Below are 48144 nucleotides of genomic sequence, written 5' to 3'. Positions count from 1 at the left end.
AGATCATCCCCGAAGGCTCTTCCCGTACCATCGCTCTGGAAGCCGGTGAAATCGACTTCATCGTGGAAGTGGAAGCCATGGACGCTGACCGTCTGAAGGAAAACAGCGACATCGAAGTGATCAGCTTTGAGCACACCAGCCACAACTGGCTGATGCTGAACAACGAAGTGCCCGGTCTGGATAATCAGGATGTGCGTCACGCCATCAACAGTGCCATCGACAAGGAAAGCGTTGTCACCGTTGCCTACAACGGTCTGGCCACTCCTTCCTGGACCGCTACTCCCAGCAACTTCCCCGGTACCACCGATGAAAACGCCGACACTTACGATGTGGAAAAGGCGAAGGAATATCTGGAAGCTTCCGGTGTGGATCCTGCTGATGTGCAGTTCTCCATCATCTGCTCCGACGATACCAAGAAGCGTGCGGCCGAAGTGATTCAGGCCAACCTGAAAGAAATCGACATCAACTGCGAGATCGAGAGCATGGACCTGGCTACATACCTGTCCGCTACAGCCGAAGGTGACTTCACCGCTTCCATCGGCGGCTACACCTCCAGCGACCTGCTTTCCTATGTGGTGGGCGTGTATCACAGCTCCTCCATCAACGCTTCCAACAAGACTCGTCTGAACGATCCTGAAGTGGATGCCCTGATCGATCAGGCCAAGACCACTCTGGACGAAACCGAAAGAGTCGCTCTGCTGGAACAGCTGTCTGCTCGTCTGAACCTGCTGTGCTCCCAGGCTCCTCTGTATCAGCCTCTGACTCTGAGAGCTTATGACGCCGATCTGGAAGGCGTGGAAGTCAGCGACAGCGGCACTCTTTATTTCGAAGATGTGTACTGGGCTGAATAAGAACGGCCAATCCAAATAGGTTTGAAAATCCCTGTGGGTTTATCCCGCAGGGATTTTTTTGTCTGCGCTGCGAAAAAAATCAGCCGAATCACTAAAAAAGCCCCATAAGATCAGGAAAAGATGGACATAATATCCAGAGGGTATGGAGGAAAAAAGAGAAAAAGTAGGAGATGTGGACAAATTCGATTTGCAAAAGTTGTGTAAAGTGCAAAGAACACACCATCAAAGCCTTGGGAAATCAGAGATTGCAAAAAGAGAAAAGAAGAGATATAATACTTCTGCAATAAAAAATAAATAAATAGTGAACTATTTAACAATAATTTTTTAATTATTTTGTTAAATTTTCGTTCAATTTCTTGATGGTTTGGAGAAACGAAACAAAAGCAATGTGCGATTCGGCAGGGGAATCCCTGTTGAAAATATTTTATGAGGTGAAAACACATGAGAAACAGAAAAGTTCGGCTGCTCAGCCTGCTTCTGGCCACAGTGATGATGCTGGGCCTGCTGGCTGGCTGCTCCAGCAACGGCGGCGACAAGAAGAGCGCCACCAAGGGCGGCGACAAGGACAGCATCGTCATCGCCACTTCTGGTGAGACTCCCTCTCTGTCTCCCACCGAGCACAATGCGGTGGCTGGTGACTACATGAACCAGCTGACTTACAGCATGCTCTTCCGTACCGATATGGATCTGAAGCCTCAGCCCCATCTGGTGGAGAGCTATGAAAATGTGGACGAGAGCACCTGGCGGTTCAAGATCAAGGAAGGCGTCAAGTTCCACAACGGCGACACCATGACTGCCGACGATGTGGTGGCTTCCCTCCAGTGGGCCCAGGGCTTTGCCGAAGTCAACCTGTACAACAAGAACTTCGTTTCCATCTCCAAGGTGGACGATCTGACTGTTGAAATCAAGACCGATGGCCCCGACGCCATGGTTCTGAGCAACCTGTGCCATCACGGCAACGCCATCGTTCCCAAGAAGCTCATCGACGAAGGCCACGACTTCAACGAAGATCCTGTGGGTTCCGGTCCCTACAAGCTGGTTGAGTGGAAGCGGGGCGACAGCCTGACTTTCGAAGCTTTTGACGATTACTTCCTGGGCGCTCCCAAGATCAAGAACATGACCTGGAAAATCATCCCCGAAGGCTCTTCCCGCACCATCGCTCTGGAAGCTGGCGAAGTGGACTTCGTGGTGGAAGTGGAAGCCATGGACGGCGACCGCCTGAAGGAAAACTCTGATCTGACTGTCATCGAGTACAACTCCACCAACCTGACCTGGCTGATGCTGAACAACGAGAAGCCCGGCCTGGACAACGAAGCTGTGCGTCACGCCATCAACGCCGCTATCGACAAGGACAGCGTTGTCACCGTTGCCTACAATGGCATGGCTACTCCCGCTGTGTCCCAGATGCCCATGAACTTTGAGGGCGCTACCGAAGAGAATGCCGACACCTATGATGTGAAAAAGGCCAAGGAATGGCTGGATCAGTCCGGTGTGGACCCTGCTTCTGTGCAGTTCTCCATCATCTGCTCTGATGACACCAAGAAGCGCGCTGCCGAGGTCATCCAGGCCAACCTGAAGGAAATCGGCATCAACTGCGAAATCGAGAGCATGGACCTGGCTACCTATCTGTCCGCTACCGCGGAAGGTGACTTCACCGCTTCCATCGGCGGCTATTCTTCCAGCGATCTGCTCAGCTATGTGGTGGGCGTGTATCACAGCTCCTCCATCAACGCTTCCAACAAGACCCGTCTGAACGATCCCGAAGTGGATGCTCTGATCGATCAGGCCAAGGTCACGATTGATGAAGCTGAGCGTGTGGCTATTCTGGAGCAGCTGTCTGCCAAGCTGAATGAGATCTGCTCTCAGGCTCCTCTGTGGCAGCCTCTGACCATGCGTGCCTTCAACGCCGGTCTCCAGGGTGTGGAAGTCAACGACGGCGGCTATCTCTATTTCGAAAATGTGTACTGGGCTGAATAATCGAGCCTGAACCTTTTTCAAAATCTGCCCCTTTCCGGGAAAAAACACCCCCGGAAAGGGGCTTTTTTTGCGCATTTTTACGGAAAATCAAGAAATTGAATAAAAATTTAAAAAATTGTGAAAAGAGACGAAAATAATTAAAATAGCATATTTTACTGGGGGAATATGCCTAGAAACCCTTTTGGGAAAAAAGAATGGAAATGGTAAAATGGGACAAAAAATATGTGACAAATCTGTGCAAACTGCAATAAAGAAAAGACGCTGTGAAGAAAAGGTAAAAAGTAATGCCGTTGCAAAAGAAAAAAACTGCGCATATAATAAGTCCGTCATAGATTGGCAATCAATAGAACACGATTTCATAACAAATAGCCCTGTTACAGGGAACAAGAGTTGGATTCGGCGGGGCCTGGCCCTGTTGAAAATATTTTATGAGGTGAATACCAATGAGAAACAGAAAAGTTCGGCTGCTCAGCCTGCTTCTGGCCACAGTGATGATGCTGGGCCTGCTGGCTGGCTGCTCCAGCGACGGAGGCAGCGGCAGCGGCTCCGGCGGTGGAAGCAATGGCGGCGACAAGGACAGCATTGTCATCGCCACTGCAAATGAGACTCCCTCCCTGTCTCCCACCGAGCATAACGCGGTGGCTGGCGACTACATGAACCAGCTGACTTACAGCATGCTCTTCCGTACCGATATGGACCTGAAGCCCCAGCCCCATCTGGTGGAGAGCTATGAAAATGTGGATGAGAGCACCTGGCACTTCAAGCTGAAGGAAGGCGTCAAGTTCCACAACGGCGACACCATGACCGCCGACGATGTGGTGGCTTCCCTCCAGTGGGCCCAGGGCTTTGCCGAAGTCAACCTGTACAACAAGAACTTCGTCTCCATCTCCAAGGTGGACGATCTGACCGTTGAGATCAAGACCGACGGCCCCGATGCCATGGTTCTGAGCAACCTGTGCCATCACGGCAACGCCATCGTTCCCAAGAAGCTCATCGACGAAGGCCATGACTTCAACGAAGATCCCATCGGCACCGGCCCCTACAAGCTGGTGGAGTGGAAGCGGGGCGACAGCCTGACTTTCGAAGCCTTTGAAGATTATTTCCTGGGCGCTCCCAAGATCAAGAACATGACCTGGAAGATCATCCCCGAAGGCTCGTCCCGCACCATTGCTCTGGAAGCCGGCGAAGTGGACCTTGTGGTGGAAGTGGAAGCCATGGACGGCGACCGCCTGAAGGAAAACAGCGACATCACCGTGCTGGAGTACAATGACACCAGCCTGAGCTGGCTGATGCTGAACAACGAAAAGCCCGGCCTGGACAACCAGGATGTGCGTCACGCCATCAACACCGCCATCGACAAGGAGAGCGTTGTCACCGTTGCCTACAACGGCATGGCGACTCCCGCTCTGTCCCAGATGCCCATGAACTTTGAGGGCGCTACCGAAGAGAACGCCGACACCTATGATGCGGAAAAGGCCAAGGAATGGCTGGACAAGTCCGGCGTGGATCCTGCCGATGTGCAGTTCTCCATCATCTGCTCCGACGACACCAAGAAGCGCGCAGCCGAAGTCATTCAGGCCAACCTGAAGGAAATCGGCATCAACTGTGAGATCGAGAGCATGGACCTGGCCACCTATCTGTCTGCCACTGCTGAGGGCGATTACTCCGCTTCCATCGGCGGCTATTCTTCCAGCAGCCTGCTCAGCTATGTGGTGGGCGTGTACCACAGCTCCTCCATCAACGCTTCCAATAAGACCCGTCTGAACAACCCCGAAGTGGATGCCCTCATCGATCAGGCCAAGGTGACCATCGACGAGACCCAGCAGGTTGCCATCATGGAGCAGCTGTCTGCCAAGCTGAATGAGATCTGCTCTCAGGCTCCTTTGTACCAGCCCCTGACCATGCGTGCCTTTAACGCCGGTCTCCAGGGTGTGGAAGTGAATGACAGCGGTTATCTCTATTTTGAGAATGTTTCCTGGGCTGAATAAGCAGCAGCTTTTGAAGGAAATTTAGACAAAATACCAAAAGACTCTCCGGAGAAAAGGTTCTCTGGAGAGTCTTTTTTCTTGCATATCCGGGAAAATGACAGGAATATCCTGTGCAAAATAGCCTAATTCAAAATATTATATTTCATTCAATATAGAATATGTTCTGAAAAAATGGGAAAGGGCAAAAAGAGTCTTGCAAAGGGGAAAAAGAGGGCCTATAATACGAAACAAGCTCCCCCGAACCCCTTCCAAAGGGCCCTTGGAGGGAGGGGAAAAGCAAAAAATATTTTGAAATTATGAGGTGATTCCCATGAACAAGACGAAACAGAGGATGCTGAGCCTGGTACTGATTATTGCGGCCCTGATCGGTATTATGGCAGCCTGTCAGAAACAGTCGGCCCAGACCACCAAGACGGAAGGCGGTCAGGCCGTGAACACAGCGGCTGGAGGCAAAGACAGCATCGTCATCGCCACCATGAGCGAAACACCCACTCTCAGCCCCTATTCCCACAACGCCACAGCCGGTTCCTATATGAACCTTTTGACATACAGCACCTTGTTTGCCACCGATATGGATCTCAACCCCCAGCCGGAGCTGGTGGAAAGCTATGAGAACGAAAGCGAGACCCGGTGGATATTTCATCTGAAACAGGGCGTCAAGTTCCATGACGGCAGCGTCATGACCGCCCAGGATGTAAAGGCCTCTTTGGATTACGCCAAAACCTTTGCCGAGGTCTCTCAGTTCAACAACATGATCGCCAGCGTGGAAGTGGTGGACGATTACACCGTTGCCCTTGAGACAAACGGCCCCTCCGCCGTATTGCTGACAAACCTTTGCTCTCACGGCAATGCCATCGTTCCCAAGAAGCTCATCGATGAAGGCCATGACTTCGGCGAAGACCCTGTGGGCACCGGTCCGTACAAGCTGGTGGAATGGAAGCGGGGCGACAGCCTGACCTTTGAAGCCTTTGACGAATATTTCGGCGGCGCTCCGGCCATCAAGAACATGACCTGGAAGATCATCCCCGAAGGTTCTTCCCGCACCATCGCCCTGGAAGCCGGTGAAGTGGACTTCATTGTGGAAGTGGAAGCCATGGACGCCGACCGCATCCAGGAAAATGAAAATCTGGAGCTGCTCAGCGTGGATTCCACCGCTCTCAACTGGATGGTGCTCAATAACGAAAAGCCCGGCCTTGACAATGAGAATGTGAGAAGAGCCATCAATGCCGCTATCAATAAGGAAAATGTCATCACTGTGGCCCTTAACGGACTGGGCGAGGTGGCCGAAGGCGAAGGCGCCTCCATGCTCACTGGTTACAGCGCAGAGAACACCGATTCCTACGATGTGGAAAAGGCCAAAGAATATATGGAAGAATCGGGAGTGAAGCCCTCTTCTGTGGAAATGAGCATCGTTTGTTCCAATGACACCAAGAAGCGGGCCGCCGAAGTGATCCAGGCCGATTTGAAAGAGATCGGCATCCAGGCCGAGATCGAAAGCATGGATCTGGCCACTTACCTGAGCGCCACGGTGGAAGGGGACTTTACCGCAGCCATTGGCGGCTATACTGCCACCGACCTGATCACCCATGTGCAGGGTGTGTTCCACAGCAATTCCATCGGCGGTTCCAATCAGGCCCGGTTCAGCGATCCCGAAGTGGATGCTCTCATCGATCAGGCATCCGCCACAGTGGACGAAACTGCACGGAATGAGCTGCTTCAGCAGATCATGGCCAAAGTCAACCAGGCTTGTCCCAATATCCCCCTCTATACTGCAACCAGCCTGCGGGCCTATGCCAAGGGCCTGGAAGGAGTGGAGGTCAATGCCGGCGGCACCATGCGCTTTGAAAAGTGCAGCTGGGCCGACTGAAAGCCGTAAATCCTTTTATCCTCATATTGTTTTCACTGATGGAAAGCCGTCCGGGAGTCGCTGCCCGGACGGCTTTCTTCGCTGTACGGCAGAAAAAAGGATGGCAAAAAATCAACAAAAAGGACTTTGTGGAAAAATCGTCAAATATGCCAAAAGATTGAAAAGGGGAATAAACGAAGAGGGAAAAATAGATAAAACCAGGGTTTGATAAATGCTTAACAAAGTGAGAAAATCGTCGATATGCTGCAAAAAGGATGGTGAAATTTAGGCATATTTTAAAATAGTGTTTTTAAATTATTGCGAAAGTATGAAAAAATTCATTGCATTTTGTTACATGCCAGGCTATAATGCATATAGTCCGGAGACCGGTTCTCTGGGAGCGGGCTGAAACTTGCTTACACATTGCGGCGCCGCCGCTTCTCATAACCCCTCATAAAAGCCAAAAGCCAGGGATGAAAATCCCTGGCTTTTGTGCGTCCTGAAAATGCATCAGGCCTTTTTGAAATAAAAAAGATGAAATATACAAAAAGTAAAAGAAAAAAGCCGTTTTCTTTTTGAGGGCTCCATGGTACAATCGAAAAGAAAAGAGGTGGTGAAGGATGAAAAAGCATCCATGGAGCCTGCTGGACAGGCGGGCCATATCCAATTTGCTGGTGGCCGTGCTGGCCATCTCCTTTTATCTGGCCGTGGCCAATCTCACTTCCATCCGGGCGCATCTGAGCAATGTCCTGGACATCCTGTCTCCCTTTCTGGCGGGGTTTGCCATTGCTTTTCTTCTCAACGCCCCTGTGGAGTTTTTTCGGCAGAAAGTCTATGGCCGGCTGCGGGGGAGCAAAGCCTTGGCCATTTTAACGGTATATTTGCTGGCCACGGCGGTGCTGGCCGTGCTGGTGCAGCTGGTACTGCCCCAGGTGATCCGTTCGGTGGAGCTGTTTGTCTATAATGTTCCCTATTACCTGGGCAATCTCAACGACCTGTCCCAGGAGGTGATATCCCGCCTTCATCTGGATAGCCGGGTGGTGGGCAGCCTGGTGGATACCTATGACGATCTGGTGCGCCAGGCCGGGGATACCCTGTACCGCCGTCTGCCCGATCTGTTTAACCTGGGCGTGGCCCTTGGAAGCGGGGTGATCTCCGGTTTTACCGCCCTTATCGCTTCGATCTATATGCTGTACAGCAAGGAGAACCTGATCCGCCTGATGAAGCGGCTGGTCTATGCCTTCGTGTCCACGGGCAAAGCCCGGGTCTTTTTAAGCTATTGCCGCAAAAGCAACCAGATTTTTTCTGCTTTTATCAATGGGAAGATCATTGACAGTGCCATCATCGGCATGCTGTGCTTCTTTCTCTCCTGTCTGCTGAAGATCCCATTTGCCATTTTGGTCAGCGTCATTGTGGGTGTGACCAATATCATCCCCTTTTTTGGACCTATTGTGGGAGCGGTACCCTGTCTGATGATCCTGCTCATTGTGGAGCCTTTCAGCGCCCTGCGGTTTGTTGTTCTCATTGTGGCCTTGCAGCAGTTTGACGGCAATATTCTGGGGCCCAAGATCCTGGGGGACAGCACCGGCCTTTCGCCGCTGTTGGTGCTGGTGGCCATCGTAGCCGGCGGCGGACTGTTTGGCTTTTTGGGCATGGTACTGGGGGTGCCTACCTGTGCGGTGCTCTATTCCATTCTCCGGGATGTAACCGCCCACAAGCTGCGGCAGCGAGGTGTGGATGAAAAGGGCAACCCCCTTCTTCCTGCGTCAGAAGAAAAGGAGCAATAAGTTCAAAGGAATCTGTTCAAAGGGAAACCCACAAGGATGACGGGACCTTGGCTGTCTCCCTTGTGGGTTTTGTGAAAATAGATTTATCAGTCCAGTTTGGTATCCAGGATTTTGTATAGGATAAAAAGCAGGGCGATGCTTCCCACAGCAAGCAGCAGATGGATGGAAGCGATGGGATGAGAGAGGAAAACATTGGCTCCCATGCACAATAACATGGCGAAAAACAAAAGAAGAAAGAAAAGGAATGCTTCTTTTTTCTTTGGTCCTGTATCTGTGCGAAAGGCATTTTTGCAAATGGCCTGGACCAGAGCAGTGGAAAGAGCGAGAATCAGCAGGCCGCTGATCAGGTTGCCTGCGGTCAGTGTTGCATAAGGCCATGTGCTCGGTTTGATCAGTTGCTGGATGCACTGGAAGAAAAGCCAAAGGGCCAGCAGCATACCGGTCAGAAGGAAAAGATCTCTGCAAAAGGAAAGAACGCGGGCACGGCCTGTTGGTTTGGGGATCTCTGCAATAACAGCATCACAGAACAGACGATAATCTTCGCCGATGACTTCTTTGATGTGAGCTCCCCGGTGTTCGCCGTCCAGAATCATTCCGGTTATATCCCGGCGCACTTTTTCCTGATCATATGGGCTGATATTGGCTGCGCGAATGTACACTACCATATTGGTCAGAGCCTCTTTGTTTTCCGGATTTTGGATGCGCTTTTCCAGAGCATTGTTTTCATTCAGCAGTTGTCTGGTTCTCTTGCTCATTTTCGGTCCCTCCCTGAATATCCCGGATCAAAGTGCCTATGGCTTTGGAAAGCTCCTGGTAGCTGCTGAAAAAGTCGGTCAGGGCCTGCTGGCCCTGGGGTGTCAGTGCATAGTATTTTCGCCTGGGCCCCAGGTCGGAGGCTTGGTATGTGGCGTGGGCCCATTTGTTTTTTTCCAAACGAAGCAGCAGGGGATAGATGGTGCCTTCTGTGATTTTTCCAAATCCATAGGCCATGAGCTGCTGGGATATTTCATATCCGTAGGTTTTCTTCTTGCTGATGATGGCCAGGATACAGCCTTCCAGCGTACCCTTCAGCATTTGCGATGGGATCAAGAGCACACCTCTTTCTTTTGCTATATGGTAAAACAAAGTAGCTGGGTATATTGTATTGCAATATACTAGGCTTTGTCAAGAGGAACCTGTGGCAGGGGAAAAGGAAATGCCGCTTTTTTCTGCCGTTTTGAAAGGAAAGCGCAGGGAAAAGCAAACATTCACTTGAAGCGGCGGGGGATGTGATGTATAATCGTATCACTATCAGAGGAATGGACGGGGAATAGGAAGAAAAATGGCCCCCGGCAGAGGACCTTTTCAGGAAGGTAGGAGGGGTATCAATGGAGCCAATGGGATTGCAGGAAACCATGGAACAGATCCTGCTGGAATTGCGGCAGAACCGGCTGATGCTGGAGCAGCTGGAGGAAACTCAGCAGAATCACACCAAAATGCTTCAGGAGCATTATCAGCTGTTGAAGGAGCAGGATGAGGATCTGCTCAAGATCAAGGTGCGGCTGGAAAATGATTTGTGTCCCAAGCTGGATATGCTGTTTGAGGGTCAGGTGAATCTGGCCGAACAGCGGGACCGGGATCAGCGGGAAATCCGCCGCCGGATCCGGGAAGTGGAGGACAAAAACACCATTCTCACTGTTCAGGTGGAAGAACTATTGAAAGCATGATCAAACCGCCCGGCTGCATGCCGGGCCTTTTTCATAGAAAAACTTGCGCCACAGGCCCATGTCCTGATACTTATATTATATAATAAGGAGAAAAGCGGATGCAGATCATCATATCCCCGGCGAAAAAGATGGGGGATGAACTGGATAGTCTGGCCCCCCGCTCCCAGCCGGTGTTCAGGCAGAAGGCCGGGCAGCTGGCGGAGTGGCTGAAGAGCCTTTCCTACGAGGAGCTGAAAGAACGCCTTTCCTGTTCGGAAGGCATTGCACGGCAGAACTATGAACGGTATCAGAAAATGGATCTGGAGAAAAACCTCAGCCCGGCCATCCTGTCTTATGAGGGGATCCAGTATCAGTATATGGCTCCGGGGGTGTTTACCTATCAGGAGTTTGATTACCTTCAGCAGCACCTGGCCATTTTGTCCGGGCTGTATGGCCTGCTGCGGCCTTTTGACGGAGTGCGTCCCTATCGGCTGGAGATGGGGGCCAAACTGAAAGCCCCTTTTGCGGAAAACCTCTATGATTTCTGGGGCGACTGTCTGGCCCGGGAGCTGACGAAGGAAGATGGGGTAGTGGTGAACCTTTCTTCCTGGGAATATGGCAAGGCGGTGGTGCGTCATCTGGGAGCAGAGACCCGTTGCATCACGCCGGTGTTCGGGCAGCTGATCGGGGGCAAAGTGGTGGAAAAAGGGGTCTATGTAAAGATGGCCCGGGGAGAAATGGTTCGTTTTCTGGCAGAGCGCCAGGGGAAGGAACCCCAGGTGATGCAGGAATTTGACGCCTTGGGCTATCGGTACGATCCCCAACGATCCGATGAAAAAACCTATGTGTTTTTGAAGCCCTGAGGGGCAGGAAAAACAAAAAAGGCCCGTCCTCAGGTCAAGAGGACGGGCCTTGATGCAGTTGTATAGATTGGGCTTTCTATCTGGTCACAGCGGCTTTCAGACGGAGAAGATCGGCATCGTCTGGATGATGCAAGGCCCGATCAAAATTTTCCAGCATGGCGGTGCGCCGGGGGCTGTCTTCCATTCCCTCATAGCGCTCCCGTACGCTTTGGGGCATCTTGCCCTGGCACATATAGGAGCCGATGCATTGGGCCCCTTCCGGAAGAAGGGCTTGCACTCTTTCCAGTATCTGAGCAAAATAGGTATCGTTCCCGCCAAAACCGGCGGTGCCGAACAAAAACACCTGCTGACAGGTCAGACTTTGGAGAAACTGGGCGGCAGCAGCATCGCAGGTTCCTTTGTCGGTCCAGAACCCTACATAGATGATGTCAGCAGCCAAAGCCCGGGCATCGGGCGCTCCGTAATAAAGGCATCCCGTCTGGGGAAGGGTTTCCTTCAGGGCCTGGGCCAGAAGAGCGGTGTTGCCGGTATGGCTGCTGTAAACGATAGCATAGGACATGGTGTATCTCCTCCTCTTGCAGGATCCGGAAGACCCCGTTTTGTGATTTTATCGAGTATACTCCGGACAAGGCATAAAATCAAGATGGAGAAAATGAACGATCTGCAAAAAGTGGGGAAATGCAAAAAGGACACGCTTTAGCGTGTCCTTTTTGTGGTGCGGATGAAGGGACTTGAACCCCCACGAAGTTGCCCCCACTAGCACCTGAAGCTAGCGCGTCTGCCGATTCCGCCACATCCGCATCTTTCGTTGTCGTTGTTCTCTCGCTGAGAACATTGTCTATTATACCAGCGTTCTGGGAAAAGTCAATAGGTTTTTTAAAGTTTTTTAAAAAAATCTGAAAAAAGATGGGGGAGAGAAAAACTACGAAAAAAGTATATTTTTTTACATAAAAATGATTGACAAACGCAACATTTAAAAGTATACTAAATGCGTAAACAAAAGCGGTGGTGAGAACATGAAAATCACGAGAGAGGCCGATTATGCGGTGCGCGTGGTATACACCATCATGCAGCAGGGCGGCAAGATCAGTGCCAGGGAGATTTCGGAAAACTCCGGCGTCACCCAGCGCTTTGCCCTGAAGATCCTGCATAAGCTCACAGCCGCCGGCATTGTGCAGTCCTATAAAGGGGTCAATGGCGGCTTTGCCCTGGGCAGAGCGCCGGAGGAAATCTCCATCGGGGAGATCATCGAGGTGATCGACGGCCCCTTCGAGATCGCCCAATGCCTGTGCGAGGACTTTGACTGCACCCGGGTCCAGGACAAAAGAGTCTGCCAATTCCGTCAGATCTTCGATCGGGCGAGCCGGAATCTGCATGATGAGCTCCACGCCATCAAAATGAGTCAATTTCAGTGAGAATGAGTTGAAAATTCAAAAAGTACAGGAGGAAAAGGAAAATGAAAAAGTTTGTTTGCTCTGTTTGCGGTTATGTACACGAAGGGGATTCCGCCCCTGATTTTTGCCCCCAGTGCAAGGCTCCCAAGGAGAAGTTCGTGGAGCAGGGCGCTGAGATGAGCTGGGCTGCCGAGCATGTGGTAGGCGTGGCCCAGGGCGCTCCTGAGGATATCATGGAGGATCTGCGCGCCAACTTCACCGGCGAGTGCACCGAGGTTGGTATGTATCTGGCTATGGCCCGTGTTGCTCACCGGGAGGGCTATCCTGAGATCGGCCTGTACTGGGAGAAGGCTGCTTACGAAGAGGCTGAGCATGCTGCCAAGTTCGCCGAGCTGCTGGGCGAAGTGGTGACCAACTCCACCAAGAAGAACCTGGAGATGCGTGTGGAGGCCGAGAACGGCGCTACCGCTGGCAAGACCGACCTGGCCAAGCGCGCCAAGGCTCTGAACCTGGACGCCATCCACGACACCGTCCATGAGATGGCCCGCGACGAGGCCCGTCACGGCAAGGCTTTCGCTGGCCTGCTGAAGCGCTACTTCGGTTAATCAAAACCACAGAAATGAGTACTTTTCGAGAGGGAATCGGGAAACCGGTTCCCTCTCTTTCTGCCCTCATGGTGTCCCAAGGGTGTCCCGCCGCCGGTTGACCGTGTTCTAATTCAAGAAAAAGTGTCCCGTGTAAAAGGTGTCCCTAAATCAACAAGTTGCACAAAGGATTGTGCGTTTCCGCTGGGCCATTACAGGCCCATTTCTTTGACCCGTCTGTAAAAGGTGTTCGGCTTCAAGCCCACCTCCTGCATGGCGGCGGTGGCCGTTATCTCCCCGGTCCTCCACCGCTTGCAAGCGTCCTTGAATTGGGCTTTGTCCACCTCCAAGGGCTTGCGGCCTTTGTACTTGCCTGCGTCCTTGGCGATTGCGATTCCCTCCCGTTGCCGCTCCAAGATGTTCTCCCGTTCCAGTTCCGCCAGAGCGCCGAACACCGTCAGCATGAAACGGCCTTGCGGGGTAGTGGTGTCGATGTTCTCTTTCAGACTGACAAACTCCACCTGTTTCTCCGTCAGTTCCGACACAATGGAGAGAAGATCGCGGGTGTTGCGGGCGATACGGGAAATGCTCTCCACAATCACCATGTCACCGGCCCGGACAAAGCCCATCATTTCCTTAAACGCCTTGCGGTCTGTGTTCTTGCCGCTCGCCTTGTCGATGAACAGTTTTTCGACCTTCTGTTCCTCCATCATTTTCAGTTGCCGCGCTTCGTTCTGTTCGATGGCGGAACACCGCACATACCCAACCCGCATTGTCTCACGCCCTTTCGCTTTGTCTGATAGTAGGATACCACAAAAGCAAAAGTATGTCAATAGGATATTAAATATTTTTGAAATATTTCAAATATGAGAAAGTAACTTGTATGACACACAAAATCACGGTGTTTCAATATGTCACTGGGGTATACCCTATTGAAAAGGCGGCACAAACAAACATGCCGCCTTTTTAGCAATTCATGTACTTGGTTTTATAACCGTTTAGAGGCCGACCATCATCGAAATTAAGAAGTACAGAAGGACACCTCCCACACCTGCAATAATCAGAAGTGCAATAAAGTATACGCCAAAGGCTTTTGCCCGCGCTTTATTAGCATTAGCCGCTACGGAGCACGATTTTACAACGGGATGACCGTTTTCAATCGTTATGTCTGCGGCAAAGTCATTCCGAATCATCGCTCCATATCCATTTTGAGAATCTACATATCCCGTAATATGATACCCTCTTGTTTCGTCGCCAACAATAGTTATCATATCAACGGGAAATTGCGCCGATGCTGGGCTTTTTAACTGCGCGCAAATCGCAGTTTTTACAGCCTTTAAGATTTCCTCATTTCCTTGAGTATCAGCATATACAGTTCCTTCATTAGCCGTCGATTGTGTAAACGCTCTGCGCTGACAACCGGCTAACAATTTGCTGATATGCTCGCAGAGTTCATTTTTATTACTGATTCCAAAAAATTTAATTGTTTTTGTGGATGTTGTTATAACAATAGAATCAAATGAGCCTGTACTCACTGTGCTAATAGAAACAACTGGAATATCAACGTGTTTCCCAAAGACAGCACAACCATATACTCTTGAGCTTGTAATGGAGATAGAGCACTTTGCTATTGCAAAGTATAAGATAGCAAACAAGATGACAAGAATCACACCAATGACCATGATGACAGTAAAGATAGGAGTTGTTGCACGAGCGGCGGCGTTTCCTATCGTAGAATCCAAAAGATTAAAAAGCAGGAAATACAATATAAAACCACCAACACCCATAAGCAAGCCTATTATGATACCTACTTTTGCGGATTTTTTCCCTTTATCGCTTTTTCCACTCATGATGACCTTCTCATCCATGTTCACTTGCCTCCTTCCCGCACGACCTCCTAAAAGGTGTGCTTAACAATCGGGGGTGTCCCCTTCATTTTGATGTACCTTGCAACCGTGGAGCCGCTCCGCCCGATCTGACGGCCTACCTTCGCATAGTTGCCAAGCTGGGCATATAAGCGGTGCATTTCCACGATTTCCGCCGGGGTCACTCTTGACCCGGCCATTACTTCACGACCTTATCTTCTGCCCGGAGCATGGTTTCCTTCATGGCCTTTTCAAACTGGTCGCGGACATATTCCTCCGCCGTCCATTTCTTATCAGAGCCGCCCTCTGCAAGAATCTTGTTCATCTTGTCGAGGTGAGTAATGCTTTCATAAACCAACAAGGGGATAAAAACGGACTTGGTGATTTCCACCTCGAATACCAGGGCCGATACGAGAAAACCGATGAAGTCGACTTTGTTGATCTGTGTATGGCCGGGTAAGGTCGTGTCATATTGTGCAAGATGGATCTCTCCAACATATACAGAATGTCGCTGGCATCCGTTGATATCAAAGGCATAATAGAACGAAACAGATGCAAAGATGGCAAATGCAAGGATGAGACGGAACAGCACCGCCTTTTTAAGGCTGGTAGGTTTCCCGTTCGCAAGGATGATTTCTTCCATATCATGTTCCTCCACCGTTTTTTGCTGCACTCCGCCGCCTTACGGCAGCAGGGCAACGGGGTCCAGGGGATCCGGCTCTTTCTCTTCCTGCTCTTTTTCCAGCTGGGCGGGGGCATATTGCTTTTTGTAGGTGCGGGTGATGGTTTTCTCCTGGCCCTGCTGGTTTACCGACACCTCTTTGACGCAGTTGCCGTTTTCATCATAGGAATAGGTGGTTTTGCTCTCCCCTTCGCTGTCGGCGTAGGTATTTTCCAGCATATTCCCCTTTTCGTCATAGGTGTATTGTCTCAGGGAGGTGCTGCCATTCGCCCGGGAGGTTTCCTTTTTCACACAGTTGCCCTTTTCGTCATAGGCGTACTGAATGAGCAGGGCAGCGGTGTCTGATTTGTAGGCGTATTCGTTATAGGCGTAGGACACCTGGATGCACCGGCCTTCTTCGTCATAGGAATAGGAAATGGTCATTTCCCAGGCCCGCTCCTTCCAGTCCTCGTCCGGCTCTTCCAGCAGCCAGTCCGAGCGGCTGTACTGGCTTTCTTCCGCCAGACGGCCACTGTCATCGTAACGGTAAAGGGTCAGATAAGTGTCCTTGTCCCCATCATCCAGATCCTGCACCAGCTCCCGATATTCCACCAGACGGCCTTCTTCGTCATAGGTGTAGGTGGTCTCGTATTCTTCCTCCAGATAGTAGACAGTGCCCGTTTCCCGGATGCGGCGGCCTGCACTGTCATATTCCCAGGTGATGTGCTGGCTGTCTCCCTCATCGTCCACCTCGGTTTCCTCGATCTGGTTGCCCGCTGCATCATAGCGGTAGTCGGTCTGGGAAAAGCTTCCTGCGTTCCCCTTTCTGTAAATGCGGGTCTGGTTTCCCTCTTTGTCGTAAGTGTAGGTGTTTTTCTGGCCGTCGCCGAAGTCGATCTCCGTTATCCGGCCTTCTCCATCATAGGAGTAGGAGAGAGAAGACTTTTCTCCCTCATAGCCCACTGTGGTTTCCTGGGTGAGCACCCAGGCCGAGCCAGCCTTCCGCTGGACGATTTTCTGGGGCAGGATCACCGCCGCAGCCCCGGCGCATACCAGCACAAGGGCGCCCAGGGCGATGAGCCCGGCCTTTTTCCGCTTTTTCGCTTTTTTGGCTTCTGCGGCCTGCTTTTCCTCTTTCTGCTGAGCTTCCTGAGCCAGGCGTCTGTCCCGGCTGGTTTTCAGCGCTCCAAGGTCCAGAGAGAAAAGGGCGGCCTTTTCCTTGCCGCAAAGGTGGCAGGTGTTTTCCCCCTCTTCATTCCAGGCTCCGCAGACGCAGCGCCACAGGGGGCCGTCCTCACGGGGGAAAAAGGCGGCACCGGGGAAGCGGGAGCGGTATTCCTTGCAAAGCTCGGTGTCCCCCAGGGCCTGCTCCAAAGTCTGCTGTTCCGGCAGGCTCTCCCAGGGCTGGCCCTCTGCTTCCCAGATGCTGTTGTCCGAAAAGATCACCTGACGCACCTGGGCGGAAAAGCCCCGGGTGTTGGCGTCGGGGAAGGGGATGGGCTCTTTCTGCCCGAACTCGCTGTCCCGGGGAGCGCTGAGATCCAGGTACTGGTGCTCCACCGGCTCTCCCAGGGGCAGGCCACGGGTATCCAGGGCCTGGAGGGAGACCGTCAGTGCCTTGATGGGCTTTGCCCCCAGGTTCTTGTATTTCACCTGGGCCAGAACCTGGCCGGTGACATTGTCTTTCAGAAGGGCCCCTGCCATGATGAGCAGGGGGGCCTTTGGGGTATGCAGATTCCCCGGCAGGGAAAACAGCCTTGTATAGCGTTCACTCATGGTTCTTCCTCCTTTGTTTCCCAAAATACCAAAGCACATCGGCACACATCAGGGCCGCAATCAGGACAATGGGGACGATCAGGGGGTTGGAGCCATAGGCCCCGGCAAAATCCCCCTGCAAAAGCCGGTCCACCGCTCCACGCAGGCCGCAGGCGAAACAGTGTTCTCCGGTGACGCTGCACCGGAAGTCCAGGGGCAGCACCCATTGCACCAGGATGCCGTTGAGCAGGAAAGCGGCATAGAGGGCAAAGCGAACCTGACGGAAAACGCTTTTATTCACGGATGTTCGCCGCCTGGAGCAGCTTGCCTCCGGCGATCAGCCCCAGAATGGCAGGGACGAACAGAATCAGCCCGATGCCGCAGAAGAGCAGCACGATGGCCTGGGGGAAGATAACGCCCAGAGCCACAGCGGGGAGCAGCCACAGGGCCATAAAGAGGAAGACAAGGCCCTTCTTGTTTTTCTTGGCTCCCCGGGCGGCGAAAAAGCCCATCACCATGGCCACAAGGGAGATGGATTGCCAGAGAATCAAACCCTTCAGCAGGTTTTCGTTGCTTTCCCGCCGCTCCGCTTCCTTTGCCGCCCACTCCGCCATTTTTTCGTCCGGGGTGACGATCTTGGCGGTGTCATAGCCTAAAAATTCTCCCAACAGGTCGTGCTCGATGGTGTAGCTGCCGTCCGGGGGATCCTCTCCGTGCTGGACGCCTGTCAGAAAAAGGACTGCGCAGGCCACAAGGCTGAGAAGGAAGGCCAGCACATTGAGCACCATGGCCGAAGTGATGCGGGAGTGCTTTTTTTCAGCCAGGAGCCGGGAAGCGGAGTCCCCGGGCTGGCCGGAGGCAGCGCCGGCCGAAGCAGCCCCTGCCGGGGCGCCGCAGTTGGGGCAGAAGGCGGCATGGTCTTCCATCTGGCCGCCGCATTTGGAACAGAATTTCATGGAAACGGTTCTCCTTTCTGCATTGTAAAACGGCCAGAGCCGGCTGCACCGGGAAAGGGGTTTCCCGGGAGCCGGCTCTGGATAACACAGGGGTTATTTTTTGGAATAAGTCACTTCCAGGCCATCGTCGGGATGATAACTCCAGGCCACTTTGTATTTGTCATTTTCTTCGGTCTGGCGTCCCATGAGAGCGTTGGTCTTCAGCATCTGGTCATACAGGCCGCTGTCGAAGCCCAGGGCGGTGTTGGCGTGCTTAATGGCCTTCAGCACCTTTTTCTGTGTGCTGCTCTGCAGCAGGGCGGCCACATCGGGATCCATATTGGCATAGTGATCCGGGGAGGTGTCCAGGCTGAAGGAGGTTTTGCCGTCGCCGGTGACCATGCCGGCGATGTCCAGGCATTCGTCCCTCACCTGCTCCAGTTCCGATTTGTAGAGCAGGGCGAAGGAGGCCACGGCGGCCACCACTAACACGGCAGCTACCGACCCGGCGATGATCTTTTTCTTCTTGCTCCAGGCTTTGATGGTATCCAGGAAGGATTTCTTCCCGGCGGCCGGGGCGGCTTCTCCCGTGGGCATCACTTCGCTCTCGCCCTCCAGAGGGGGCAGGGATTCGGAGGACAGCAGATCCTCGGGAGGGACATCCAGAGGGGCCGGGGCAGAGAATGTGGGCTCCGGCTGGGCCGGGGAAGTGGGGCAAGGGGTGCCGCATTTGGGGCAGAAAGCGGCGTCGTCAGCCAGTTGGGCTCCGCATTTGGAACAGAATTTCATATTGTTTCTCCTCTCTTTATCCGCCTGTGGCGGTAATTGATCTGTTTTTGTTTCTCTCTGTTTACTTGATTTCGCAGGAGACAGCCTTCCCGGTGGAGTTATTGATCTTGACGGTATAGGTGCGGTAGGGAGTGCCGGAATCGTCCCGCCAGCCGGTGGTCAGCTTGCCGTATTTGTCATACAGGGTGACGCTGCCATAGACATAGGTGAAATTCCCCTGTTTTTCCTGCTTGTTGATATCGTAGCGGCAGCTGTCCGGGTCGGCGGTGTCATACTTGGAGCCGATCTCATCCCGCAGGGCGGTGGCCACCTGCATCTTGGTGATATCAGCAGAACCGCCGGAGGAAGCCGAGCCGGAAGAAGCTGCTCCGGCAGAGGGGGAATAGCCGGAGGACGAGGGCTGGTAGGAATCATTGGACCCGCCCAGAGCGATGACCAGAACCACCGCTGCTACCACTGTGGCGGCGATACCACAGAGGAGGCCTTTTTGCTTTGGCTTCATCTGTTTCCATTTTGCCCCAAAGCCTTTGCCGCTCTGGGCAGGGCCGGTTGGGGCAGCCGGGATAGAAGGCATCGGCCGGGGAGCGCTGGCCTGGGGAACAGAGGGCTGGCTGGGAGCGGAAGCGGCGCCGCATTTGGCGCAGTAAATATCGTCATCCGCCATGGGCGAGCCGCATTTGGTACAGTATTTCATGGGAAAAACCTCTCTTTCCGTGGGAAAATAGGATGATTATTCTTCCATCAAAAGGAAGCCCAGGTCCATCATTTCATTCTGCAGATTCTTCATCTGCCGGTCGTCGTCGTAGAGGAAAAGATGGAAGGAAATTTCAAATCCGCCATCTGCCAGAAAATCCCTGGCGCCGGTGCCGTCCAGAACCTCATTGGCTATGCCCATGATTTCATCATCGGTAAATTGGCTTTGATCTGCCAGCAGTCCCAGGGTCACAGAAGAGCCTTCCAGGGAGAATGCCACGGTGGTGCCGGGAGCATAGTCTTCCATCTCTCCGGAGAAATCATGGAGGGCATCCCGGACAAAGTCCTCATCGGATGCAGCGGCGCTGCCGGAACTTCCGGAAGCTGAGCCGGAATCATCGGAAGGGGCAGAAGTGCCGGAGTCATCGGCAGCAGCCGAGCTGGAATCATCAGAAGGAGCAGAAGTGCCGGAATCATCAGAAGCGGCAGACTGGGTGCCGCCGCCAGAGCCGGAAGAGCCGGAAGAAGCGGGCTTTCCCCGGTTGGCAAAGAAGACGCCGACGCCCACCAGCACCACCAGCAGGGCGGCGATGCCGGGGATGAGCCACTGGGGCCGATTGCCTTTGGAAGGAGCCTGAGCCGGGGCAGAAGCGGCGGCCTGAGAAGCGGCGGCCTGTTGGGCGGCCATGGCCTGCTGCTCCCGGGCCAGCCGGGCATCCCGGCTGGCTTTCAGCTGCTCCAGATCCAGGGCTTTCAGCTGGTCCAGATTTTTGCCGCAGGCGTGGCAGTTGGCTTCGCTCTCCATGTTCCAGGCCCCGCAGGTGCACCGCCACAGCCCCTTGTCCTCCTGGGGCATGATGCGGCAGTTGGCGCCGTAGAGGATCTGGTATTCTTTGCAAAGTTCCTTGTCCCCCAGGGCTGTTTCCAAGGCCTGGAACGGGGGCATGGGGGTCCAGGAACTTTGTTCCTGGTTCCACAGGGTGCCGTCGGCAAAGACCACCTGGTATACCTCCACACGGAAGGCCCGGGTGATGGCATTGGGGAAGGCCACCGGTTCTTTTTGACCAAACTCCCCGTCACGGGCGGCATTCAGATCCAGGTACTGGTGTTCCAGGGGCTGGTCCAGGTCGATGCCGGTGAGGTCCTGGGGGAAAAAGCGCACCTTCAGGCCCCGGATGGGTTTTGTTCCCACATTCTTGAATTTCATCAGGGCCAGGATGCCGCCGGCCTGGTTGTCTTTCAGAAGGGCACCGGCCAGGATCATCACCGGCGAGCCGGGCTGATACAGGTTTTCCGGCAGGGAAAACAGTCGGGCATAGCGTTCGCTCATGGAAGATCACTCTCCTTTGGAATTGGATGTTTTGAAGATATGGAATGTAAAATAATAGAGCAGAAAGACTGCGATCAGAAATAGCAAAGTCATTACCAGCAGAAGGTCCGGAGCGCCGGCCCTGGCTCCCATGGGAAAGGCCGGCACATACAGAAGGAAAAGCCCGCAGCAGAAGGACAACCCTGCATCAAGCCCCATGAGTTTTCGGGAGAAGCCGGGCAGAGCACCGCAGATCAGCCAAAGGACCCCGGTGATCAGGGCAAACACAAGGCTGCAAAACAGCTGGGTATAGGCGGCGTTGCAGTTCCGGTTCCGGATAAAGGCCCCTCGTTCACCAGAAAAATCCCAAGGGGAAACAGGACCATCAGAACACCCACAAAGAGGGAAAAAGCCCGGGCTTTCCGCTGGGGACCGATGATTTGCTTTTGCCGGAGTTGAACGCGGGTTCGCGTTTCCCCCGGATCGGCAGAAAACAAGGCCTGAGCGGATGCTCCGCAGCCGTGACAGTGCTCGTCGCCTTGCCTGTTCCAGGCGCCGCAGGCGCAGCGCCAGAAGGGCCGTCTTTTTGAGGGAGGTAGGAGGCGCCGGGGAAGCGGGCCCGGTATTCCTTGCAAAGGGCTTCATCCCCCAGGGCTTTTTCCAAAGTCACCTGGGGCGGGATGCTCTCCCAGGCTTCGCCGCCGGTTTCCCACAGGGTCCCATCGGAAAAGATCACCTGGGTGACCCTGGGCTGGAAACGCCGTGCAGTCAGGTGGGAAAAAACAATGGCTTCTTTCTGGCCAAATTCACCATCACGAGGGATGCCCAGATCCAGATACTGATGTTCCGCCGGCTGTCCCAGGGGCAGGCCCGGGGTGTCCAGCGCCTGAGGGAAACGGTCAGCGCCTGGATGGGCTTTGCCTGCACATTTTTCAGCTTCAGCTGAGCCAGAATTTCCCCGGTTTCATTGTCTTTCAAAAGGGCCCCGGCCAGGATGGCCGCCGGTGCGCTGTGAGAGCAAAGACACCCCGGCAGAGCAAACAGCCGGGTATAGCGCTGGCTCATGGCAGATCACGCTCCTTTTTGGATAAGGTTCTCAGTCGATGACGGGATTTTCGAAGTTTATAAAGCCCAGATCATCCATGGAGATGCCTACTTCTTCACACAGTTCACTCAGGCGCAGAATGGAAAAATGCATGAGGGAGGTGCAGCTTTTGGTAAGGGGCTGGGTGTATTCCGGCGCTTCCGCCCCGGTCTCCGCTTCCTCTACGCTGCTGGGAGTCACATCCATATTGGCGTGGTAGTCGGCTATGTCCACGCTGCCACGCAGGATGTAACTGGTCTTGGAACCACTATTGGAGGTGACCTCCACAGTGGGCATGAAGCTGATAAATCCTTCTTCCCAATTATAGAACAGGGTGACCTCCATATTGGAATCGACGGGCCACTGGGCGTGGAACCACAGCAGATCATTATCCTCTTCATCTGCCAGGAAGAAATACTTGACCCCGGAGTCCATGGTTTTTTCATAGACATAACAATCTTCATAGTAGATGGGGAAGGCGGGGAAATCCACCCGGTCCCGGATCTCTCCCTCTTCCCGGATGAAGTTACAGAGAGTGTCCACCGGACTGGCCGCCGTGGCTGTGCCGGAATTGCCGGAATCGCCGGAAGCGGCCGATTGGGTGTCATCGCCACCGGCAGCCGAGCCGGAATCATCGGAAGCGGCGGACTGGGTGCCGCCGCCGGAGGCGGAAGAGCCGGAAGAAGCAGGCTTTCCCCGGTTGACAAAGAAGACGCCGCCCCCGATCAGCACCACCAGCAACGCAGCGATGCCGGGGATGAGCCACTGGGGCCGGTTGCCTTTGGAAGGCGCAGCCGGTGCAGCCTGGGAAGCGGCGGCCTGCTGGGCGGCCATGGCCTGCTGTTCCCGGGCCAGCCGGGCGTCCCGGCTGGCCTTCAGCTGTTCCAGATCAAAACCTTTCAGCTGATCCAGATTTTTGCCGCAGGCATGGCAGCTTTCTTCCTCCTGCCGGTTCCAGGCGCCGCAGGCGCATTGCCACAGTCCCGCCTCTTCCCGGGGAAACACCCGGCAGTTGGCGCCATATTGGATCTGGTATTCTTTGCAAAGCTCTTGATCCCGCAGCACACTTTCCAGGGGGCGGCTGGGGGACAAAACCTCCCAGGCTCCTTCCGCCGGGCCCCACAGGCTGCCGTCGGTAAATACCACCTGGGTGATGGCTCCGCGGAAAGCCCGGGTGGTGGGATCGGGGAAAGGAATTGGCTCCTTTTGGCCGAATTCCCCATCCCGGGCGGCATGGAGATCCAGATACGGATGCTCCACCGGCTGGCCGTTTTCCATCCCGGCGGAATCCAGGGGAGTGACAGAGACCTTCACGGCCTTGACGGACTTTGTGCCTACATTTTTCAGTTTCAGCTGTGCCAGCACCCTTCCCGTTTGATTGTCTTTCAGCAAAGCTCCGGCCAGGATGATCAGCGGGGAGCCTTGGGCATACAGGGAACCGGGAAGCGTAAACAGCCGGGTATAGCGTTCACTCATGGTACATCCCTCCTGATGGCATTACAGTTCGGGCAGTTCGTCCCGGGGAGCGGTCTGGGGACGGGAGGAAGCGGCCAGACGGGTACGGATCTGGTGCACATCTTCCACCAGCTTGCCAAAACCCATAAGGGGCAGGGCGAAAAGAAAAGAGCTGAGCACACCGCAGATCAGCATCACGATCCCCATCAGAGCCAGACCTCCGATGACAAAGAAAAAGAATGTCAGGCTGCCGCAGATGATAAATAGCCAGAAGAGCACCTGGCCCACTTGAAACAGCGTTTTTCCCACATTTTCGAACATTGTGCATCCACCTTTCTTTCTTCCCCATTCAAGGGAGTTCTGTTAAGCGTACTATATCAAATATTCCAAAATCAAACAATAAGCTGGCTGCATAGTATTTTCCAGCAAAAAAAGGCCAAACCCATTGGAAATCAAGGGGTTTGACAAAAAAGAAAGTATGGTTTTTTCTTTCCTGGAATCTGGCGGAAATAAAAGAGAAAAAATAATTTGCGAAAAAATAAAACCCCACGGCCCTCTTTGGAATCTTACAGGGCGAAAGGGGGGGATGTCCTCCTGGTTCTTATTGACAAGTGCTCTGCCCATAGAGTATTCTGAAAGCAGGAATATTTCTTTCTATTGTGCAGAGGGAAATGGAGGAAGAAAGATGAAAAAAAGGCTTGTTACCATTCTTTTGACCCTTTGGCTGGCGGTGCTTTCCGCCCTGCCCGCCATGGCCGCCGACAAATCGGGAAGCTACTATTACTACCTCTCCATGAAAGAGGGAGAGCTCTGGTATCGCCGGGCTCCCTATATGCAGAAATTCTGGGACGAAGGAAATTTTCCCTGGGGCGTCGGTCCGCTGAACAACGGCGGCGTGCTGTACGGCATCTCCTATGAAAGCTGTAATCTGCCCCACCAGGGCCTGGTGCTGGTGGAACACTACATAAAGGACAGCAACGGCTCATCCAGATGGGAATATGACTATGTGACATATGAAAACCACAAAGTGCCCATCTACGGTATCTATGAACACATCCTCGCAAATCTGAACCAGGGCCGTTTTGAGGAGATGTTTGATTTCTCCGACGACGCCTATGGCCTGGCCGCCGCAGTCAATGACTACTGGCAGGATGGGGAATTTCACAAGCAGCAGTATTATGTGGACACCAAAGGGACGATCGCCATCACCCTGCCCCTGGAGGTCAGCCCCATCCGCTATGACGACTCCTATTACACCGGCCGCTTTGTGGATGGCAAAGCCATCGTCTTCAAAGACAGCCCCGCCACCGACGGTCTGTTGGAGGAGTATACCGGCAACGATCGGGACACCCGCACCCTTACCTATGCTTATATCAACCAAAGGGGCGAGATGATCACCGACTGGCAAACCGCCTCCACCGATGCCCAGTACAAGGAGATTTTCACTTCGGTGTATAACCTCGAGGGCATCCGTCTGGTGGATGTGCTCTATTCCGACGGCTATCAGGCCCCGGAGGAGCCCACCGGCCCGGTGGAACCGGGAGGGGAGACCGCCGAGCCCGAAGAAAAACCGGAAGAGAAGCCGGAAGTGGAGACCACTTATGGTCAGTCCCAGGTGAAGATCAAGGGCTATACCATTGAAAACGGCGACGGCTTTTTGCTGGTGGATGTGGTGAACAACACCAAAAATCCCGACGAAGGGGATTGCTTCTATCTCCGGTACGACAAATACAAGGAAATGGGCGGCCTTGTGGATTCCAACACGGAATTTCTCCCCGGCAACGACTGGATCATGAGCATCCACTATTCCGCCCAGGCCGGAGAGCAGAAGACCCTGCGCATTCCGGTGGGCACCATCCCTGGCGGCTGGGGCGTGGATGTGACCGATGAGGACAAGGAAGCAGGCTGGACAGAGCTGGATTACATCGCCGACAGCCGGGTGATCCTGGCCCAGGCCGAAACCAAAGAGGAATTTGAAGAGCTGACCGAGTTTTTCAAAGGGATGCACTATTACAATGAAGTGCAGCGGGATTTCCAGATGGACGAAAACGGCGTCACCTACCTGGCCGTTCCGGCTTCCACCCTGGATTACCGGCACAAGCTGGATGAAAAGCTGTCTTACTTCACCGGTCAGTTTTAAAAGAATAAAATAATACAATAAGGAGAAAATGCCATGAAAAAGCTCATTGCCCTGTGCCTGTGCCTTGTGCTCAGCATCCTGCCTGCTTTCGCCCTGAAGGGGGAAGTGGTGGACCCGGATGACCTGCCCTATATCCCCACAGAACAAAGCCCCAGCGACTGGGCCGTGGAAGAGATCAAAGAAGCCACCGGCGCCGGACTGGTGCCCGCCCTGCCGGGAGATCCCTCCTATCAGGCGGCGGCCACCCGGGAGCAGTTTGCCGCCCTGGCGGTGACGCTGGCAGAAAAGGCCACTGGCAAGACCCTGCCGGCCGCCCCGGCGGACACCTTCACCGACACCCAGAGCGAAGTGGTGCGCAAAGCCTACCAGGCGGGCATCGTCAACGGCATGGGGGACGGCACCTTTGCTCCCCAGCAGACCACCAACCGGGAGCAGATCGCCACCATGCTCCTGCGGGCCATCCTCTATATCCAGGACCAGAACAAAACCGATTACATCGAGCAGTTTGAAGATCTGAGCCTGTACCAGGATGCCGGTCAGGTTTCCTCCTGGGCCACCCAGGCCATGGGCATCCTGGCCCACAACGGCATCTTCAAAGGGGTGGGCGGCAACAACATCGCCCCCAAGCAGAGCTGCACCGTGGAGCAGAGCATCCTGCTGTGCTACCGCCTGTATCAAAAGACCCAGGCCTGATGCCCGGGATTTGCTGATAAAAGAAAACAGAAAAGGAGAAAATATCTATGCCGAAGTTTGAAAAAGGAACCCTGAAAGGCTTTGCCGCAGGCACACTGGTCACCGTTCTGACCCTGGGCACCATTCTGCCCTCTTCCGCCGCCACCATGAAGGAGATCAAGGTGGCCATGGGCGGCATCAAGATCTATGTGGACGGCAATCTGAAAAAGCCCACCGATGTGAATGGCAATGTGGTGGAGCCCATGATCTATGACGGCACCACCTATCTGCCGGTGCGTGCCCTCACCGGGATGCTCACCGACAAAGAAGTGGCCTGGGATCAGGAGAGCCAGACGGTGTATATCGGCCAGCGTCCCGATGTTGGCGTCAAGAGCGTGCCCATCGATGAGCTGAAAGACTATAATGACTATAATAGTTATATATACACCGGAAAAGACGCCCAGTTCACCGTGCTGGGAGATACCTATTCTCCCTTTAATCGGATGAGATTGAGAGGGTCCGATTATCATGTCTACAAGCTGGATTCGAATTATGACAGCATCCACGGCAAATTCATTATCCCCTTTGATAATTTGGGAAACACAGCCGAGTCCACCCTTCAGTTTTACAATGTGGATCAATACGGAGAAGAGACCCTGATCAAGGAATATTCCACCAAAGCAGGGGATGCCGCCATCGATGTGGATGTGAATCTCCAGGGCTGCAATTTCCTCAAGATCAAAGGAAAAGGCGATTCTTGCGCCTTCTACGATGTGACCCTGACCACCGCAAAATAAAAACATCCCAAAGCAGCAAACGCCCCGCCGGGTTGAAACCGGCGGGGCGTTTTTCTGTTATATGGTGTTCGCGCCGTCACGCCGCTGCCAACGGTGCAGCAGCACGGCCATCTGGGCCCGGGTGGCGCTGCGCCGGGGAAAAAGACGGCTGCGCCGGGTCCCCTGGATCAGCTTTTGCTCCAAGGCCCACTGAAAGGCAGACTGGGCATACCGGCTGATGAGACGGGCATCGGCAAAGGATGCAAATTCCATCGGCGTTGTTTCTGCCTGCGCCCCCGGGGAAACCTGGGCCAGACGGTAAAACAAAGTCACCAGCTGCTCCCGGGTGATGGGTTCCTCCGGCCGGAACTTGCCCCGGCCGCATCCCAGTACAATGCCTTTTTCCGATGCCCATGCCACAGCTTCACTCCAGTATTGCTCTGGTTTTACATCGGAAAACCGGCATTCTCCTGTGGGAGCCGGACAGGACTCTAGGCGATGAAGAATGGTCACCGCCATCCCCCGGCTCAGGGGCAGGCGGGGGGAAAACAAAGTGGGGCTGGTGCCGGCCATCAGACCGTGGCGCCAGGCATAGCGCACCCCCTCTTCGTACCAGGCCCCGGCGGGAATATCGGTGAAAGGAAGGGTTGTGCGGTTGTCCTCAGAACAGATGTCCATAGGAAAGACAAAGGGGCTGGAAGGACTGCTGGGGATGATTTTGCGGATATTTTCAGTCATTGGGAAGGAGCCTCCTTTTCGCCGGGGACAGTGCTCTGTTTTTAATGTATCACAAAGAAGGCGGTTTGAAATCATCCCTTTTTTTGAAAAAAAGGACTATATCCAAGAGTTTTTTGGCATAGTCCTTTGGAAATTGGGTTTTGCGGCTTACCGCAGCATATATTGCTTCAGGTCTTTGCGCTGTTTGATGTTCAGCTTTTGCAATGCGGTGGAAATGTATTGCTTCACCGTGTTGGGGGAGATACCCAGATGGCCTGCGATCTCCTGGTTGGTCCAGCCCCGGGCGGCCAGCATGGCGGCGGCAAATTCGGTGGTGGTCAGGTTGTCGGCCACCGGATGGCCGGTTTCCGGGTTGTGTACTTTGCGCCAGCCTGCGGAAAACCGGTAGGTGATGGCGATGATCCGCCGGAAATCTTCCGGCCAGTCCTTTTTCAGTACAGCTTCCAGCATCCCGCCCAGCAAACCGTGGTGCTCTCCGAACCCTTCGATCAGATCGTCAGGCTGAGCCAGTTTCCAGGCCGCCAGCAAGTGGGCCTGGGCATGTTCCGGCTGCTTCAGGCTCATATAATCCATCACCGCCACCAGATGGAGGTAGATGGAAGGGATGGGATATTGCTGTCCCTCCAGGGCAAAGGCGGTTTCCACAATGCCGATGCTTTTTCCATATTCCCCCTCCAGATAGGTCTGGTGGGCCTGGACATATAGAGCAAACATCCGCAGACCGGGAGGAAGCAAGCGCAGGTGTTCTTTCAGGGAGATCAGCCCGGAGGGGAGAGGAAGGTGGAGCAGCACCGAGGCCGTGGTGATGGCAAATACCGCCGTTGCCTGCAGCTGAGGGGAAAGCTGCTCCTGGGAGGTCAGGGTGTTCTGGATCTGGGCCAGGGTATGCTTGGCCCTCTGGATCTGCCCGATGGACAGATTGGCATAGGTGTAGATCAGGCAGGCAGAAAGACGCAGGGAAAGCTCATCATGGGAAAGATACAGTTCGGCGATTTTGGCAGCTTCTTCCGGCTGACCGCTGAAATAATAGTATTCGGCCCAGGCGATGTTCCGCACATGTGCATCCTGGATGCGTTCCACATATTCCTTGCAATGCCCGGGGACAAAGGGACTGCTCAAAAGGGGCATGGGGATCGGGTGAGGGGGCGGAACTTCTTCCTGTGGATTTGTGATGGGAATCGGGCTTTTTTCTTTTGGAACATCGGCGGGGTTTGGGGCAGAGGCGGGAATGGCCCAGTCTGTGCCGATTTTCTGTGCCCCGGGAATGCAGCCTTCGGCGCAGTATTGCTGGGCCAGGGGGAGAGAAATATTCCATTTTTCGGCAGCTTGCTGTATGGTGATGTAATCCATCCCGTGTCACTCCTTCTCTGCTGGGAAAACGCTTACCTATTTATTTTATTATATGCGTCTGCCTGGACAGTTGCAAGAAAAAGCCGCCTGAAAAGGCGGCTTGAGCGTGTCAAAAAAGTGGCAGAAGCCACTTTTTCGAGTTTTTGCAAGGGCCTGCGTGCACACCTTCGGCGCACACTTGTCCCTTGAGAAGTGCAAAAACCGACGCACCGGTCGCCGGTTTTTGCAGATTGATAAGAGAAAGGGCAAACAGTTTCTTTGCGCTGTATAGGTTTTTCGACAGTCTGAAAGCCGCCTGGAAAGGCGGCTTTTGGCTTGGTTTATTCTTCCTGATCCATTAAACCGTGGAAAATTTCATCCATCAGCGGATTGGTGTAGGTATCCATAAATGCCCCGGTGTCCAGTTGCGGAACGGAAGGCGGGTTTTGACCCATGGAAGAAAAATAGGCCTCCAGCTGGGGGCAATCCTGAAGGGGAGCCAGGTCATAGGGACCTCCATCAATCGTTGCGGCCCGCAGAGCGGGAAGGCCGCTGAGAGGGGACAGGTCGACAGCCGTTCCGAAAGAGAACAGTTCCAGCACTTCCAGAGAAGAAGCACCCCGGAGAAATTCCAGGTTATCCGGCTGGCCGGAATAAAGCTGCAAAAGGCGCAGTTTCAAAAGAGGCTGGCTGCTTTCCAGGTAGAAAGTGCCGCCACGGGTGCCGTCTCCCATGGGCATCAGGCCCAGGTAGGTGAGATTCTCCAGCCGGGACAGATCCAGGGAAACACTGCCGCATCCCAGCTGCAAGGCGCGCAGCGCAGTGGCAGATTCCAAGGGGGTCAGATCCACATTGTCCCCAATGGTGCAGTTCAGACTGCGGAGATTGGGAAGGCCCTGCACAAAGGAGAGGTCGGTAAGGTCCTGGGTGTCCCGCCAGGTGGAATCCACTTCCTGCAGATGGGGATTTTCCCCCAGGGTGTCCAGCAGGGGCTGGGCATCCCCCTGGATAAACTGAAGAGAAGTCACCTGGGGCAATTTTTGCAGATCGGCCAGGCTTTCTACCGGCACGGTGCCCTCTTCCGGGTGGGGATCGTTGTAAAATGCGTTGTCTGTGTGTGCAATAAAGCCGTCGGGCAGAATGGTGAGGTGGGAAAGATCCTGGCAATCCTCCGGATAGATTTTTCCTTCCGGTTTTTGGATGAGAACCCGGATGTTTTGCTCCATAGCCGGATCGGAAAAGACAATGGGTTCGGGCAGACGGGAAATGACCACCGCCGCCCCGCCGGTGACCAGGGCGGCCGCCGTCACACCGGCGATGATTTTGGCCTTGATAGTGGCAAACAGTCCGGTTTTGGCGGCTTCTCCAGCCCCGGTACCCAAAGCGCCGGCGGCAGCGGTCCCGGCACCGGCCGCAGCCGCCGCCCCCAGAACTTTCTCCAACCCTTGCCAGATCTGTTCCTGCTGCTGCGGAGCGGAAACATTCTCCAGCAGCCGGGAAAACAGCAGGGAGAAGGGAATGGCGCCATGGTAGCGGACTCCGTCCCGCTCTTCCATGGCCAGCACTTGCTGACGGAGCTTCTGCCGGGCATAGTTCAGCCGGCTTTTCACCGTGCCGGTGGAGCACTGCTGCACCTGGGCGATCTCTTCCACCGAAAGCCCCCCATAATAGTAAAGAAGTACGCACTCCCGCTGTACATCGGGAAGCTGCTGCACCGTCTCTTCCATCAGGCGGCGGGTCTCTTCCTTGTCCAGCACTTGCTCGGGCAGGGTTTCCGGGTCGTCATCGGGCAGGGAAGAAAAGAAATCCGGCTCGTCCTCCTTTTGCTGGGGCGAAAGGAAGCGGCCTTTGTTTTTCACCAGACGGCGGCATTGGTTTGCGGCGATCTGGCACAGCCAGTGGGGAAAAGCTGCACTTTCCCGCAAGGAGGACAGATGCTGAAAGGCCGATAAAAAAGTTTCCTGGCAGATGTCCATGGCGTCTTCCGGGTTTTTGGTGATGCCCAGGGCCAGGGAATAGATCTTTTGAAAGTATTGCTGGTAGAGGACGCTCTGTGCCTCCCGCTGGCCCGCTTTGGCCTGAGCCACCGTTTTTTCCAGATCCATATAGTTCCTCCATTTTGTTATTTTTGTCAAAAGAAGCCTTGTTTTATTGTACAGAAGGAACACTTCGGGGTCAACAGCGAGGAAGAAATTATACTACTATTGGCTGTCGGAAAGGGAAAAATATTTTATGATAGGGTCGAGGTGATGTCCCATGACTTTCGCAGAAAGACTGCGCGAATTGCGGGAAGAGCGGAACATCACCCAAAAGGAACTCGGTGCCCATTTGGGGATTTCTCCCCGCATGGTCAGCTTTTATGAGTCAGGGGCCCACTTCCCCCGGGACGCCAAGATGCTCATCGACATCGCCGCTTTTTTCGGCGTGACGGTGGACTATCTGTTGGGCTGTTCCCAGCTGCGGGAAGAGGGAACGCTGAAAAAGCTGTGTGCCGAATTTAGTGTCCTGCCCCCGGCGGAGCGCAAAAGCCTGTTGGATTTTTTGGAGTTTCTGCGCTCCCAGCAGAAAAACTCCCGGTGAAAAAAGCGCTCGCCGCCCCGCCGGGGCAAAACCGTGAGTGTTCCGCTCACACACATAAGACCCGCCGTCACCCCGGCGGGTTTTATGTTTGTGGGAAAAATTTTTAGAAAAAAAGAAAAGCGCCCTTTGGGCGCTTTTGCAATAGAACGAGAAATGGTTTTGCAGAGCGGTTATCGCAGATAGCCCTGGAGAAATACCAGGTGAAACAGCCATGTGCCGGTCACCAGCAAACAGGCTCGCAGCATGAGCAGCTTCAACTGACGGCTGGCCGCCTGCACGGGCAGAGGCACAGCCAGAAGCAGCTCCTGGGCAGTTTCCTCCGGCAAACGGAAACAGGCAGAAAGTTCTTCCAGAGAGACGGTGGGATGCTGAGCAGCGTATTCCTCCAGTTCCTGGGACAAGCCGGACAAAAGCTGCTGGCGGGTCTTTAAGGGGCAGTCGGCCAGATAGGGTTTGACCTGTTTGAGGTAACTCTGGATGGAACGGGCGGCTTTGGTTTTCATGTGGATTTCTCCCCTTCCATAATTTGCTGCACTGCAAGCTGGAGCTCCTGATATTCTCCGCGGAGAGCAGCCAGATAATCTGTCCCGGTGGGGGTGATGGCATAGTATTGCCGCACCCGGTTGTCCGGAGAGATTTGCTTTCCGCTTTCTTTCACATAACCCAGCTTGACCAGCCGATAGAGCACCGGATAAAGAAGGGAAAGGGTATACCGGCCCTGGCTGCGGCGGGAAAGTTCCTGCTGCATCTGATAGACATACATGGGCTGCTGGAAAAGAAGATGGAGCACCAGCATGGGGCTGATGGCTCGTTTGAAATAGTCCTCGAAGGAATGCCCGGAATCCGGGCTGTGTTCTTTTTTCATGGAGTTCACCTGCTGTAAGGTTACTTTCAGTATATCGAAATTTTGGCAAAAAGCAACGACAAAAAGGGAAGATATCACAAAAATACCAGAAGCACCCTTGACAAAGAGTGGAAAGGAGAATATGCTGTTCACATAATAAGCATTACTAAATATATAAGAAAGAGAGGAAAGGGCAATGAAGAAGAAATTGATTTGTATTCTGGGATTGCTGTTCCTTTTGGTTTATGCCGGTCTGGCCGGGACCGGGGCCAAGCTGCAGCTGGATGCAGCACAGGAGTTCCGACAGATGAAAGCGGCGCTGGAACGGGGAGAAGAGATTGACCAGACCCATTACACAGCTACGGCCCAGCGGTCGGAGGAGCTGAAAAGCCTCGGCCGGAAAGTGGGAAGAGTGGCCTATCTGGCTGCGTTGGCGCTGGCCGCAGTAGGGCTGATCAACTGGAAGGAATATATTTTGGTGGTGGGTATTCCCATGCTGGCCGGAGGTCTTGCCATTTTGCCCTTCTGGCTTCAAAGCGATGTAGGAGCCGTCAACTATTACATCGAGCAGTTTGTGGAATTTTACAGCGCTGCCGTCTACGGCGTGGGAGCCGCACTTTTCACCATGCTGCACCAGGGGATCAAAGCGTGGAAAACAGCGCACAAGGAATAAAAAGCGGTTTCAGCGAAAGAATAGAAAGAAAGCCCGGCAGCTATGCTGCCGGGCTATGTTTTTGTCTGTTGTGAGTTCTGACAAGGGTTTTGGTGCTACGCTGTTTTTCGTTTGATCCGCAGATAGAGCAGGCGGAAGGCCCACACCACAATGCCGATGCCCAGAAACAGGGCGGAAGTATAAAAAGAAAGGTACAATTCCAAGGTATAGTTGGAAAGACCGGCGCCACCCCAGGCGGGGCCGATGTAGGAAAGGAGCCAGGCGCCCAGGTAGCTGGCGGCGAAGGTGCCCAGCACCTGCCACAGACGAAGATGGCCCAAGACCAAAAGAACGGCAAGAACCACAAAAATCACATGTACTGTGCAGACAATCTGGCCCATCCGGTTATCCAGATTCATAAACAGCTGATATCGTTCCCACTGAGGGCCGCTCTGGCTGCTCACTTCCTGGAAACTCTGGGTGCGCATGACCCGGAAAAAGATCAGCAGCAGCTGAAGCCCCCAGAAGCAGCCTACAAGGATCATAAGTCCCATGTTTTTACGGAGAAAACGCTTCATACAATGCACACTCCTTTCCCGGAAGCAGGAGAGCCCGCAGCGGTCAATGAGGTGATCGTTTGGATCGTCGGCCGTGAGCGGGCTTCCAACACCAAATGCGAGAAAAAACAAAATGAAATAATATAGAAATTACATCAGGAAGGAAAATAAAAAGCAAGAAAAAATGACTTTCTTTTCTAGTCCATTGACAGACTGGTCTACATAATATAAAATCGAAACGGGAGATTTTGGAAGGAGGGGATTGCCGCGAGAAAAAAGATGGGATATGGCGTTGGTTTTTTGTTGTTTGCTTTTGTGAGCAGCATCGCATTTTCCCTGGCTTCCCAGAGTGCATCTCAGGGGGAAAGGCCCCGGGGAATGGAAGATGTGACCTGGACTTGGCAGCTGGTACAGTCGGGAATTTTTTGGCCGGAGGACGATCCCACCTTTCCCATAGCGGTCACCTTTGACCAGGAATTTCAGGGAACGGCCCTTTATGATTGGGATCGGGGAATCTTCATTCATGCAGAGGCCCCGCTGGAAACAGGGCCGGTACGCCGGATCCATACATTGGGGCCCAGCGGACTGTCTTGTCAATATTTCACCCCTACTTTGCGTGCAAAAATTGTGCAGGATGGGAAAGCGGTGGAGTTTTATTGCTCCCGTATCATCACAGGAACACTGGAGCAATCTGGAAAAGAATATGATTTTGGCTCCTTGGGAGGAAGTGAGCCTGCTTTTGTGGTGACGGCGGAAGAGATGGAGGAGGGGATAAAATGAAACAAAAAGTGATGTTTGATGGGAAAGCGCCGGTGTTTGGCCTTTTGTGCGCCGCGCTGCTGAATACGGTGGGTCTGTGGAGCGCTGTTTTTCCCCGATTTATCCATAATTACCAGGCGCCGGAGTGGGCCATGGTTGTTTCTCAGATGGTAAGCCAATGGAGCCGGGGAATGTGGCTGGCCTTTTTCCCGGCGATGGTGGCTCTGTGGATGCTTTACAGCCGCCGGGAGGGCCGGGGCATTCTGATCTATCTGGAAGGAATCCTTTTCCTGCTTCTTTTTGCTGTTTTGCTGGAGAAGATTATCTCCGGCCTGACAGGAACGGTGGGGCTTTATTTTCACTTGGGATTTTTCTATTTTGAAATGGCGTTTATCTCCCTTTGTCCGGTATTGGGAGCGGTGCTGCTCCTTCTGCCCCATAAAGCCATGGGAAGCTGGGGGAAGGGCATCCTGTGGATTCTGGGAGGGGCCGGGGGACTGCTCTATGGGCTGTGGCCCCGGATCGCAGGTTCTTTGCAAGAAGGAACCCTGGCTTTCCGGGTGGAGAGCTTTTGGTATTGCGGCCTGGGAGCGCTTCTCATGCTGGCCATGCTCTTTTTCACGGCGTTCTGCCGCCGTCCACTGTGGGAGCTGGTGTGTGCCGCCTTGGGCTGGCTTGTGATCGCTTTTCTTTTTTCCTCCATGGGAGAGGGAGGGGATAAAGTGCTGCAAGGCAATCTGCTTTGGCTGCCCGGCATGCTGCTCCTCGGTCTGGCAGGTTTGCTCTGGCAACGGAGGAAAAAGCTCTGGGCCGTCGGCATATTGCTTTTGGGCCTGCTGGCTTTTTCTGTGATGCCGTTGTGTGCGGCGCTGATGTACAAAGAGATCACGCCGGCTTTTCTCGTCAGCGGCGCCTATCTTTGGTTTCCGGCACTGTTTGGAGTCTGCGCCCTTCCCCTTGTCTTTCTGGCGGAAAAATAAAAGGAAAGCCCGGCCGCTTTGGAGGCCGGGCCGATTTTTGCCTGAAATGGCTGGATAAACAAAAAGCTGCCTGAAAAAACAGGCAGTTTTATACAGTTCGTTCGGTTGACTTCTTGCAATGAAAATAGTATAATAATATACTGCATCGATATGCAATCAACTGGCAGTCATTTTTCACCGCTCTCATTTTAGCAAAAGCCGGTGAGGATGGCAACAGGGAAGAAATAAAAAATTGCAACGCACCCTAGTGTATCGCAAACTGACAGGAAACGGAGTGTGGCAAATGTACAACTGGGAAAAGTACGGCAGGATCCAGTGCGGCAAAAAGGAGCGGGTTTGCTTTTCGCGGACCCGGGAAGTGCTCCAGATGCCCAACCTCATCGAGGTGCAGAAGAAGTCCTATCAATGGTTCCTGGATACCGGCCTGCGTGAGGTGTTCCGGGATGTGGGCGCCATCACCGACTACACCGGCAACCTGGAGCTGACCTTCCTGGATTATTCCATGGAAGAAGAGCCCAAGTATTCGGTGGAAGAATGCAAAGAGCGGGACGCCACCTATGCCGCACCCATCAAGGTGCGCATGCGTCTGCGCAACAAGGAGACCGGTGAGATCAAGGAACAGGAGATCTTCATGGGCGATTTCCCTGTGATGACCGACGGCGGCACCTTTATCATCAACGGCGCCGAACGGGTGGTGGTCTCTCAGATCGTCCGTTCTCCGGGCATGTATTTCGGCATCAACAACGAGCGGCCGGATAAGCAGATGTACACCAGCACCGTCATCCCCTACCGGGGCGCCTGGCTGGAGTATGAGACCGATGTGAACGATGTGTTCTATGTGCGCATCGACAAAAACCGCAAGCTGCCCATCACCTCCCTGATCCGGGCCATCGGCATCGGCACCGACGCCGAGATCAAAGAGGTGTTTGGCGAGGATGAGCGGATCATCGCTTCTCTGGACAAGGACTCCGCCATCAAGACCACCGAGGATGCTCTCATTGAGATCTACAAGCGTCTCCGTCCCGGTGAGCCTCCCACAGTGGACAGCGCCCAGACTCTGCTCCACAATCTGTTCTTCGATCCCAAGCGCTATGACCTGTCCACCGTGGGCCGGTACAAGTTCAACAAGAAGATGGCCATTTCCAAGCGCCTCAGCGGCCAGAAACTGGCCCGCCCCGTCACCGATCCCCTCACCGGCGAAGTGCTGGCCACTCCCGGCCAGGTGCTCACCCGGGAGCAGGCCGCCCTCATTGAAAAGAAGGGCGTTTCGGTGGCCTATCTGGATGTGGAGGGCAAAGAGGTCAAGGCCTTCTCCAACGACATGGTGTGGCTCCATGACTTTGTGGACTGCAACGAGGAAGAACTGGGCATTTATGAGCGGGTGCGCTTCTCCGTGCTGCGCCAGCTGATGGAAGAGCACCAGGGCCAGGAGCTGCTGGATGCCATCCGGGAGAATGTGGATGAGCTGATTCCCAAGCACATCATCGTGGACGATATCCTGGCTTCCATCAACTACCTCAACTGCCTGGCCAATGGCGTAGGCACTGCCGACGACATCGACCATCTGGGCAACCGCCGCCTGCGCAGCGTGGGCGAGCTGCTGCAGAACCAGTTCCGCATCGGTTTCTCCCGCATGGAGCGGGTGATCCGCGAGCGTATGACCATCCAGGATCTGGACATCGTTACCCCCCAGAGCCTGATCAATATCCGTCCTGTGACGGCGGCCATCAAGGAGTTCTTCGGCTCCTCCCCCCTCAGCCAGTTCATGGACCAGAACAACCCTCTGGCCGAGCTGACCCACAAGCGCCGTATGTCCGCCCTGGGCCCCGGCGGTCTGAGCCGTGACCGGGCCAACATGGAAGTCCGCGACGTGCATTACAGCCACTATGGCCGTCTGTGCCCCATCGAGACTCCTGAAGGTCCCAACATTGGCCTGATTTCTTATCTGGCCACCTATGCCCGCATCAATGACTACGGCTTTATCGAGGCTCCTTACCGCATCGTGGACAAGGAAACCGGCATCGTCACCGATGAAGTGCAGTATATGACCGCCGACATCGAGGACGAGTACATCGTGGCCCAGGCCAACGAGCCTCTGGATGAAAACGGCCGGATCAAAGCCGACCGTGTCACCTGCCGCCGCCGTGACGAGATCATCGAGATCGAGCGGGAAAAGGTGGACCTGGTGGATGTGGCTCCCAAGATGATGGTCTCCGTGGCCACTGCCATGATCCCCTTCCTGGAAAACGACGACGCCAACCGTGCTCTGATGGGTTCCAACATGCAGCGGCAGGCTGTGCCTCTGCTCAAGACCCAGGCTCCCTTCGTGGCCACCGGCATGGAATACAAGGCCGCTGTGGACTCGGGCACTGTGCCTCTGGCTCTGGGCGACGGCACCGTCACCCGGGTCACTGCCCGGGATGTGACCATCAACTATGACGAGCTGGGCGAAAAGACCCATCGGCTCATCAAGTTCATGCGCTCCAACCAGGGTACCTGCATCAACCAGAAGCCCATTGTGGCGGTGGGAGAACGGGTGAAAAAGGGCGATGTAATCGCCGACGGCCCCTCCACCTCTCAGGGCGAAATCTCCCTGGGCAAAAACGCCCTCATCGGCTTTATGACCTGGGAAGGTTATAACTACGAAGACGCCGTCCTGCTCAACGAACGCCTGGTGCGGGACGATGTGTATACCTCCATCCATATCGAAGAATACGAGACCGAGAGCCGGGATACCAAGCTGGGGCCCGAGGAGATCACCCGGGATATCCCCAATGTGGGCGAGGAAGCTCTGCGGGATCTGGACGAGCGGGGCATTGTGCGGGTAGGCGCCGAAGTGCACCCCGGCGACATCCTGGTGGGCAAGGTCACCCCCAAGGGCGAGACCGAGCTGACGGCGGAAGAGCGTCTGCTCCGGGCCATCTTCGGTGAAAAGGCCAGAGAGGTGCGGGACACCTCCCTCCGCGTGCCTCACGGCGCCGGCGGCATCATCGTGGATGTGAAGGTCTTTACCCGGGCCAACGGGGATGAGCTGTCTCCCGGTGTCAACATGGTGGTCCGCTGCTACATCGCTCAGAAGAGAAAGATCTCCGTGGGCGACAAAATGGCCGGCCGTCACGGCAACAAGGGTGTTGTGTCCCGTATTCTGCCTCAGGAGGATATGCCCTTCCTCTCGGACGGCACACCGCTGGACATCGTGCTCAACCCCCTGGGCGTGCCTTCCCGTATGAACATCGGTCAGGTGCTGGAAGTGCATCTGGGCTTTGCGGCCAGCGCACTGGGCATCCATGTGGCCACCCCTGTGTTTGACGGCGCAAAAGAAGAAGATATCCGGGCTCTCTTCCGGGATGCCGGTCTGCGGGAGGACGGCAAGAGCATCCTCTACGATGGCCGTACCGGCGAGCCCTTTGACAACCCGGTGACCGTGGGTTATATGTACTACCTGAAGCTCCATCACCTGGTGGACGATAAGATCCACGCCCGTTCCACCGGCCCCTACAGCCTGGTTACCCAGCAGCCCTTGGGCGGCAAGGCCCAGTTCGGCGGCCAGCGTTTCGGCGAAATGGAAGTGTGGGCCCTGGAGGCCTATGGCGCAGCCTATACCCTGCAGGAGATCCTCACCGTCAAGTCCGACGATATCGTGGGCCGTGTCAAGACCTACGAGGCCATCGTCAAGGGCCACAATGTGCCCAAGCCCGGTGTGCCTGAATCCTTCAAGGTTCTGGTGAAGGAACTGCAGTCCCTGGGTCTGGATCTGAAGGTGCTGGACAAGAATATGGAAGAGATCCACCTCAATGACGACGATGATGACGACGATGCTTACGAAGACATCGTCCGCGGCGGCGGGGCCCAGGAAGAGATGGGCTCTCAGGGCGTAGCTCTGGACAGCGAGCTTGCAGAGGCCGGCTTCGGCATCGGTGAGCAGAATGAGGAGGAAGACCCGCTGGAAGTGATGAACGAACTGGTGGGAGAAGAGATCGACCCGCTGGACGACGAGACACTGTAACGGAGGGGAAGAGAAACTATGGCAAACATGACATTTGAAGCCATCAAGATCGGTCTGGCTTCTCCGGAACTGATCCGCGAATGGTCCTATGGCGAAGTGAAAAAGCCGGAGACCATCAACTATCGCACTCTGAAGCCCGAGCGGGACGGCCTGTTCTGCGAACGGATCTTCGGGCCCCAGAAGGACTGGGAGTGCCATTGCGGAAAATATAAGAAAGTGCGCTTCAAGGGCAAGATCTGCGAACGCTGCGGCGTGGAAGTGACCAAGTCCAAGGTGCGCCGGGAGCGGATGGGCCACATCGAGCTGGCCGCTCCCGTCAGCCACATCTGGTATTTCAAGGGCATCCCCTCCCGGATGGGCCTGGTGCTGGATATGTCCCCCCGGCTTTTGGAAAAGGTGCTCTATTTCGCCAGCTACATCGTCACCGATCCCGGTGACACCCCGCTGATGAAAAAGCAGATCCTCACCGAAAAAGAATACCGGGATATGGTGGAAAAATACGAGGACGATTTCAAGGCGGAAATGGGCGCCGAGGCCATCAAGAAGCTGCTGGCCGAAATCGACCTGGAAGAGCTGTCCGCCCAGCTGCGGGCCGAGCTGAAAGACGCTTCCGGCCAGAAGAAGCTGCGGATCATCAAGCGGCTGGAGGTCATCGAGGCCTTCCGCCAGTCGGGCAACCGGCCTGAGTGGATGATCCTGGATGTGGTGCCGGTGATTCCCCCCGAGCTGCGGCCCATGGTCCAGCTGGACGGCGGCCGGTTCGCCACCAGCGATTTGAACGACCTGTACCGCCGGGTGATCAACCGGAACAACCGTCTGAAGAGACTGCTGGAGCTGGGCGCGCCCGACATCATCGTGCGCAACGAGAAGCGGATGCTCCAGGAAGCGGTGGACGCCCTCATCGACAACGGCCGCCGCGGCCGTCCGGTCACCGGCCCCAACAACCGTCCCCTCAAATCCCTCAGCGATATGCTCAAGGGCAAGCAGGGCCGGTTCCGTCAGAACCTGCTGGGTAAGCGTGTTGACTACTCCGGCCGTAGCGTTATCGTGGTGGGCCCCGACCTGAAGATCTATCAGTGCGGCCTGCCCAAGGAGATGGCTCTGGAGCTGTTCAAGCCCTTCGTCATGAAGAAGCTGGTGGAAGACGGCGTGGCCAACAACATCAAGAGCGCCAAGAAGATGGTGGAACGGGCCCGCACCGAGGTGTGGGACGCTCTGGAAGTGGTCATCAAGGAGCATCCTGTCATGCTCAACCGTGCGCCGACGCTGCACCGTCTGGGCATCCAGGCCTTTGAGCCCATCCTGGTAGAAGGCCGGGCCATCAAGCTCCATCCTCTGGTGTGTACCGCCTTTAACGCCGACTTTGACGGCGACCAGATGGCCGTCCATGTGCCCCTCAGCGCCGAGGCCCAGGCCGAAGCCCGCCTGCTCATGCTGTCGGCCAACAACCTGCTGAAGCCTCAGGACGGTATGCCCGTCACCGTGCCTTCTCAGGACATGGTTCTGGGTTCTTACTACCTGACCATCGACCGGGAAGAAAAAGGCACCGGCATGATCTTCGCGAGCGAAGACGAAGCCCTCCTGGCCTATCAGCAGGGTTATGTGGGCATCCATTCTCCCATCAAGGTGCGGCTATTCCGGGAAATTGAGGGCAAAATGGAAAGTAAGATCGTCCCGGCCACTGTGGGCCGGCTGATCTTCAACCAGGCTGTGCCTCAGGACCTGGGCTTTGTGGACAGAACCCAGCCCGGCCATGAGTTTGACCTGGAGATCTCCTTCTCCTGCGGCAAAAAGGAACTGGGCAAGATCATTGCCGCCTGTATCAAGCGCCATGACTTCGCCCGTACCGCCCATCTGCTGGACGATATCAAAGCCCTGGGCTTCAAGTACTCCACCATCGGCGCCATGACGGTGTCGGTGTCCGATATGACCATCCCCGATGAGAAATACACCCTCATCGCCGCCACCGAAAAGCGTGTAGCCCGCATTGACCGTCAGTTCAAGCGGGGCCTGATCACCGACGACGAACGCTACCGCCTGGTGGTTGAGGAATGGGAGCAGACCATCAAGGACGTTACCAAGGCCCTGAACGATTGTCTGGACCGGTTCAACCCGATCTTCATGATGTCCAACTCCGGTGCCCGTGGTAGCATGAACCAGATCCGTCAGCTGGCGGGTATGCGCGGCCTGATGGCCAACACCGCCGGTAAGACCATCGAAATCCCCATCAAGGCCAACTTCCGTGAAGGCCTGTCTGTTCTGGAATACTTCATTTCCTCCAGAGGCGCCCGGAAAGGTCTGGCCGATACCGCTCTGCGTACCGCCGACTCCGGTTACCTGACCCGCCGTCTGGTGGATGTGTCCCAGGATGTGATCATCCGTGAGCACGACTGCGGCACCGACGACGGCATCTGGGTCTTTGAGATCAGCGACGGCAACCAGGTGATCGAGCCCTTTGCCGACCGTCTCGTCGGCCGGTATCTCACCGAGGACTTCAAGGATGCAAAGGGCAATGTGCTGGTGTCCAAAGACAAGCTGATGACCGAGGACGACGCCAAGATCATCACCGACGCCGGTGTCACCCGGATCAAGATCCGCAGTGTGCTTACCTGCCGGGCCCGTCACGGCGTGTGCGCCAAGTGCTACGGCAGCAACCTGGCTTCCCGCACCGAGATCGGTATCGGTGAAGCCGTCGGCATCATTGCGGCCCAGTCCATCGGCGAGCCGGGCACACAGCTGACCATGCGTACTTTCCATACCGGCGGCGTTGCCGGTAACGACATCACCCAGGGTCTTCCCCGTGTTGAAGAGCTGTTCGAAGCCCGTAAGCCCAAGCGTGCCGCCACTCTGTCGGAGAATGCCGGCGTGGTATCGGTGGACGACAGCCGCAAAGGCTCCACCCGTCCCATCACCGTCACCGACCGGGAGACCGGCGAGAGCAAGGTATACCAGGTGCCCCTGGGTCAGCCCCTCAAGGTGCAGGATGGCCAGGAGATCGCCATGGGCGATGCTCTCACCGAAGGCGCTCTCAATCCCCACGATGTGCTGCGCACCCGGGATGTGGAAGCGGTGCAGGCTTACCTGATCCAGGAAGTCCAGCGGGTGTACCGTCAGCAGGGCGTTGATATCAACGACCGGCACATCGAAGTCATCGTCCGTCAGATGATGCGGAAGGTGCGGGTGGAAAATCAGGGCGATACCGAACTGCTGCCCGGATCCATGGTGGACATCTTCGAGTTCGAGGATGCCAACGAGGAGGGGGCCAAGAAGGCCGCCGCCGAAGGGAAAGAGTTCGAGCCGGCCACCTATACACCGGTGCTGCTGGGTATCACCAAGGCCTCTCTGGCCACCGACAGCTTCCTGTCCGCCGCTTCCTTCCAGGAGACCACCAGAGTGCTCACCGAAGCCGCTATCAAGGGCAAGGTTGACCCGCTGCTGGGCCTGAAAGAGAATGTCATCATCGGCAAATTGGTGCCCGCCGGCAGCGGCGTGGACGAGTACAACCAGGCAACTTATGAAGAAGTTGTAGAAATGGTTGACTAATTGGGAAAGATAGCATATAATAATTAACTGCGTGAGAATTTTTGGAGGATGAACATGCTCTCTGTGTTGCAGCAGGGCCCCCGGGCCGTGGGCGTCAAACAGTCCCAGCGGGCGGTGAGCGCCGGAAAGGCGAAGCTGGCTTTTGTGGCCAGGGACGCCGAAGATCATGTTACCCGTCCCTTTATCGCGCTTTGCCAGCAGCAGTCTGTGCCGGTGGAAAGTGTTCCCACCATGGCCCAGCTTGGCGCGGTGTGCGGCATCCATGTGGGATGCGCCGTGGCCGTTGCGCTGCTGGAAGAATAAAACCTGTTTCAGGCTTTTTCCCCTCCCGGAGAGCCCAGGCTCTCCGGGGGCGGGTGTCATAAAGCAATAATCTATAAGGAGGTGCGTTATGCCTACATTCAATCAGCTGGTTCGCAAAGGAAGAGAAGTGGTCAGCTACAAGTCCAATTCTCCCGCGCTGCAGAAGGGGTACAACTCCAAGAAGATGATGACTACCGATCAGTCTTCTCCTCAGAAGAGAGGTGTCTGCACCACGGTCAAGACCATGACTCCCAAAAAGCCGAACTCCGCCCTGCGTAAGGTGGCCCGTGTGCGCCTGACCAACGGCATGGAAGTTTGGGGCTACATCCCCGGTGTGGGCCACAACCTGCAGGAGCACTCTGTGGTAATGGTGAGAGGCGGCCGTGTTAAGGACCTGCCTGGTGTGCGTTACCATGTGATCCGCGGCAGCCTGGACACCCAGGGTGTGAGCGGCCGTATGCAGAGCCGTTCCAAGTACGGCGCCAAGCGGCCCAAGGCCGGCGCAGCCAAGAAGTAAGAAAAGCGCATAACCCAAAAAAGCAAAGCGTGTGAGCTTTGCCAGATTGACCTTTTGATAGATTCTTATAGATTATTGCTATGACGATCGGTAAAAAGGGAAGATCCGGCAGGGCACACAACAAGGGCTCAAAAAACCCTTGAGTACCTATGAAATCATTCTGTGAAGGAGGGAAGCAAAGTGCCCAGAAGAGGATTTGTTCCCAAGAGGGATGTTCTTCCGGACCCGCTTTACAATTCGAAACTCGTGACCAAGCTCATCAACAACATCATGTATGATGGCAAGAAGGGCATTGCTCAGAAGATCGTCTACGACGCCTTCGACATTGTAAAGGAAAAGACCGGCAAGGACCCTGTGGAAGCGTTCAATGAGGCCATGGAAAACATCATGCCCGCCCTGGAGATCAAGGCCCGGCGTGTTGGCGGCGCCACCTATCAGGTGCCGATGGAAGTGCGCCCCGAGAGAAGACAGACCCTTGGTCTGCGTTGGATCACGCTCTATTCCCGCAACCGCGGTGAGAAGACCATGAAAGAGCGTCTGGCCGGCGAGATCATGGACGCCATCAACGGAACCGGCGGCGCTGTGAAGAAGCGCGAAGATACCCATAAGATGGCCGAAGCCAACAAGGCTTTCGCCCACTTCAGATGGTAATCCGCCATTCAAACCGTTTTTGGAAAGGAGAGCACTAGATGCCAAGGCAGTATCCGCTGGAATTAACCCGTAACATCGGTATCATGGCGCATATCGATGCCGGTAAGACCACCACCACCGAGAGAATCCTGTACTACACAGGCGTCAACTACAAGATCGGTGAAACCCATGATGGCACCGCCACCATGGACTGGATGGAGCAGGAGCAGGAGAGAGGTATCACCATCACTTCCGCTGCTACCACCTGCGCGTGGAATGGTCACAGAATCAATATCATCGACACCCCGGGCCATGTGGACTTCACTGTGGAAGTGGAGCGTTCCCTGCGTGTGCTCGACGGCAGTGTCACCGTTCTCTGCGCCAAGGGAGGCGTTGAGCCGCAGTCTGAGACTGTCTGGCATCAGGCCGACAAATACCATGTTCCCCGCATGGTCTATATCAACAAGATGGACACCATGGGCGCCGACTTCTATCATGCTGTTGACATGATGAAGGACCGCCTGAAGTGTAATCCTGTGCCCATTCAGCTGCCCATCGGCTCCGAAGATACCTTCAAAGGCATCGTGGACCTGGTGGAAATGAAGGCTTATGTCTATTATGACGATCTGGGCAAGGACATCCGCTGCGAAGAGATCCCCGCTGACCTGAAGGAACAGGCTGACGAGTACCATGCTCACATGATCGAGTCCATCTCCGAGTATGACGACGCCATCATGGAAGCCTATCTGGAAGGGGAAGAGATCTCCGTCAAGGACATCAAGGCCGCTCTGCGTAAGGCAGTGCTGGATGTTAAGATCATCCCTGTCACCTGCGGTACTTCCTACCGCAACAAGGGTGTTCAGAAGCTGCTGGATGCCATCATCGATTATATGCCCTCCCCCCTGGACAAGAAGGCCATCGACGGCATCAACCCCGATACCGACGAAGCAGACTGCCGTCATCCCTCTGATGACGAGCCTTTCTCCGCTCTGGCCTTTAAGATCATGACCGACCCCTATGTGGGCAAGCTGTGCTTCTTCCGGGTCTACTCCGGTACCCTGGACGCCGGTTCCGCCGTGCTCAACAGCACAAAGCGCAACCGTGAGCGTATCGGCCGCATCCTGCTGATGCATGCCAACCACCGGGAAGACCTGGAGAAGGTCTACGCCGGCGACATCGCCGCTGCTGTTGGTCTGAAGAACACCACCACCGGCGACACCCTGTGTGACGAGAAGCACCCCATCATCCTGGAATCCATGGAATTCCCCGAGCCTGTTATCCGCGTGGCCATCGAGCCCAAGACCAAGGCCGGTCAGGAGAAGATGGGCATCGCTCTGGCCAAGCTGGCTGAAGAAGATCCCACCTTCCGCACCTACACCGACGAAGAGACCGGACAAACCATCATCGCCGGTATGGGCGAGCTCCATCTGGAGATCATCGTCGACCGTCTGCTCCGGGAATTCAAGGTGGAAGCCAATGTTGGTTCCCCGCAGGTTGCCTATAAGGAAACCGTGCGCAAGAGCGCCAATGTGGATATGAAGTACGCCCGTCAGTCCGGCGGTAAGGGCCAGTATGGTCATGTCAAGATCATTCTGGAGCCCAACGAGTCCGGCAAGGGCTACGAGTTCATCAACAAGATCGTGGGCGGCGCCATTCCCAAGGAATATATCGGGCCTATCGATCAGGGTATCCAGGGCGCTATGCAGAACGGCGTGCTGGCCGGCTACAACGTGGTGGATGTAAAGGTCACTCTGTATGACGGCTCCTACCACGAAGTGGACTCCTCGGAAATGGCATTTAAGATCGCCGCCTCCATGGCCTTCAAGGAAGCCATGAAGAAGGCCGATCCCGTGCTGATGGAGCCCATCATGAAGGTTTCCGTCATCGTGCCCGAAGAGTACATGGGCGATGTCATCGGCGACCTCAACTCCCGCCGTGGCCAGATCCAGGGTATGGAAGCCCGCAGCGGCGCCCAGCAGATCGACGCCTTTGTGCCCCTGAGCGAGATGTTCGGTTATGCTACCGATCTGCGCTCCCGCACACAGGGCCGCGGTCAGTACACCATGGAACCCAGCCACTACACTGAGGTGCCCAAGAGCATCCAGGAAAAAATCATCGCCGGCAAATAAGTATTTGCAATTTATGTATTGCATTGCCGCTGTTTTTAAGATAAAATGGGCTTATTGCAGGGCGATTCAATATGCTTTTTAGAATACTGCACTTTTAAGGAGGAGAGTTCAAATGGCTAAGGCTAAATTTGAAAGAACAAAGCCCCATGTCAACATCGGCACCATCGGCCACGTTGACCACGGCAAGACCACTACCACCGCTGCGATCACCAAGTACCTGTCCCTGAAGGGCCAGGCTCAGTTCGAAGCCTACGACATGATCGACAAGGCTCCCGAAGAGAGAGAGCGCGGCATCACAATCAACACCGCTCACGTTGAGTATGAGACCGATGCCCGTCACTATGCCCATGTGGACTGCCCGGGCCATGCTGACTATATCAAGAACATGATCACCGGTGCTGCTCAGATGGACGGCGCCATCCTGGTTATCGCTGCTTCCGACGGCCCCATGGCTCAGACTCGTGAGCACATCCTGTTGGCCCGTCAGGTGGGCGTGCCCGCTATCGTCGTGTTCCTGAACAAGGCCGACCAGGTGGACGATCCCGAGCTGCTGGAGCTGGTTGAGATGGAAGTTCGTGAGCTGCTGAGCACTTACGAGTTCCCCGGCGACGAAGTGCCCATCATCTGCGGCTCTGCCCTGCAGGCTCTGGAGAGCACTTCCACCGATCCCAACGCTCCTGAGTACGAGTGCATCAGAAACCTGTTGGACGCTGTTGACAGCTATATCCCCACTCCTGACCGTAAGGCTGATCTGCCCTTCCTGATGCCTGTGGAAGACGTGTTCACCATCACCGGCCGCGGCACCGTTGCTACCGGTCGTGTGGAGCGCGGCATCCTGAAGATGAGTGAAGAAGTGGAAATCGTCGGCCTGATGGACGCTCCCAAGAAGACCGTCGTCACCGGCATCGAGATGTTCCGCAAGCTGCTGGACTTCGCTGAGGCTGGCGACAACATCGGCTGCCTGCTGCGCGGCATCAACAAGACCGACATCGAGCGCGGCCAGGTTCTGGCCAAGCCCGGCTCCATCCATCCTCACACCAAGTTCCATGGCCAGGTTTATGTTCTGACCAAGGAAGAGGGTGGCCGTCATACTCCTTTCTTCAACAACTATCGTCCTCAGTTCTATTTCCGTACCACCGACGTTACCGGCGTCATCACTCTGCCCGAAGGCACTGAGATGTGCATGCCCGGCGACAACGTGGAGATGGATGTTGAGCTGATCACCCCCATCGCTATCGAAGAGGGCCTGCGTTTCGCTATCCGTGAAGGCGGCCGTACTGTCGGTTCCGGCGTTGTTACCAAGATCAACGAGTAATTTACTCTTTGTTCTTTCAAGAGCCATGGCATTTGCCATGGCTCTTTTTTGTGCTCCGAAAACCACTCGCTAGGCGAGTGGTTCAAAAAAAGACTTATGTCGATAATGGCGAAATAAAAACTCCCTTTGCTATAATAGGAGTGCGGTCTGCCA

The 48144-nt window shown here is 54.9% G+C and carries 46 protein-coding genes and 1 tRNA gene; 23 read left to right on the top strand and 24 right to left on the bottom strand.

Annotated features, from left to right (window positions below):
- The 5 genes from H6A25_RS10470 to H6A25_RS10450 all read left to right on the top strand — a co-directional run.
- A partial coding sequence (locus tag H6A25_RS10470) for an ABC transporter substrate-binding protein (protein WP_204752072.1) occupies positions 1-851 on the top strand: 851 nt, incomplete at its 5' end.
- Between the two features lie 441 nt (positions 852-1292).
- Complete coding sequence (locus tag H6A25_RS10465; protein ID WP_204752071.1) at positions 1293-2828, top strand: ABC transporter substrate-binding protein; 1536 nt, start codon at positions 1293-1295, stop codon at positions 2826-2828.
- Between the two features lie 443 nt (positions 2829-3271).
- Positions 3272-4816 (top strand): ABC transporter substrate-binding protein, encoded by a 1545-nt coding sequence (locus H6A25_RS10460; protein ID WP_204752070.1) that lies wholly within the window; start codon positions 3272-3274, stop codon positions 4814-4816.
- A 310-nt stretch (positions 4817-5126) separates the two neighbouring features.
- The gene (locus H6A25_RS10455) at positions 5127-6683 is read left to right on the top strand and encodes an ABC transporter substrate-binding protein (RefSeq protein WP_204752069.1); all 1557 of its coding nucleotides are present in this window, start codon (positions 5127-5129) and stop codon (positions 6681-6683) included.
- A gap of 599 nt (positions 6684-7282) precedes the next feature.
- Complete coding sequence (locus H6A25_RS10450; protein WP_204752068.1) at positions 7283-8449, top strand: AI-2E family transporter; 1167 nt, start codon at positions 7283-7285, stop codon at positions 8447-8449.
- A gap of 86 nt (positions 8450-8535) precedes the next feature.
- Here the strand turns inward: H6A25_RS10450 and H6A25_RS10445 are convergent, their stop codons facing one another.
- Entirely contained in the window at positions 8536-9204 is a 669-nt protein-coding gene (locus H6A25_RS10445) for a hypothetical protein (RefSeq protein ID WP_204752067.1), read from the bottom strand.
- A complete protein-coding gene (locus H6A25_RS10440) occupies positions 9173-9538 on the bottom strand; it encodes a PadR family transcriptional regulator (RefSeq protein WP_204752066.1) in 366 nt (121 codons plus the stop codon). Before H6A25_RS10440 ends, H6A25_RS10445 begins: the two co-directional genes overlap by 32 nt.
- A gap of 278 nt (positions 9539-9816) precedes the next feature.
- Here H6A25_RS10440 and H6A25_RS10435 point away from each other — a divergent pair, with 278 nt between their 5' ends.
- A complete protein-coding gene (locus H6A25_RS10435; RefSeq protein WP_204752065.1) occupies positions 9817-10155 on the top strand; it encodes a hypothetical protein in 339 nt (112 codons plus the stop codon).
- Between the two features lie 98 nt (positions 10156-10253).
- Positions 10254-10997, top strand: coding sequence for a peroxide stress protein YaaA (gene yaaA, locus H6A25_RS10430; RefSeq protein ID WP_204752064.1), 744 nt, complete (start codon positions 10254-10256; stop codon positions 10995-10997).
- Positions 10998-11073: 76 nt separating this feature from the next.
- Here the strand turns inward: yaaA and bilS are convergent, their stop codons facing one another.
- Both bilS and H6A25_RS10420 read right to left on the bottom strand, forming a co-directional pair.
- Positions 11074-11556 (bottom strand): flavodoxin family protein BilS, encoded by a 483-nt coding sequence (gene bilS, locus H6A25_RS10425; protein WP_204752063.1) that lies wholly within the window; start codon positions 11554-11556, stop codon positions 11074-11076.
- 154 nt (positions 11557-11710) lie between these two features.
- A tRNA-Leu gene (locus H6A25_RS10420) sits at positions 11711-11797 on the bottom strand.
- Between the two features lie 216 nt (positions 11798-12013).
- Between H6A25_RS10420 and H6A25_RS10415 the strand changes: the two genes are divergently transcribed.
- Both H6A25_RS10415 and H6A25_RS10410 read left to right on the top strand, forming a co-directional pair.
- Positions 12014-12412 carry an RrF2 family transcriptional regulator gene (locus H6A25_RS10415; protein WP_204752062.1) on the top strand — a complete coding sequence of 133 codons (399 nt, stop codon included), beginning with the start codon at positions 12014-12016 and terminating at the stop codon, positions 12410-12412.
- Positions 12413-12453: 41 nt separating this feature from the next.
- The gene (locus tag H6A25_RS10410; protein ID WP_204752061.1) at positions 12454-12996 is read left to right on the top strand and encodes an NADH peroxidase; all 543 of its coding nucleotides are present in this window, start codon (positions 12454-12456) and stop codon (positions 12994-12996) included.
- A 191-nt stretch (positions 12997-13187) separates the two neighbouring features.
- Here H6A25_RS10410 and H6A25_RS10405 read toward each other — a convergent pair whose 3' ends face one another.
- The 14 genes from H6A25_RS10405 to H6A25_RS10340 all read right to left on the bottom strand — a co-directional run bounded on the left by H6A25_RS10405 (position 13188) and on the right by H6A25_RS10340 (position 23842).
- Positions 13188-13748, bottom strand: a complete 561-nt coding sequence (locus tag H6A25_RS10405) for a recombinase family protein (RefSeq protein ID WP_204752060.1) — start codon at positions 13746-13748, stop codon at positions 13188-13190.
- A 225-nt stretch (positions 13749-13973) separates the two neighbouring features.
- Entirely contained in the window at positions 13974-14843 is an 870-nt protein-coding gene (locus tag H6A25_RS10400; RefSeq protein ID WP_204752059.1) for a hypothetical protein, read from the bottom strand.
- A gap of 196 nt (positions 14844-15039) precedes the next feature.
- Entirely contained in the window at positions 15040-15483 is a 444-nt protein-coding gene (locus H6A25_RS10395) for a hypothetical protein (RefSeq protein WP_204752058.1), read from the bottom strand.
- A gap of 39 nt (positions 15484-15522) precedes the next feature.
- Positions 15523-17277, bottom strand: a complete 1755-nt coding sequence (locus tag H6A25_RS10390) for an RHS repeat domain-containing protein (protein WP_204752057.1) — start codon at positions 17275-17277, stop codon at positions 15523-15525.
- Positions 17270-17557 (bottom strand): DUF2752 domain-containing protein, encoded by a 288-nt coding sequence (locus H6A25_RS12975; protein ID WP_204752056.1) that lies wholly within the window; start codon positions 17555-17557, stop codon positions 17270-17272. The genes H6A25_RS10390 and H6A25_RS12975 overlap by 8 nt, the downstream gene beginning before the upstream one ends.
- Positions 17550-18212, bottom strand: coding sequence for a zinc-ribbon domain-containing protein (locus H6A25_RS10380; protein WP_204752055.1), 663 nt, complete (start codon positions 18210-18212; stop codon positions 17550-17552). The genes H6A25_RS12975 and H6A25_RS10380 overlap by 8 nt, the downstream gene beginning before the upstream one ends.
- Before the next feature lie 93 nt (positions 18213-18305).
- Positions 18306-18980 (bottom strand): zinc ribbon domain-containing protein, encoded by a 675-nt coding sequence (locus H6A25_RS10375; RefSeq protein ID WP_204752054.1) that lies wholly within the window; start codon positions 18978-18980, stop codon positions 18306-18308.
- A gap of 61 nt (positions 18981-19041) precedes the next feature.
- On the bottom strand, positions 19042-19674 hold the full coding sequence (locus H6A25_RS10370) for a zinc ribbon domain-containing protein (RefSeq protein ID WP_204752053.1): 633 nt from the start codon (positions 19672-19674) through the stop codon (positions 19042-19044).
- 36 nt (positions 19675-19710) lie between these two features.
- Positions 19711-21003 carry a hypothetical protein gene (locus H6A25_RS10365; protein WP_204752052.1) on the bottom strand — a complete coding sequence of 431 codons (1293 nt, stop codon included), beginning with the start codon at positions 21001-21003 and terminating at the stop codon, positions 19711-19713.
- 6 nt (positions 21004-21009) lie between these two features.
- On the bottom strand, positions 21010-21270 hold the full coding sequence (locus H6A25_RS10360; protein WP_204752051.1) for a hypothetical protein: 261 nt from the start codon (positions 21268-21270) through the stop codon (positions 21010-21012).
- 97 nt (positions 21271-21367) lie between these two features.
- Positions 21368-21718, bottom strand: coding sequence for a hypothetical protein (locus H6A25_RS10355; protein ID WP_204752050.1), 351 nt, complete (start codon positions 21716-21718; stop codon positions 21368-21370).
- Positions 21719-21750: 32 nt separating this feature from the next.
- Positions 21751-22047 carry a hypothetical protein gene (locus H6A25_RS10350; protein ID WP_204752049.1) on the bottom strand — a complete coding sequence of 99 codons (297 nt, stop codon included), beginning with the start codon at positions 22045-22047 and terminating at the stop codon, positions 21751-21753.
- Positions 22048-22078: 31 nt separating this feature from the next.
- On the bottom strand, positions 22079-23542 hold the full coding sequence (locus H6A25_RS10345; RefSeq protein WP_204752048.1) for a hypothetical protein: 1464 nt from the start codon (positions 23540-23542) through the stop codon (positions 22079-22081).
- A 21-nt stretch (positions 23543-23563) separates the two neighbouring features.
- On the bottom strand, positions 23564-23842 hold the full coding sequence (locus H6A25_RS10340) for a hypothetical protein (RefSeq protein WP_204752047.1): 279 nt from the start codon (positions 23840-23842) through the stop codon (positions 23564-23566).
- Positions 23843-24206: 364 nt separating this feature from the next.
- On the opposite strand from H6A25_RS10340, the gene H6A25_RS10335 reads away from it, so the two are divergent.
- Genes H6A25_RS10335 through H6A25_RS10325 form a run of 3 tightly spaced genes read left to right on the top strand, consistent with a single transcriptional unit; the run spans position 24207 to position 27130 of the window.
- Positions 24207-25661 (top strand): hypothetical protein, encoded by a 1455-nt coding sequence (locus H6A25_RS10335; protein ID WP_204752046.1) that lies wholly within the window; start codon positions 24207-24209, stop codon positions 25659-25661.
- A 33-nt stretch (positions 25662-25694) separates the two neighbouring features.
- Complete coding sequence (locus tag H6A25_RS10330; RefSeq protein WP_204752045.1) at positions 25695-26354, top strand: S-layer homology domain-containing protein; 660 nt, start codon at positions 25695-25697, stop codon at positions 26352-26354.
- 47 nt (positions 26355-26401) lie between these two features.
- Complete coding sequence (locus H6A25_RS10325; protein WP_243423332.1) at positions 26402-27130, top strand: stalk domain-containing protein; 729 nt, start codon at positions 26402-26404, stop codon at positions 27128-27130.
- Between the two features lie 57 nt (positions 27131-27187).
- On the opposite strand, the gene H6A25_RS10320 is transcribed toward H6A25_RS10325, so the two are convergent.
- From H6A25_RS10320 to H6A25_RS10310, 3 genes are all read right to left on the bottom strand, one after another.
- Positions 27188-27847 carry an S-layer homology domain-containing protein gene (locus H6A25_RS10320; RefSeq protein ID WP_204752044.1) on the bottom strand — a complete coding sequence of 220 codons (660 nt, stop codon included), beginning with the start codon at positions 27845-27847 and terminating at the stop codon, positions 27188-27190.
- Positions 27848-27994: 147 nt separating this feature from the next.
- Positions 27995-29197: a LuxR C-terminal-related transcriptional regulator gene (locus H6A25_RS13105; protein WP_204752043.1), complete on the bottom strand. Its 1203-nt coding sequence runs from the start codon at positions 29195-29197 to the stop codon at positions 27995-27997.
- Between the two features lie 320 nt (positions 29198-29517).
- Positions 29518-31281, bottom strand: coding sequence for an RNA polymerase sigma factor (locus H6A25_RS10310; protein WP_204752042.1), 1764 nt, complete (start codon positions 31279-31281; stop codon positions 29518-29520).
- A 151-nt stretch (positions 31282-31432) separates the two neighbouring features.
- Here H6A25_RS10310 and H6A25_RS10305 point away from each other — a divergent pair, with 151 nt between their 5' ends.
- The gene (locus H6A25_RS10305; protein WP_118427194.1) at positions 31433-31756 is read left to right on the top strand and encodes a helix-turn-helix domain-containing protein; all 324 of its coding nucleotides are present in this window, start codon (positions 31433-31435) and stop codon (positions 31754-31756) included.
- Between the two features lie 170 nt (positions 31757-31926).
- Here H6A25_RS10305 and H6A25_RS10300 read toward each other — a convergent pair whose 3' ends face one another.
- The gene (locus H6A25_RS10300; RefSeq protein WP_204752041.1) at positions 31927-32259 is read right to left on the bottom strand and encodes a hypothetical protein; all 333 of its coding nucleotides are present in this window, start codon (positions 32257-32259) and stop codon (positions 31927-31929) included.
- On the bottom strand, positions 32256-32621 hold the full coding sequence (locus tag H6A25_RS10295; protein ID WP_204752040.1) for a PadR family transcriptional regulator: 366 nt from the start codon (positions 32619-32621) through the stop codon (positions 32256-32258). Before H6A25_RS10295 ends, H6A25_RS10300 begins: the two co-directional genes overlap by 4 nt.
- Before the next feature lie 175 nt (positions 32622-32796).
- Between H6A25_RS10295 and H6A25_RS10290 the strand changes: the two genes are divergently transcribed.
- Positions 32797-33273 (top strand): hypothetical protein, encoded by a 477-nt coding sequence (locus H6A25_RS10290; RefSeq protein ID WP_204752039.1) that lies wholly within the window; start codon positions 32797-32799, stop codon positions 33271-33273.
- A gap of 95 nt (positions 33274-33368) precedes the next feature.
- On the opposite strand, the gene H6A25_RS10285 is transcribed toward H6A25_RS10290, so the two are convergent.
- Positions 33369-33830, bottom strand: a complete 462-nt coding sequence (locus H6A25_RS10285; RefSeq protein ID WP_204752038.1) for a hypothetical protein — start codon at positions 33828-33830, stop codon at positions 33369-33371.
- Between the two features lie 357 nt (positions 33831-34187).
- Between H6A25_RS10285 and H6A25_RS10280 the strand changes: the two genes are divergently transcribed.
- From H6A25_RS10280 to tuf, 9 genes are all read left to right on the top strand, one after another.
- Positions 34188-34589 carry a hypothetical protein gene (locus H6A25_RS10280; RefSeq protein WP_204752037.1) on the top strand — a complete coding sequence of 134 codons (402 nt, stop codon included), beginning with the start codon at positions 34188-34190 and terminating at the stop codon, positions 34587-34589.
- Entirely contained in the window at positions 34586-35548 is a 963-nt protein-coding gene (locus tag H6A25_RS10275) for a hypothetical protein (protein WP_204752036.1), read from the top strand. The genes H6A25_RS10280 and H6A25_RS10275 overlap by 4 nt, the downstream gene beginning before the upstream one ends.
- A gap of 283 nt (positions 35549-35831) precedes the next feature.
- Positions 35832-39554: a DNA-directed RNA polymerase subunit beta gene (gene rpoB, locus H6A25_RS10270; protein ID WP_204752035.1), complete on the top strand. Its 3723-nt coding sequence runs from the start codon at positions 35832-35834 to the stop codon at positions 39552-39554.
- A gap of 18 nt (positions 39555-39572) precedes the next feature.
- The gene (gene rpoC / locus H6A25_RS10265) at positions 39573-43097 is read left to right on the top strand and encodes a DNA-directed RNA polymerase subunit beta' (protein ID WP_204752034.1); all 3525 of its coding nucleotides are present in this window, start codon (positions 39573-39575) and stop codon (positions 43095-43097) included.
- 54 nt (positions 43098-43151) lie between these two features.
- Positions 43152-43400: a L7Ae/L30e/S12e/Gadd45 family ribosomal protein gene (locus H6A25_RS10260; protein ID WP_118427176.1), complete on the top strand. Its 249-nt coding sequence runs from the start codon at positions 43152-43154 to the stop codon at positions 43398-43400.
- An 88-nt stretch (positions 43401-43488) separates the two neighbouring features.
- On the top strand, positions 43489-43917 hold the full coding sequence (gene rpsL, locus H6A25_RS10255) for a 30S ribosomal protein S12 (protein ID WP_118427174.1): 429 nt from the start codon (positions 43489-43491) through the stop codon (positions 43915-43917).
- 180 nt (positions 43918-44097) lie between these two features.
- Positions 44098-44568 carry a 30S ribosomal protein S7 gene (gene rpsG / locus H6A25_RS10250; protein ID WP_118427172.1) on the top strand — a complete coding sequence of 157 codons (471 nt, stop codon included), beginning with the start codon at positions 44098-44100 and terminating at the stop codon, positions 44566-44568.
- 38 nt (positions 44569-44606) lie between these two features.
- Positions 44607-46676 carry an elongation factor G gene (gene fusA, locus H6A25_RS10245; RefSeq protein ID WP_204752033.1) on the top strand — a complete coding sequence of 690 codons (2070 nt, stop codon included), beginning with the start codon at positions 44607-44609 and terminating at the stop codon, positions 46674-46676.
- Positions 46677-46788: 112 nt separating this feature from the next.
- Positions 46789-47991, top strand: coding sequence for an elongation factor Tu (tuf, locus tag H6A25_RS10240; RefSeq protein ID WP_204752032.1), 1203 nt, complete (start codon positions 46789-46791; stop codon positions 47989-47991).
- Positions 47992-48144: the final 153 nt, after the last annotated feature.

Source organism: Intestinimonas butyriciproducens, assembly GCF_016901775.1.
Lineage (GTDB): Bacteria > Bacillota > Clostridia > Oscillospirales > Butyricicoccaceae > Pseudobutyricicoccus.
This window is presented reverse-complemented; position numbering and strand designations above follow the sequence as displayed.

What these genes read in the sequence shown, in the direction of transcription:
- H6A25_RS10465 (WP_204752071.1), top strand. Translation starts at nt 1,293, where the DNA reads ATGAGAAACAGAAAAGTTCGGCTGCTCAGCCTGCTTCTGGCCACAGTG.
- H6A25_RS10460 (WP_204752070.1), top strand. Translation starts at nt 3,272, where the DNA reads ATGAGAAACAGAAAAGTTCGGCTGCTCAGCCTGCTTCTGGCCACAGTG.
- H6A25_RS10455 (WP_204752069.1), top strand. Translation starts at nt 5,127, where the DNA reads ATGAACAAGACGAAACAGAGGATGCTGAGCCTGGTACTGATTATTGCG.
- H6A25_RS10450 (WP_204752068.1), top strand. Translation starts at nt 7,283, where the DNA reads ATGAAAAAGCATCCATGGAGCCTGCTGGACAGGCGGGCCATATCCAAT.
- H6A25_RS10445 (WP_204752067.1), bottom strand. Translation starts at nt 9,204, where the DNA reads ATGAGCAAGAGAACCAGACAACTGCTGAATGAAAACAATGCTCTGGAA.
- H6A25_RS10435 (WP_204752065.1), top strand. Translation starts at nt 9,817, where the DNA reads ATGGAGCCAATGGGATTGCAGGAAACCATGGAACAGATCCTGCTGGAA.
- yaaA (WP_204752064.1), top strand. Translation starts at nt 10,254, where the DNA reads ATGCAGATCATCATATCCCCGGCGAAAAAGATGGGGGATGAACTGGAT.
- bilS (WP_204752063.1), bottom strand. Translation starts at nt 11,556, where the DNA reads ATGTCCTATGCTATCGTTTACAGCAGCCATACCGGCAACACCGCTCTT.
- H6A25_RS10415 (WP_204752062.1), top strand. Translation starts at nt 12,014, where the DNA reads ATGAAAATCACGAGAGAGGCCGATTATGCGGTGCGCGTGGTATACACC.
- H6A25_RS10410 (WP_204752061.1), top strand. Translation starts at nt 12,454, where the DNA reads ATGAAAAAGTTTGTTTGCTCTGTTTGCGGTTATGTACACGAAGGGGAT.
- H6A25_RS10405 (WP_204752060.1), bottom strand. Translation starts at nt 13,748, where the DNA reads ATGCGGGTTGGGTATGTGCGGTGTTCCGCCATCGAACAGAACGAAGCG.
- H6A25_RS10400 (WP_204752059.1), bottom strand. Translation starts at nt 14,843, where the DNA reads ATGGATGAGAAGGTCATCATGAGTGGAAAAAGCGATAAAGGGAAAAAA.
- H6A25_RS10395 (WP_204752058.1), bottom strand. Translation starts at nt 15,483, where the DNA reads ATGGAAGAAATCATCCTTGCGAACGGGAAACCTACCAGCCTTAAAAAG.
- H6A25_RS10390 (WP_204752057.1), bottom strand. Translation starts at nt 17,277, where the DNA reads ATGAGTGAACGCTATACAAGGCTGTTTTCCCTGCCGGGGAATCTGCAT.
- H6A25_RS10380 (WP_204752055.1), bottom strand. Translation starts at nt 18,212, where the DNA reads ATGAAATTCTGTTCCAAATGCGGCGGCCAGATGGAAGACCATGCCGCC.
- H6A25_RS10375 (WP_204752054.1), bottom strand. Translation starts at nt 18,980, where the DNA reads ATGAAATTCTGTTCCAAATGCGGAGCCCAACTGGCTGACGACGCCGCT.
- H6A25_RS10370 (WP_204752053.1), bottom strand. Translation starts at nt 19,674, where the DNA reads ATGAAATACTGTACCAAATGCGGCTCGCCCATGGCGGATGACGATATT.
- H6A25_RS10365 (WP_204752052.1), bottom strand. Translation starts at nt 21,003, where the DNA reads ATGAGCGAACGCTATGCCCGACTGTTTTCCCTGCCGGAAAACCTGTAT.
- H6A25_RS10350 (WP_204752049.1), bottom strand. Translation starts at nt 22,047, where the DNA reads ATGAGCCAGCGCTATACCCGGCTGTTTGCTCTGCCGGGGTGTCTTTGC.
- H6A25_RS10345 (WP_204752048.1), bottom strand. Translation starts at nt 23,542, where the DNA reads ATGAGTGAACGCTATACCCGGCTGTTTACGCTTCCCGGTTCCCTGTAT.
- H6A25_RS10340 (WP_204752047.1), bottom strand. Translation starts at nt 23,842, where the DNA reads ATGTTCGAAAATGTGGGAAAAACGCTGTTTCAAGTGGGCCAGGTGCTC.
- H6A25_RS10335 (WP_204752046.1), top strand. Translation starts at nt 24,207, where the DNA reads ATGAAAAAAAGGCTTGTTACCATTCTTTTGACCCTTTGGCTGGCGGTG.
- H6A25_RS10330 (WP_204752045.1), top strand. Translation starts at nt 25,695, where the DNA reads ATGAAAAAGCTCATTGCCCTGTGCCTGTGCCTTGTGCTCAGCATCCTG.
- H6A25_RS10325 (WP_243423332.1), top strand. Translation starts at nt 26,402, where the DNA reads ATGCCGAAGTTTGAAAAAGGAACCCTGAAAGGCTTTGCCGCAGGCACA.
- H6A25_RS10320 (WP_204752044.1), bottom strand. Translation starts at nt 27,847, where the DNA reads ATGACTGAAAATATCCGCAAAATCATCCCCAGCAGTCCTTCCAGCCCC.
- H6A25_RS13105 (WP_204752043.1), bottom strand. Translation starts at nt 29,197, where the DNA reads ATGGATTACATCACCATACAGCAAGCTGCCGAAAAATGGAATATTTCT.
- H6A25_RS10310 (WP_204752042.1), bottom strand. Translation starts at nt 31,281, where the DNA reads ATGGATCTGGAAAAAACGGTGGCTCAGGCCAAAGCGGGCCAGCGGGAG.
- H6A25_RS10305 (WP_118427194.1), top strand. Translation starts at nt 31,433, where the DNA reads ATGACTTTCGCAGAAAGACTGCGCGAATTGCGGGAAGAGCGGAACATC.
- H6A25_RS10300 (WP_204752041.1), bottom strand. Translation starts at nt 32,259, where the DNA reads ATGAAAACCAAAGCCGCCCGTTCCATCCAGAGTTACCTCAAACAGGTC.
- H6A25_RS10295 (WP_204752040.1), bottom strand. Translation starts at nt 32,621, where the DNA reads ATGAAAAAAGAACACAGCCCGGATTCCGGGCATTCCTTCGAGGACTAT.
- H6A25_RS10290 (WP_204752039.1), top strand. Translation starts at nt 32,797, where the DNA reads ATGAAGAAGAAATTGATTTGTATTCTGGGATTGCTGTTCCTTTTGGTT.
- H6A25_RS10285 (WP_204752038.1), bottom strand. Translation starts at nt 33,830, where the DNA reads ATGAAGCGTTTTCTCCGTAAAAACATGGGACTTATGATCCTTGTAGGC.
- H6A25_RS10280 (WP_204752037.1), top strand. Translation starts at nt 34,188, where the DNA reads ATGGAAGATGTGACCTGGACTTGGCAGCTGGTACAGTCGGGAATTTTT.
- H6A25_RS10275 (WP_204752036.1), top strand. Translation starts at nt 34,586, where the DNA reads ATGAAACAAAAAGTGATGTTTGATGGGAAAGCGCCGGTGTTTGGCCTT.
- rpoB (WP_204752035.1), top strand. Translation starts at nt 35,832, where the DNA reads ATGTACAACTGGGAAAAGTACGGCAGGATCCAGTGCGGCAAAAAGGAG.
- rpoC (WP_204752034.1), top strand. Translation starts at nt 39,573, where the DNA reads ATGGCAAACATGACATTTGAAGCCATCAAGATCGGTCTGGCTTCTCCG.
- H6A25_RS10260 (WP_118427176.1), top strand. Translation starts at nt 43,152, where the DNA reads ATGCTCTCTGTGTTGCAGCAGGGCCCCCGGGCCGTGGGCGTCAAACAG.
- rpsL (WP_118427174.1), top strand. Translation starts at nt 43,489, where the DNA reads ATGCCTACATTCAATCAGCTGGTTCGCAAAGGAAGAGAAGTGGTCAGC.
- fusA (WP_204752033.1), top strand. Translation starts at nt 44,607, where the DNA reads ATGCCAAGGCAGTATCCGCTGGAATTAACCCGTAACATCGGTATCATG.
- tuf (WP_204752032.1), top strand. Translation starts at nt 46,789, where the DNA reads ATGGCTAAGGCTAAATTTGAAAGAACAAAGCCCCATGTCAACATCGGC.